This window comes from Campylobacter sp. RM10537 (genome assembly GCF_022369435.1).
GTDB lineage: Bacteria > Campylobacterota > Campylobacteria > Campylobacterales > Campylobacteraceae > Campylobacter_D > Campylobacter_D molothri.
Map to the genome: position 1 here is coordinate 172,199 of NZ_CP059597.1, position 57,671 is coordinate 229,869.

56 protein-coding genes, 2 tRNA genes, 3 rRNA genes, 6 pseudogenes and 1 riboswitch (2 of these 68 running past the window's edge) are annotated in these 57,671 nt (G+C 29.5%); of the genes and pseudogenes, 46 read left to right on the forward strand and 21 right to left on the reverse strand.

Annotated features, from left to right (window positions below; all coding sequences use genetic code 11):
* Together CMOL_RS00855 and CMOL_RS00860 are read right to left on the reverse strand one after the other, a co-directional pair.
* Positions 1 to 548: the 5' portion of a hypothetical protein gene (locus CMOL_RS00855; protein WP_239820392.1), read on the reverse strand. The gene continues 451 nt to the left of window position 1, outside the view; the window shows 548 of its 999 coding nt (coding positions 1-548); its start codon is at positions 546 to 548; the stop codon falls past the left edge of the window.
* Positions 545 to 1,123: a hypothetical protein gene (locus CMOL_RS00860; RefSeq protein WP_239820393.1), complete on the reverse strand. Its 579-nt coding sequence runs from the start codon at positions 1,121 to 1,123 to the stop codon at positions 545 to 547. Before CMOL_RS00860 ends, CMOL_RS00855 begins: the two co-directional genes overlap by 4 nt.
* 146 nt (positions 1,124 to 1,269) lie before the next feature.
* Between CMOL_RS00860 and gatC the strand changes: the two genes are divergently transcribed.
* From gatC to CMOL_RS00900, 8 genes are all read left to right on the forward strand, one after another.
* Positions 1,270 to 1,557, forward strand: a complete 288-nt coding sequence (gene gatC, locus CMOL_RS00865) for an Asp-tRNA(Asn)/Glu-tRNA(Gln) amidotransferase subunit GatC (protein ID WP_200282655.1) — start codon at positions 1,270 to 1,272, stop codon at positions 1,555 to 1,557.
* A 64-nt stretch (positions 1,558 to 1,621) separates the two neighbouring features.
* Positions 1,622 to 2,173, forward strand: coding sequence for a CvpA family protein (locus tag CMOL_RS00870; protein WP_200282658.1), 552 nt, complete (start codon positions 1,622 to 1,624; stop codon positions 2,171 to 2,173).
* On the forward strand, positions 2,174 to 2,644 hold the full coding sequence (locus tag CMOL_RS00875) for a Fur family transcriptional regulator (RefSeq protein ID WP_200282662.1): 471 nt from the start codon (positions 2,174 to 2,176) through the stop codon (positions 2,642 to 2,644).
* A complete protein-coding gene (lysS, locus tag CMOL_RS00880) occupies positions 2,644 to 4,152 on the forward strand; it encodes a lysine--tRNA ligase (RefSeq protein ID WP_200282664.1) in 1,509 nt (502 codons plus the stop codon). The genes CMOL_RS00875 and lysS overlap by 1 nt, the downstream gene beginning before the upstream one ends.
* The gene (locus tag CMOL_RS00885) at positions 4,149 to 5,393 is read left to right on the forward strand and encodes a serine hydroxymethyltransferase (RefSeq protein WP_200282667.1); all 1,245 of its coding nucleotides are present in this window, start codon (positions 4,149 to 4,151) and stop codon (positions 5,391 to 5,393) included. The genes lysS and CMOL_RS00885 overlap by 4 nt, the downstream gene beginning before the upstream one ends.
* A complete protein-coding gene (locus CMOL_RS00890; RefSeq protein ID WP_200282670.1) occupies positions 5,390 to 5,935 on the forward strand; it encodes a DUF1882 domain-containing protein in 546 nt (181 codons plus the stop codon). The genes CMOL_RS00885 and CMOL_RS00890 overlap by 4 nt, the downstream gene beginning before the upstream one ends.
* A 12-nt stretch (positions 5,936 to 5,947) precedes the next feature.
* Positions 5,948 to 6,772 carry an SPOR domain-containing protein gene (locus tag CMOL_RS00895; protein WP_239820394.1) on the forward strand — a complete coding sequence of 275 codons (825 nt, stop codon included), beginning with the start codon at positions 5,948 to 5,950 and terminating at the stop codon, positions 6,770 to 6,772.
* Positions 6,769 to 7,557, forward strand: coding sequence for a shikimate dehydrogenase (locus tag CMOL_RS00900; protein WP_200282676.1), 789 nt, complete (start codon positions 6,769 to 6,771; stop codon positions 7,555 to 7,557). The genes CMOL_RS00895 and CMOL_RS00900 overlap by 4 nt, the downstream gene beginning before the upstream one ends.
* A 38-nt stretch (positions 7,558 to 7,595) precedes the next feature.
* Here the strand turns inward: CMOL_RS00900 and CMOL_RS00905 are convergent, their stop codons facing one another.
* Positions 7,596 to 8,465: a hypothetical protein gene (locus CMOL_RS00905; protein WP_200282680.1), complete on the reverse strand. Its 870-nt coding sequence runs from the start codon at positions 8,463 to 8,465 to the stop codon at positions 7,596 to 7,598.
* 92 nt (positions 8,466 to 8,557) lie between these two features.
* On the opposite strand from CMOL_RS00905, the gene lgt reads away from it, so the two are divergent.
* From lgt to CMOL_RS00950, 9 genes and pseudogenes are all read left to right on the forward strand, one after another.
* A complete protein-coding gene (gene lgt, locus CMOL_RS00910; protein WP_239820395.1) occupies positions 8,558 to 9,373 on the forward strand; it encodes a prolipoprotein diacylglyceryl transferase in 816 nt (271 codons plus the stop codon).
* 61 nt (positions 9,374 to 9,434) lie between these two features.
* Positions 9,435 to 10,221: pseudogene (locus tag CMOL_RS00915) on the forward strand (fumarate reductase cytochrome b subunit).
* On the forward strand, positions 10,205 to 12,196 hold the full coding sequence (locus CMOL_RS00920) for a fumarate reductase flavoprotein subunit (RefSeq protein ID WP_239820396.1): 1,992 nt from the start codon (positions 10,205 to 10,207) through the stop codon (positions 12,194 to 12,196). The pseudogene CMOL_RS00915 and the gene CMOL_RS00920 overlap by 17 nt, the downstream one beginning before the upstream one ends.
* Positions 12,189 to 12,914: a fumarate reductase iron-sulfur subunit gene (locus CMOL_RS00925; protein WP_200282693.1), complete on the forward strand. Its 726-nt coding sequence runs from the start codon at positions 12,189 to 12,191 to the stop codon at positions 12,912 to 12,914. The genes CMOL_RS00920 and CMOL_RS00925 overlap by 8 nt, the downstream gene beginning before the upstream one ends.
* 27 nt (positions 12,915 to 12,941) lie before the next feature.
* A complete protein-coding gene (locus CMOL_RS00930; protein WP_239820397.1) occupies positions 12,942 to 15,122 on the forward strand; it encodes a dynamin family protein in 2,181 nt (726 codons plus the stop codon).
* The gene (locus CMOL_RS00935; protein WP_239820398.1) at positions 15,112 to 16,938 is read left to right on the forward strand and encodes a dynamin family protein; all 1,827 of its coding nucleotides are present in this window, start codon (positions 15,112 to 15,114) and stop codon (positions 16,936 to 16,938) included. The genes CMOL_RS00930 and CMOL_RS00935 overlap by 11 nt, the downstream gene beginning before the upstream one ends.
* Before the next feature lie 2 nt (positions 16,939 to 16,940).
* Complete coding sequence (locus CMOL_RS00940) at positions 16,941 to 17,651, forward strand: tetratricopeptide repeat protein (protein WP_239820399.1); 711 nt, start codon at positions 16,941 to 16,943, stop codon at positions 17,649 to 17,651.
* Positions 17,652 to 17,776: 125 nt separating this feature from the next.
* The gene (locus CMOL_RS00945; protein WP_239820400.1) at positions 17,777 to 18,505 is read left to right on the forward strand and encodes a gluconate 2-dehydrogenase subunit 3 family protein; all 729 of its coding nucleotides are present in this window, start codon (positions 17,777 to 17,779) and stop codon (positions 18,503 to 18,505) included.
* Between the two features lies 1 nt (position 18,506).
* On the forward strand, positions 18,507 to 20,228 hold the full coding sequence (locus tag CMOL_RS00950) for a GMC family oxidoreductase (protein WP_200283523.1): 1,722 nt from the start codon (positions 18,507 to 18,509) through the stop codon (positions 20,226 to 20,228).
* A gap of 78 nt (positions 20,229 to 20,306) precedes the next feature.
* Here the strand turns inward: CMOL_RS00950 and CMOL_RS00955 are convergent, their stop codons facing one another.
* A complete protein-coding gene (locus CMOL_RS00955) occupies positions 20,307 to 21,020 on the reverse strand; it encodes a putative metalloprotease CJM1_0395 family protein (RefSeq protein ID WP_239820401.1) in 714 nt (237 codons plus the stop codon).
* A 113-nt stretch (positions 21,021 to 21,133) separates the two neighbouring features.
* Between CMOL_RS00955 and CMOL_RS00960 the strand changes: the two genes are divergently transcribed.
* Both CMOL_RS00960 and CMOL_RS00965 read left to right on the forward strand, forming a co-directional pair.
* Positions 21,134 to 21,496, forward strand: coding sequence for an HIT family protein (locus tag CMOL_RS00960; protein WP_239820402.1), 363 nt, complete (start codon positions 21,134 to 21,136; stop codon positions 21,494 to 21,496).
* 65 nt (positions 21,497 to 21,561) lie between these two features.
* The gene (locus tag CMOL_RS00965; protein ID WP_200283529.1) at positions 21,562 to 22,134 is read left to right on the forward strand and encodes a YceI family protein; all 573 of its coding nucleotides are present in this window, start codon (positions 21,562 to 21,564) and stop codon (positions 22,132 to 22,134) included.
* A 7-nt stretch (positions 22,135 to 22,141) separates the two neighbouring features.
* Here CMOL_RS00965 and CMOL_RS00970 read toward each other — a convergent pair whose 3' ends face one another.
* Positions 22,142 to 23,095 (reverse strand): hypothetical protein, encoded by a 954-nt coding sequence (locus tag CMOL_RS00970; protein WP_200283531.1) that lies wholly within the window; start codon positions 23,093 to 23,095, stop codon positions 22,142 to 22,144.
* A gap of 53 nt (positions 23,096 to 23,148) precedes the next feature.
* Positions 23,149 to 23,364, reverse strand: coding sequence for a transcriptional regulator (locus CMOL_RS00975; RefSeq protein ID WP_239820403.1), 216 nt, complete (start codon positions 23,362 to 23,364; stop codon positions 23,149 to 23,151).
* A 163-nt stretch (positions 23,365 to 23,527) separates the two neighbouring features.
* On the opposite strand from CMOL_RS00975, the gene CMOL_RS00980 reads away from it, so the two are divergent.
* From CMOL_RS00980 to CMOL_RS01015, 8 genes are all read left to right on the forward strand, one after another.
* Positions 23,528 to 23,956, forward strand: coding sequence for a hypothetical protein (locus tag CMOL_RS00980; protein WP_239820404.1), 429 nt, complete (start codon positions 23,528 to 23,530; stop codon positions 23,954 to 23,956).
* 36 nt (positions 23,957 to 23,992) lie between these two features.
* Positions 23,993 to 24,265, forward strand: a complete 273-nt coding sequence (locus CMOL_RS00985) for a hypothetical protein (protein ID WP_239820405.1) — start codon at positions 23,993 to 23,995, stop codon at positions 24,263 to 24,265.
* On the forward strand, positions 24,252 to 24,560 hold the full coding sequence (locus CMOL_RS00990; protein ID WP_200283540.1) for a hypothetical protein: 309 nt from the start codon (positions 24,252 to 24,254) through the stop codon (positions 24,558 to 24,560). The genes CMOL_RS00985 and CMOL_RS00990 overlap by 14 nt, the downstream gene beginning before the upstream one ends.
* A gap of 12 nt (positions 24,561 to 24,572) precedes the next feature.
* Complete coding sequence (locus CMOL_RS00995) at positions 24,573 to 24,926, forward strand: hypothetical protein (RefSeq protein ID WP_200283542.1); 354 nt, start codon at positions 24,573 to 24,575, stop codon at positions 24,924 to 24,926.
* A gap of 38 nt (positions 24,927 to 24,964) precedes the next feature.
* Entirely contained in the window at positions 24,965 to 25,417 is a 453-nt protein-coding gene (locus CMOL_RS01000) for a hypothetical protein (RefSeq protein ID WP_239820406.1), read from the forward strand.
* A gap of 100 nt (positions 25,418 to 25,517) precedes the next feature.
* The gene (locus CMOL_RS01005) at positions 25,518 to 27,095 is read left to right on the forward strand and encodes an ABC-F family ATP-binding cassette domain-containing protein (RefSeq protein WP_239820407.1); all 1,578 of its coding nucleotides are present in this window, start codon (positions 25,518 to 25,520) and stop codon (positions 27,093 to 27,095) included.
* Positions 27,085 to 27,420 carry a hypothetical protein gene (locus CMOL_RS01010; protein WP_200283563.1) on the forward strand — a complete coding sequence of 112 codons (336 nt, stop codon included), beginning with the start codon at positions 27,085 to 27,087 and terminating at the stop codon, positions 27,418 to 27,420. Before CMOL_RS01005 ends, CMOL_RS01010 begins: the two co-directional genes overlap by 11 nt.
* 59 nt (positions 27,421 to 27,479) lie before the next feature.
* Positions 27,480 to 27,842, forward strand: a complete 363-nt coding sequence (locus CMOL_RS01015; protein ID WP_200283551.1) for a hypothetical protein — start codon at positions 27,480 to 27,482, stop codon at positions 27,840 to 27,842.
* 21 nt (positions 27,843 to 27,863) lie between these two features.
* Here CMOL_RS01015 and CMOL_RS01020 read toward each other — a convergent pair whose 3' ends face one another.
* Positions 27,864 to 28,448, reverse strand: a complete 585-nt coding sequence (locus CMOL_RS01020) for an IMPACT family protein (protein ID WP_239820408.1) — start codon at positions 28,446 to 28,448, stop codon at positions 27,864 to 27,866.
* 110 nt (positions 28,449 to 28,558) lie between these two features.
* Between CMOL_RS01020 and CMOL_RS01025 the strand changes: the two genes are divergently transcribed.
* The 4 genes and pseudogenes from CMOL_RS01025 to CMOL_RS07870 all read left to right on the forward strand — a co-directional run bounded on the left by CMOL_RS01025 (position 28,559) and on the right by CMOL_RS07870 (position 31,919).
* Positions 28,559 to 29,782 (forward strand): glycosyltransferase family 39 protein, encoded by a 1,224-nt coding sequence (locus CMOL_RS01025; RefSeq protein WP_200283557.1) that lies wholly within the window; start codon positions 28,559 to 28,561, stop codon positions 29,780 to 29,782.
* Complete coding sequence (locus tag CMOL_RS01030) at positions 29,748 to 30,515, forward strand: prepilin-type N-terminal cleavage/methylation domain-containing protein (RefSeq protein ID WP_200283560.1); 768 nt, start codon at positions 29,748 to 29,750, stop codon at positions 30,513 to 30,515. Before CMOL_RS01025 ends, CMOL_RS01030 begins: the two co-directional genes overlap by 35 nt.
* A gap of 482 nt (positions 30,516 to 30,997) precedes the next feature.
* On the forward strand, positions 30,998 to 31,138 hold the full coding sequence (locus tag CMOL_RS07865) for a hypothetical protein (protein ID WP_425599700.1): 141 nt from the start codon (positions 30,998 to 31,000) through the stop codon (positions 31,136 to 31,138).
* Between the two features lie 2 nt (positions 31,139 to 31,140).
* Positions 31,141 to 31,919 (forward strand): annotated as a pseudogene (locus CMOL_RS07870) (Cj0814 family flagellar-dependent secreted protein).
* Between the two features lie 31 nt (positions 31,920 to 31,950).
* Here the strand turns inward: CMOL_RS07870 and CMOL_RS01040 are convergent.
* Positions 31,951 to 32,223: pseudogene (locus CMOL_RS01040) on the reverse strand (cysteine peptidase family C39 domain-containing protein); the annotation flags it as partial.
* A gap of 568 nt (positions 32,224 to 32,791) precedes the next feature.
* Here CMOL_RS01040 and CMOL_RS01045 point away from each other — a divergent pair.
* The 5 genes from CMOL_RS01045 to rrf all read left to right on the forward strand — a co-directional run bounded on the left by CMOL_RS01045 (position 32,792) and on the right by rrf (position 38,169).
* A 16S ribosomal RNA gene (locus CMOL_RS01045) occupies positions 32,792 to 34,304 on the forward strand.
* 94 nt (positions 34,305 to 34,398) lie between these two features.
* Positions 34,399 to 34,474: transfer RNA gene (locus CMOL_RS01050), tRNA-Ala, on the forward strand.
* A gap of 6 nt (positions 34,475 to 34,480) precedes the next feature.
* A tRNA-Ile gene (locus tag CMOL_RS01055) sits at positions 34,481 to 34,557 on the forward strand.
* A gap of 469 nt (positions 34,558 to 35,026) precedes the next feature.
* Positions 35,027 to 37,936, forward strand: a 23S ribosomal RNA gene (locus CMOL_RS01060).
* A gap of 116 nt (positions 37,937 to 38,052) precedes the next feature.
* Positions 38,053 to 38,169: ribosomal RNA gene (rrf, locus tag CMOL_RS01065) — 5S ribosomal RNA — on the forward strand.
* Together the 16S, 23S and 5S rRNA genes with 2 tRNA genes alongside form the textbook arrangement of a ribosomal RNA operon.
* Before the next feature lie 564 nt (positions 38,170 to 38,733).
* Here rrf and CMOL_RS01070 read toward each other — a convergent pair.
* The 4 genes and pseudogenes from CMOL_RS01070 to mraY form a co-directional block, all read right to left on the reverse strand.
* Positions 38,734 to 40,055: pseudogene (locus CMOL_RS01070) on the reverse strand (Cj0814 family flagellar-dependent secreted protein).
* A gap of 101 nt (positions 40,056 to 40,156) precedes the next feature.
* Positions 40,157 to 40,585 carry a hypothetical protein gene (locus CMOL_RS01075; protein ID WP_239820409.1) on the reverse strand — a complete coding sequence of 143 codons (429 nt, stop codon included), beginning with the start codon at positions 40,583 to 40,585 and terminating at the stop codon, positions 40,157 to 40,159.
* Positions 40,586 to 40,930: 345 nt separating this feature from the next.
* On the reverse strand, positions 40,931 to 42,139 hold the full coding sequence (gene murD / locus CMOL_RS01080) for a UDP-N-acetylmuramoyl-L-alanine--D-glutamate ligase (protein WP_239820410.1): 1,209 nt from the start codon (positions 42,137 to 42,139) through the stop codon (positions 40,931 to 40,933).
* Positions 42,139 to 43,200, reverse strand: a complete 1,062-nt coding sequence (gene mraY / locus CMOL_RS01085; RefSeq protein WP_200279944.1) for a phospho-N-acetylmuramoyl-pentapeptide-transferase — start codon at positions 43,198 to 43,200, stop codon at positions 42,139 to 42,141. Before mraY ends, murD begins: the two co-directional genes overlap by 1 nt.
* Positions 43,201 to 43,277: 77 nt before the next feature.
* Between mraY and gpmI the strand changes: the two genes are divergently transcribed.
* From gpmI to CMOL_RS01100, 3 genes are all read left to right on the forward strand, one after another.
* Positions 43,278 to 44,756 carry a 2,3-bisphosphoglycerate-independent phosphoglycerate mutase gene (gene gpmI, locus CMOL_RS01090; RefSeq protein WP_239820411.1) on the forward strand — a complete coding sequence of 493 codons (1,479 nt, stop codon included), beginning with the start codon at positions 43,278 to 43,280 and terminating at the stop codon, positions 44,754 to 44,756.
* Positions 44,757 to 44,844: 88 nt separating this feature from the next.
* Entirely contained in the window at positions 44,845 to 45,588 is a 744-nt protein-coding gene (gene fabG / locus CMOL_RS01095; RefSeq protein WP_239820412.1) for a 3-oxoacyl-ACP reductase FabG, read from the forward strand.
* Between the two features lie 11 nt (positions 45,589 to 45,599).
* Complete coding sequence (locus CMOL_RS01100; protein WP_200279953.1) at positions 45,600 to 46,007, forward strand: pyridoxamine 5'-phosphate oxidase family protein; 408 nt, start codon at positions 45,600 to 45,602, stop codon at positions 46,005 to 46,007.
* 18 nt (positions 46,008 to 46,025) lie between these two features.
* On the opposite strand, the gene CMOL_RS01105 is transcribed toward CMOL_RS01100, so the two are convergent.
* Positions 46,026 to 46,691: a TenA family protein gene (locus CMOL_RS01105; protein WP_239820413.1), complete on the reverse strand. Its 666-nt coding sequence runs from the start codon at positions 46,689 to 46,691 to the stop codon at positions 46,026 to 46,028.
* Positions 46,692 to 46,810: 119 nt separating this feature from the next.
* On the opposite strand from CMOL_RS01105, the gene acpP reads away from it, so the two are divergent.
* The 4 genes from acpP (at position 46,811) to CMOL_RS01125 (ending at position 49,892) form a co-directional block, all read left to right on the forward strand.
* Positions 46,811 to 47,044 carry an acyl carrier protein gene (gene acpP, locus CMOL_RS01110; RefSeq protein WP_137620899.1) on the forward strand — a complete coding sequence of 78 codons (234 nt, stop codon included), beginning with the start codon at positions 46,811 to 46,813 and terminating at the stop codon, positions 47,042 to 47,044.
* 30 nt (positions 47,045 to 47,074) lie between these two features.
* Positions 47,075 to 48,289 (forward strand): beta-ketoacyl-ACP synthase II, encoded by a 1,215-nt coding sequence (locus CMOL_RS01115; protein WP_200279959.1) that lies wholly within the window; start codon positions 47,075 to 47,077, stop codon positions 48,287 to 48,289.
* 1 nt (position 48,290) lies between these two features.
* A complete protein-coding gene (gene accA / locus CMOL_RS01120; protein WP_239820414.1) occupies positions 48,291 to 49,229 on the forward strand; it encodes an acetyl-CoA carboxylase carboxyl transferase subunit alpha in 939 nt (312 codons plus the stop codon).
* Between the two features lie 75 nt (positions 49,230 to 49,304).
* Positions 49,305 to 49,892, forward strand: a complete 588-nt coding sequence (locus CMOL_RS01125) for an NUDIX hydrolase (protein ID WP_200279965.1) — start codon at positions 49,305 to 49,307, stop codon at positions 49,890 to 49,892.
* A gap of 17 nt (positions 49,893 to 49,909) precedes the next feature.
* Here the strand turns inward: CMOL_RS01125 and CMOL_RS01130 are convergent, their stop codons facing one another.
* From CMOL_RS01130 to rpmB, 3 genes and pseudogenes are all read right to left on the reverse strand, one after another.
* Positions 49,910 to 51,010 (reverse strand): methyl-accepting chemotaxis protein, encoded by a 1,101-nt coding sequence (locus CMOL_RS01130; RefSeq protein WP_239820415.1) that lies wholly within the window; start codon positions 51,008 to 51,010, stop codon positions 49,910 to 49,912.
* A 10-nt stretch (positions 51,011 to 51,020) separates the two neighbouring features.
* The gene (locus tag CMOL_RS01135) at positions 51,021 to 51,239 is read right to left on the reverse strand and encodes an HP1242/YdcH family protein (protein WP_200279971.1); all 219 of its coding nucleotides are present in this window, start codon (positions 51,237 to 51,239) and stop codon (positions 51,021 to 51,023) included.
* A 157-nt stretch (positions 51,240 to 51,396) separates the two neighbouring features.
* Positions 51,397 to 51,592 (reverse strand): annotated as a pseudogene (gene rpmB, locus CMOL_RS01140) (50S ribosomal protein L28).
* Between the two features lie 147 nt (positions 51,593 to 51,739).
* Between rpmB and rpe the strand changes: the two are divergent.
* From rpe to thiC, 3 genes and pseudogenes are all read left to right on the forward strand, one after another.
* Positions 51,740 to 52,387 carry a ribulose-phosphate 3-epimerase gene (gene rpe, locus CMOL_RS01145; protein ID WP_239820417.1) on the forward strand — a complete coding sequence of 216 codons (648 nt, stop codon included), beginning with the start codon at positions 51,740 to 51,742 and terminating at the stop codon, positions 52,385 to 52,387.
* A complete protein-coding gene (locus tag CMOL_RS01150) occupies positions 52,384 to 53,154 on the forward strand; it encodes a 3'-5' exonuclease (protein ID WP_239820418.1) in 771 nt (256 codons plus the stop codon). The genes rpe and CMOL_RS01150 overlap by 4 nt, the downstream gene beginning before the upstream one ends.
* Before the next feature lie 4 nt (positions 53,155 to 53,158).
* Positions 53,159 to 53,263, forward strand: a riboswitch (TPP riboswitch).
* Positions 53,264 to 53,318: 55 nt separating this feature from the next.
* Positions 53,319 to 54,605, forward strand: a pseudogene (thiC, locus tag CMOL_RS01155) (phosphomethylpyrimidine synthase ThiC).
* Here the strand turns inward: thiC and CMOL_RS01160 are convergent.
* The 5 genes in view from CMOL_RS01160 to miaB are tightly spaced (at most 1 nt apart) and all read right to left on the reverse strand, a layout consistent with a single transcriptional unit that may run on beyond the window.
* Positions 54,597 to 55,115 (reverse strand): hypothetical protein, encoded by a 519-nt coding sequence (locus CMOL_RS01160; protein WP_239820419.1) that lies wholly within the window; start codon positions 55,113 to 55,115, stop codon positions 54,597 to 54,599. The pseudogene thiC and the gene CMOL_RS01160 sit on opposite strands and share 9 nt — an antisense overlap.
* Positions 55,105 to 55,635: a hypothetical protein gene (locus CMOL_RS01165; protein ID WP_239820420.1), complete on the reverse strand. Its 531-nt coding sequence runs from the start codon at positions 55,633 to 55,635 to the stop codon at positions 55,105 to 55,107. Before CMOL_RS01165 ends, CMOL_RS01160 begins: the two co-directional genes overlap by 11 nt.
* On the reverse strand, positions 55,632 to 56,561 hold the full coding sequence (locus CMOL_RS01170; RefSeq protein ID WP_239820421.1) for a clan AA aspartic protease: 930 nt from the start codon (positions 56,559 to 56,561) through the stop codon (positions 55,632 to 55,634). The genes CMOL_RS01165 and CMOL_RS01170 overlap by 4 nt, the downstream gene beginning before the upstream one ends.
* A gap of 1 nt (position 56,562) precedes the next feature.
* Positions 56,563 to 57,192 carry a lysophospholipid acyltransferase family protein gene (locus CMOL_RS01175; protein ID WP_200279995.1) on the reverse strand — a complete coding sequence of 210 codons (630 nt, stop codon included), beginning with the start codon at positions 57,190 to 57,192 and terminating at the stop codon, positions 56,563 to 56,565.
* Positions 57,176 to 57,671: the 3' end of a tRNA (N6-isopentenyl adenosine(37)-C2)-methylthiotransferase MiaB gene (gene miaB / locus CMOL_RS01180; RefSeq protein ID WP_239820422.1), read on the reverse strand. 806 nt of this gene lie beyond the right edge of the window; the window shows 496 of its 1,302 coding nt (coding positions 807-1,302); its start codon lies off the right edge, out of view — the gene reads right to left on this strand; the stop codon is at positions 57,176 to 57,178. Before miaB ends, CMOL_RS01175 begins: the two co-directional genes overlap by 17 nt.

Sequence of the window (57,671 nt, forward strand, 5' to 3'; positions counted from 1 at the left end):
GTGTCTTTTGATAAAACTATGATTTTTCCATCTAAGGTAGGATAAATGATAACATTGTCTAAGAATATCGGATTTGCAACACGATTATCTTGGGCTGGTGCTGAAGTAAGAGTTTGGATAAATTTAATACCTAAAGAACGATTTGCTAAAACAATACTGTTATTGGCTAAAATAAGCGCTAAATCATCTCCATTTAACGCAATTCCTACAACAGTAGCGTCAAATTTATAAGAATAAGTTTCTTTATGAGCTTCATTGTAAATTTTTAAATTTCCATTATTATCAGCCTCAATAAATTCTCCATCTTGATAAGCTAAGAGAATGTAATTTTTATCAAGTTTAAAATTATCAATTGTTTGAGTATTTTTTAAAATAATTTGATTATTGCTAAGTTTAGCAGAAAATAAATTCCAATCAATAATACTCCCTTTTAAATTACCATTATGATTTAATTTTCCATTTGTATAAGCTGGTTCAAAGTATTGCCTTTTTGTGCCGCAAGCGCAAATGAAAATTAAGGTAAATAAAATTATAAAAAAATGTTTCATTGTGAAATACCTTGATAATGTTTCAGATTTTTGGCAATTTGTTTAAGACTTGAGTTTTCATTAATTTGAGAAAGTAATACATCTGCTTGTCCAATTTTATTTTCTTCTAAAAGTTTGCAAGCTTCTAAAAGTTTATCATAATCTTTTAAAAATATCGATTTTTCTCCTAAAAATGCAAAAATGATATTTTGCAATAAAGGATTTAACTCAGAATTAGAGCTTATAGTTTTGAGTTGATTTTTTAAATTTGTATTATTGTTATCTTTTTGGATTTCATTAATAAGAAATACAGTATAAAGATTTACATTTTTTTGTTTTAATTGATTTAAAAGACTTTCATCATTTGGATATTTTAATAATTGAGTGTAAATTCTATTGCTTTCTTTTTTGTTATATTCTTCAACTTCAGAAATTCCAAAATTAATTGCAAACCAGACAATAGCAATAATTGCAATTAGAAATATGTATATTTTGTATTTTTTTATTAATCTTTCACTTCTTATAAAATTTTCTATCATTTTTTCTTCAGTATTAAGATCTGTTTTAATAGATTTTAAATTATCTTTTAAGCTCAAATTTAATCCTTAAATTTTTATTTTATATTTTTTAAGTTCAGTATTATTGTAACATAAATTTATAAATTCTAAGATATTGTAAAATAATTAAAGCTTTTTTATGTTATAATTTTTATTATTGTTTAAAATTGAATCAAGGTTATAAAATGCAAATAAATGAAGAATTGCTTACTAAACTTGAAAAATTAAGTGCTTTAAAAATTGCAGAAGATAAAAGGGATAAGTTAGTACAAGAGCTTGAAGAAATTGTTAATTTTGTTGAAAAGCTCAATGAGTTGGATTTGAGTTCTTCTGAAGTGACAGTAAGTACCATTAAAGGTGGCACTCCTTTAAGATTGGATCAAATAGAAAATAATGATATAATTAAAGATGTTTTAAATCATTCTCCAAAAAAAGATGAGAATTTTTTTGTTGTACCTAAGATTATAGAATGATTAACTTATTATTTAATACTTACTTGTAGAATAATTTAAAGAATTAAATGAAAGTGAATGAGATATGAATTTTTATTGGTTTGATGCTTTTATTTTAGGTTTTACTTTACTGTTAGGTCTTAAGGGTATTATTAATGGTTTGATTAAAGAAGTATTTGGAATATTAGGAATTATTGGTGGTGTATTTGTTGCTTCAAAATATTCTTCATCAGCTTCTATTTTTATAGAAAATACTTTTTATAAAATTGAAAATCAAAGTTTAGCCAATTTTGCAGGCTTTTTAGCGATTTTAATTATTTTTTGGATTGTTTGTCTTTTGCTTGGAAATTTTCTTTCAAAATTAGTTAAGCTTAGCGGATTAGGTTTTTTAGATCGCATAGGTGGATTTGTTTTTGGTTGTGCAAAAATATTTTTTATTTTTTCTATTTTTATTTTTTGTATAGCAAGAATAGATTTTTTAAATGTTAAATTAAATTCTTTTGCTAAGGATAGTTACACTTTAGAATTACTTAAAGATACAGGTTCTTTTATTATGAATCAGCCTTTAGCTGAAGATAGTCTTAATAAAATCAAAAATACAACTAATAATCTCAACAGCTTTCAAGAGGAACAATAAATGTTGATTGAAAATGTAGAATACGATGTATTATTAGAAAGATTTAAAAAAATTTTAAGACAAGGTGGTCTTAAATACACAAAACAAAGAGAGATATTATTAAAAACATTATATCATAGTGATACACATCATACTCCAGAGAGTTTATATATGGAAATAAAACAAGTTGAACCAAATTTAAATGTTGGTATTGCTACTGTTTATAGAACTTTAAATTTACTTGAAGAAGCCGAAATGGTTACTTCCATCTCTTTTGGCTCGGCAGGAAAAAAATATGAATTAGCCAATAAACCACACCATGATCACATGATTTGTAAAAATTGTGGTAAAATTATTGAATTTGAAAATTCTATTATTGAAAGACAACAAGCTTTAATTGCTAAAGAATATAATTTTAAATTAACAGGACATTTAATGCAGCTTTATGGAATTTGCGATGATTGTAATCAAAAAATTAAGGTAAAAATCTAATGTTTGATAATATTTTAGAACAGCAAAGAATAGAAAAATCGAATGAATTTAAAAAGGCTGGTATAAATCCTTATCCGCATTTTCTAAAAAAGGAAATGTCTTTATTAGATTTTAAAACTAAATTTTCTTACGTACTTCAAAGCGAAACTAAACGAGATGAAAATAGTTTTGGTATTGTTGCAGGACGTTTGAAACTTTTAAGAATAGCTGGAAAGTCTATTTTTGCAAACATAGAAGATGAAAATGCTAATTTGCAAATTTATTTTAGCAAAGATAGTATCGGTGAAGAGCAATTTAATTTACTTAAAAAAAATCTTGAGGTAGGAGATATTGTTTTAACAAAAGGTTTCCCTTTTGTAACCAAAACAGGTGAATTCAGTCTTCATGCATGCGAAGTAAATCTTGCTGCTAAATCTATTGTTCCATTGCCTGAAAAATATCATGGGCTTACAGATATAGAACAACGATATCGTAAGCGTTATGTTGATTTAATTATGAATTCAGATGTAAGAAAAGATTTTTTAATTCGTTCTAAAGTGGTAAGTTTAATCCGTCATTTTTTTGAAAATAAAGGTTTTTTAGAGGTGGAAACTCCTATGATGCATCCAATTGCAGGAGGTGCAAATGCTAAACCTTTTATTACATTTCATAACTCATTAGGCGTTGAAAGATTTTTAAGAATTGCGCCAGAACTTTATTTAAAAAGACTTATAGTAGGAGGTTTTGAGGCAGTTTTTGAAATCAATCGTTGTTTTAGAAATGAAGGTATGGATTTAACACATAATCCAGAATTTACAACGATAGAATTTTATTGGGCTTATCATAATTATAAGGATTTGATGGATCTTACAGAGGAGCTTTTTTCTTTACTTTTAGATCAATTAAATTTAGAAAAAATTATAGAATTTGATGGCTATAAAATTGACTTTTCAAAACCTTTTGAAAGAATTTCATACAAAGAAGCCCTTAAAAAATATGGTGGTTTAAATGATGAAATTATAGAAAATAAAGATAAAATTTTAATTCAATTAAAATCTGATGGTTTTGAAGCTAATGAAAAATTAGATTTAGGGCATTTGCAAGCAGAATTATTTGATAATTATGTAGAAAGCAAATTGATTAATCCTACTTTTATTACAGATTTTCCAATTTCTATTAGCCCGCTTTCTCGTCGCAGCGATAAAGATCCTAATATAGCTGAAAGATTTGAGTTATTTGTTTGTGGAAGAGAGTTGGCTAATGGTTTTAATGAGTTAAATGATCCTTTAGATCAATATGAAAGATTTTTAAAACAAATAGAGGCAAAAAATGCGGGCAATGAAGAAGCCTGTGAGATGGATGAGGATTTTGTTAATGCTTTAGGTTATGGTATGCCGCCTACAGCAGGACAAGGAATAGGTATTGATAGATTGGTTATGCTATTAACCAATAAAAAATCTATCCGAGATGTTATTTTATTTCCAGCTATGAGACCATTAAAATCAGAATTAAAGGAGGGTAAAGAATGAGTTTAGAGTGTTTTGATCAAGAAATTTTTGATTTGGTAAATCAAGAATTAAAGCGTCAATGCGAAGGTCTTGAGATGATAGCAAGTGAAAATTTCACTTTACCTGAGGTTATGGAGGTTATGGGAAGTATATTAACAAATAAATATGCTGAAGGATATCCAAATAAAAGATATTATGGTGGTTGTGAAGTTGTTGATGAAATAGAAAATTTAGCAATTGAGAGATGTAAAAAACTTTTTAAATGTAATTTTGCTAATGTCCAGCCTAATTCAGGTTCTCAAGCCAATCAAGGCGTTTATGCAGCTCTTTTAAATCCAGGCGATAAAATTTTAGGAATGGACTTAAGTCATGGTGGTCATTTAACTCATGGTGCAAAAGTAAGTTCTTCTGGAAAATTTTATGAAAGTTTCTTTTATGGCGTAGAACTTGATGGAAGAATTAATTATGAAAAAGTAAGAGAGATAGCTCATATAGTTAAGCCAAAATTGATCGTATGTGGTGCAAGTGCTTATGCTAGATTTATTGATTTTGCTAAATTTAGAGAAATTGCAGATGAGGTTGGAGCCTATCTTTTTGCAGATATAGCACATATTGCAGGACTTGTTGTTGCTGGAGAGCATCCAGATCCTTTTCCTCATGCTCATGTTGTAAGTTCTACGACTCATAAAACTTTAAGAGGTCCAAGGGGCGGTATTATTATGAGCAATGATGAAGAGATTGCTAAAAAAATTAACTCTGCAATATTTCCAGGAATTCAAGGTGGTCCTTTAATGCATGTGATTGCTGCTAAAGCTGTTGGTTTTAAATTTAACCTAAGCCAAGAGTGGAAAATTTATGCAAAACAAGTAAGAAGTAATGCTCAAGTTTTGGCTAAAATATTGATGGATAGAAAATATAAGCTTGTAAGTGATGGTACAGATAATCATCTTGTTTTAATGAGCTTTTTAGATCGTGAATTTAGTGGAAAGGATGCTGATATAGCTTTAGGAAATTCAGGCATAACAGCAAATAAAAATACAGTTCCAGGCGAGATTAGAAGTCCATTTATAACCAGTGGATTAAGGTTGGGAACTCCAGCACTTACTGCTAGAGGTTTTAAGGAAAAAGAGATGGAAATTGTTGCAAATTATATAGCAGATATTTTAGATGATATTAATAATACCAATCTACAAAAAGATATTAAATTAAAACTTGAAGAACTTGCGAAAAATTTTATAATTTATACAAAGGCTATGTTTTGATTTCACCTATGGATATGTCATTAATTAAGATAATTGGTAGTCATTATTATGTCATGAGAAATAGAATTGTCAATAAAATTACCCATCGTGGACGTTTATTTTTTGATAAATTTGAAAAGATTGATTCTCCTTTAAATTTAAGTATTATGAGGGAGCATGCGGCTAAAAAAATTATTGTTGCTCATGATTTGATTACTAAAGACAATAAAGTTGAAAATATTGTTTTTGACTATAATGGTTTTAATGCTGAAAGATTTTATCATCGAGCTCAATTGATTTTGCGTGAAGAAGGTTTTATAAATTTTACAGCTTATAAAACAAAAACTCCAGGGCATTTACATTTGTATATTCATAAAGGTCATACTTCATTAAACGAAGGTTATTCTTTAGCATCTAAACTTTCAATGATGTTTGCAAGTAAAATGCCTGTAGAGTGGAAAGTTTTCCCAAGTATGGATGTTCCAAGGGAATTTAATATTTTAGTTTTACCTTATGAGGTTTATCAAAAAGAACGTGGTAGTTCTTGGTCTAAACATATGTAAGAAAGGAAAAATATGGAAAATAATAAAAATGATTTTGATGATATTATTTTAGAAAAAAGCAACAAGAGTGAAAAGATAAAAAAAATTCTTTTAAGAGTAATTGCTTTAATTATTTTATTTTTAATCATTATGATTGTTATGAAATTAATCAATAGTGGAAGTGATAATAAAAATCCAACAGTTTTACCTAATGAGCCTACAAGTGCCACTCAACAAGATAATAATACAGATAGTTCTTTTGAAAATATGCCTATTGCTACAGATAATTCTGCAGAAGATCAATTTGAAGCTCTAAGAAAACAAATTCAAGGCGATCAAAATCTTGATAATGCAAATTTTGCATCATCTAATCAAGACTCTATCCAAGATTTAAATTCTAACAATTTAGACGAGAAAAAACAAACTGTTGCAAATACTACAGTTAAAACCGAAGAAAAACCAAAAGAACAAGTAAAAGAGCAGGTTAAAGAACAACCTAAAAAAACTGCAACAAAAGATAATACAGTTAAAAAACAAGAACATACTGTAAAACAAAATCACCAACAAAGCACTAATGATTTATTTAAAAATGTAGATGCAAAACCTGTTAATCCGGATGGTTTGCCTTCTGGAATTTATGTGCAAATTTTCTCTGTGAACAATTTAGATCAAAAATCTAAAGAACTAGCAGCTGTTAGAAAAAAAGGTTATGAATATAAACTTTATAAAACAACAGTTGCAGGTAAAGAAATAACTAAAGTTTTAATTGGACCATTTAGTAAGTCAAATATTTCACAAGAGCTTGCTAAAATTAGAAAAGAAGTAGCTAAAGACGCATTTTCTTTTACCTTAAAATGAAATTCTTAGCCGTCATAGGCAATCCTATTATGCATTCTAAATCACCTAGAATGCATAATAATGCAATTAAATTTCTTGGATTAAAAGGAATTTATACTCGTTATTGTTTAAATAATGATTTATTTTTAAAAGAAGAATTATTAAAAATAGGTTTTGATGCTGTAAATATTACGGTTCCTTTTAAGGAAAAAGCTTGTAAAATTGCTGATTTTAAAGATGAAATTTCAACTCGCGTAGGTTCTGCTAATACTCTTTGTTTTAAAAATAATAAAATTTATGCTTACAATACAGATGGAATAGGTTTTTTACAATCTATTGAAGAATTTAAAGATATTAAAAAAGCTTTAATTTTAGGAGCAGGAGGAACAGCTCTTGCAATAGCTTATGTTTTAAAACAAAGAGGTGTAGATGTTTATATTGCTAATCGTAGTAGCAAAAGACTTCAATATTTTAATGCTTATAAGAATAGTCTTTATAAAGATTTACAAGATTTTAATTTTGATTTGATAATTAATTCCACCTCAGCAGGTTTGATGGATGAATATTTACCTTGTTCTAAAGAAATTTTACATCAACTTTTATCTAATGCTAAATTTGCCTTTGAAGTTATTTACAACAAAGAAACTCCTTTTTATAAACTTTGCAAAAAATATGATTTAAGAGTAAAAAATGGATTTGAAATGCTTTTATGGCAAGGAGTATTTGCTTTTGAATTATTTTTTGATCTTAAAAATCAAAGAGAAGAAATTAAAACAGCAATGTTGCAAGCTTTAAATTTAGATTAATTTTTTGAAAAATCCTATAAGAATTTTTCAAAAAATTTTTATTCAAAAATTATAACCCCATCTTGATTTTTATCAACGTTATTTTCTTTTTTTGCATTAGAATTATCGTTTGGAGTATTTTTAAAAGATTTCGATGGCTGAAAAGAATTTTCCTCAAAAGAAGAATTATTTTCAAAGCTATTAAATTTTTCAGGATTATTTGAAGGTTGTGCTGTATCTATAGCTTTTGGAAGATTATTATAGACTGTATTTAGAGTATTTTTATAAAAAGCAATAAAACTTCTATCAATTTCAAATGCTGGACGCTCTAAACCTTTGTTAAGTTGGGTTGGAACTGTAGATATGGTAGTTTTAAACATGTTGATTCCATCATCATTTTTTATAGGATAGGTAAGAGCGATTAAAGAATTTAATTTAGTATTGCTTGTTAAATCGGTTGAATTTTGGGAATTGTGAGCATCAATAAAGCTTATTTTTCCTTGAAATTGAATTCCTAGATTAGATTTAACATAATCTCCACTTACAAAGCTATCTGATTTTTGTGGATTTTGTTCTTCTATATAAATACTTATTAAACTTTTAAGGGTATAGTCTGGATTTGAATTAACTATTTTATAACCTTTAAGTTTCGCTATAGTAGCCATTTGTTCTTCTAAATTTTCTTTTAAAAGTTCAATTTCTTTTTCTATGCGGATCTTAAGCACAGAATTCTCAAAATAATCAGAATAATTATTATTTTGTTCTATATTAATAGGCTCAAGAGCGATGGTAATGCCAGAATCTATAGACTCTGTTTTAATAGGAGTTTGAGGTTTAAAATTGGGCATTGAAACATTTACAAAGGTGCTACTAGTATTGCTGCAAGCGCTTAAAAATAAAAAAATAAAAATAAAAAAATATTTTTTCATGATTTATCCTTGTCAATGATTAAAATTATATAATTATAGCAAGTTAAAGTTTTTTTGCTATATTCTTAGAAAACAAAAATTTAGGAAAATATATGGAATTTTGGAGACATATTTATTCAAATTTTGATGTAGTTGCATTCAGTATTTTTGGCCTTAAAGTGCATTGGTATGGAATCATGTATGTAATAGCTTTGATTTTGGCTCTAACTTTAGCTAAATTTTTTTCAAAAAAAATGAATATGGGTATTAGTAATAAATGCTTAGATAGTTATTTTGTTTGGGTAGAAATTGGAGTTATTTTAGGTGCAAGACTCGGATATATTTTAATTTATGATAATCATACAATGTATTATATTGTTCATCCTTGGCAAATTTTTAATCCTTATGTTAATAATGAATTTGTAGGAATTCGTGGCATGAGTTATCACGGAGCTATTGTTGGTTTTTTAATAGCAACTTTTTTATTTTGCAAAAAATATAAAGAAAATCCTTGGAAATTTTTAGATTTAGTAGCTTTAAGCGTGCCTTTAGCTTATGTTTTTGGACGTATTGGAAATTTTTTAAATCAAGAACTTTTTGGTCGTATAACCAATGTACCTTGGGGAATTTATGTTGATGGAATTTTAAGACATCCATCACAATTATACGAAGCTTTTTTGGAGGGTGTTGTTGTTTTTATTGCTGTTTATATAGCAAAGCTAAAACAAACTTTTTGTGGAGAGCTTATTATTGTTTATGCCTGTATGTATTCTTTAGCACGTTTTATTTGTGAATTTTTTAGAGAACCTGATTTTGGAATAGGTTTTGTACTTTGGGGAATGAGTATGGGACAAATTTTAAGTTTAATCATGCTCATTATTGCTTTGTTATTTTATGTTTGGATAAAATTTAAAAAAGTAAATATTTAATTTATATTAAAGATTATTGTAATATAATCAAAAGTTTTTATTTTTTTGTAAAGGAGTATAGATGAGTGGGCTTATCGAAGGTTATTTGGGTAAGAGCATTGAAGGCAAGAAAAGCAAAATGCCTGCAAAATTAGATTTTATCCAGAGTGCTTCAGGTCTTTTTTTAGGTCTTTTTATGTGGGCACACATGTTTTTTGTGTCTACGATTTTAGTAAGCGGGGATTTTTTTAATTCTGTTGTTCATTTTTTAGAATTAAAATTCGTTTATAATAATCCTATAATGAGTTATGTCACCTCTTTTTTAGCAACTTGTGTTTTGGTAGTATTTTTTGTCCATGCTTTATTAGCTATGAGAAAATTTCCTATTAATTATCGTCAATATCAAATTTTAAGAGTGCATACTAAAACTATGAAACATAGCGATACTTCACTTTGGTGGGTTCAAGCATTGACCGGATTTTTAATGTTTTTTTTGGGTTCTGCTCATCTTATTTTCGTTATCACAAATGCAGATAAAATTAGTGATGGTATGTCAGGAGATAGAGTAGTAAGCCATTTTATGTGGCTTTTTTATGCTGTACTTTTAGTATGTGTAGAGCTTCATGGAAGTATAGGTCTTTATAGGCTTTGTGTTAAATGGGGTTGGTTTGAGGGAAAAAATGCGAAAGAAAGCAGAAAAAAACTTAAAGTAGCTAAATGGATTATAAGTATATTTTTCTTAGCTTTAGGTATTTTAAGTCTTTTAGCTTTTGTAAAAATTGGTTTAGCAAATTTAACTGTTAAACAATTTATGATGGAGCAATTTTTTAACAACTATAATGGAGCAAATTTATGAATATACAATATAGTGATGCTTTAGTAATAGGTGGAGGTTTAGCAGGTCTTAGGGCTGCAATTGAGGTTGCAAAAAGTGGTCAAAGTGTAACACTTTTGAGTATCTGTCCAGTAAAGCGTTCTCACTCTGCGGCTGTTCAAGGAGGAATGCAAGCAAGTCTTGGAAATGGCGCCAAAGGCGAAGGAGATAACGAAGATCTTCATTTTGCAGATACAGTTAAAGGAAGTGATTGGGGTTGCGATCAAGAAGTAGCAAGAATGTTTGCACAAACTGCACCAAAAGCTGTTAGAGAGCTTGCAGCTTGGGGTGTGCCTTGGACTAGGGTAACAAAAGGGCCAAGAACTGTAGTTATTAATGCACAAAAAACAGTTATCGAAGAAAAAGAAGAGGCACATGGTCTTATTAATGCACGTGATTTTGGTGGAACTAAAAAATGGAGAACTTGCTATATAGCTGATGCTACTGGACATTGTATGCTTTATGGTGTAGCTAATGAAGCTATTAAGCATCAAGTTAAGATTATTGATAGAATGGAAGCGGTAAGAATTATTCATGATGGTAAAAAATGCTTAGGCGTAATTGCAAGAGATTTAATAAATGGACAATTAATCGCTTATATTGCACGTGGAACTATGATAGCAACTGGCGGTTATGGAAGAATTTATAAACAAACTACTAATGCAGTTATTTGCGAAGGAACTGGTGCAGCTATAGCTCTTGAAACTGGACTTTGTAGACTTTCAAATATGGAGGCTGTGCAATTTCACCCAACACCTATAGTTCCAAGTGGAATTTTGCTTACTGAAGGTTGTCGTGGAGATGGCGGAATTTTACGTGATGTAGATGGTTATCGTTTTATGCCTGATTATGAACCAGAAAAAAAAGAACTTGCAAGTCGGGATGTTGTTAGTCGTAGAATGATGGAGCATATTAGAAAAGGAAAAGGTGTTAAAAGTCCTTATGGGGATCATTTATGGCTTGATATTTCTATACTTGGTCGTGCTCATGTTGAAAAAAATCTTCGTGATGTTCAAGATATTTGTAAAACTTTTAATGGAATTGATCCAGCAGATGAAGGTCCTAAAGGCTGGGCCCCAGTTTTACCTATGCAGCATTACTCCATGGGTGGAATTAGGACTAAACCAACTGGTGAAAGTCAATGGTTAGATGGTCTTTTTGCTTGTGGTGAAGCAGCTTGTTGGGATATGCACGGATTTAATCGCTTAGGTGGAAATTCTTGTGCTGAAACTGTAGTTGCTGGAATGATTATAGGAGATTATTTTGCTCAATATTGTAAAAATAATGGAGAAGTTGTTGATACAAATATTGTAAAAGAATTCTTAAGTAAAGAATATCAATATCTTAAATCTTTAGTTGATAAAGAAGGTAAGTATAATGTTTTTGAAATCAAAAATAGAATGAAAGAAATAATGTGGGATAAGGTGGCTATTTTTAGAACTGGAGAAGGTCTTAAAGAAGCTGTAGATGAATTAGAAAAACTTTATAAAGATTCTCAAGATGTTAAAGTGCATTGTAAAGAACTTGATTGTGCTAATCCAGAACTTGAAGAAGCGTATAGGGTCCCTAGAATGTTAAAAATAGCACTTTGTGTTGCCTATGGAGCACTTTTAAGAACAGAAAGTCGTGGAGCACATTATAGAGAAGATTATCCAAAAAGAGATGATTTAAATTGGATGAAAAGAACAAATACTTATTGGGTTGAGGGTGAGACCTTGCCACGCGTAGAGTATGAAGAACTTGATATTATGAAAATGGAAATGCCACCAGCTTTTCGTGGGTATGGAGCAAAAGGCAATATCATTGAAAATCCTTTAAGTGAAAAACGTCAAGCTGAAGTGGATGCAATCCGTGAAAAAATGGAAGCAGAAGGTAAAAGCCGTTATGAAATTCAAGATGCTTTAATGCCTTATGAACTTCAAGCAAAATTTAAAAAACCAAATCAAAGAATAGGGGTGGATTATGAGTAGAAAATTAACTATAAAAGCATTTAAGTATAATCCTTTAAGTAAAATTTCAAAACCACATTTTGTGACTTATGAGCTTGAAGAAACTCCTTTTATGACTGTTTTTGTATGCTTGACTTTGATTCGCGAAAAGATGGATGCCGATCTTAGTTTTGATTTTGTTTGTCGTGCGGGAATTTGTGGATCTTGTGCCATGATGATTAATGGTGTTCCAAAACTTGCTTGTAAGACCTTAACAAAAGATTATGAAGATGGTGTTATCGAACTTATGCCTATGCCAGCATTTAGACATATTAAAGATTTAAGTGTGAATACTGGAGAATGGTTTGAAGATATGTGTAAACGTGTTGAAAGTTGGGTTCATAATGAAAAAGAAACTGATATTTCAGCATTAGAAGAGCGTATAGAGCCTGAAGTTGCAGATGAAACTTTTGAACTTGATCGTTGTATAGAATGCGGAATTTGTGTTGCTTCATGTGCAACTAAGCTTATGAGACCCAATTTTATAGGTGCTACAGGACTTTTAAGAACAGCAAGATATTTACAAGATCCACATGATCATAGAAGTATAGAAGATTTTTATGAATTAGTGGGTGATGATGATGGCGTTTTTGGATGTATGTCTTTACTCGCTTGTGAAGATAATTGTCCTAAAAATTTACCTTTACAAAGCAAAATCGCCTACATGAGAAGACAACTTGTTGCACAAAAAAATAAATAAATTCCTCCCCTTTTTTAAGGGGAGCATATGAAAGATTTACTTCAAAAAATTTGGAAAAATAAACTTCAATTTTTAGATTTCAATCTTAATTTTGCTGATAAAAATATTTTAGATGTATCAGAGCTTGCTATTATTTTAAGCATTAATCAGGAAAATTATGAAAGATATTTTCTTTTAAATGAATTTAAAATTATTTTTGAAAAAATTAATTTAAGAGTGGATATTTTTGGTGCCCAAAAGGCTCAAATTTGTGCAATTAATCTTTTTAAATCAGGATTGGTTAAAAAACAAGAATTATTAGATGCTTTGCAAATTTTACAAAAAATTTCAAATAATTATGAAATTTTTAATTTCATTGAAAAAACGGAAATTAAAATTATAGATAAAAAAGAACTTTTTTTAAAAAATTGCAATCAATTAGATGTAATTGCCTTAGAGCTTTGTAAATTAAGTTTTGATGAGAATGCAAAAATAAGACTTCATAAAAAAATAGATAAATTCAAAAAATTAGATTTTAATATTGCTGTTACTGGAATTATGAATTCAGGAAAATCTAGTTTTTTAAATGCTCTTTTAAAGCAAGAATTTTTAGGAGTATCAAATATTCCAGAAACAGCCAATTTAACTGTTATAAGTTATGGTGCAAATAAAGAAGCTATGATTTATTTTTGGAATAAAAATGAGTGGCAAAATATATTAAAAACTTCTAGTTTTAATAAAAAATTAAAAGCTTTTTTTGATCGTTTAGTTTTAGAGATTGATATCAATAAATATATAAAAGATGAAACTTTAAGTCAAAAAATTAATTTAGAAGATTTGAAAAAATTTAGTTCTGCTAAAAATAATATTTCAGCTTTGATTAAAAAAATAGAGATTAAAAGTGATTTAGAATTTTTAAAAAATAATATTTCTATTGTTGATACTCCTGGACTCGATGATGTCGTTATTCAAAGAGAAATTTTAACAAATGAATATTTAAAAGAGAGTGATTTTTTGATCCATCTTATGAATGCTTCACAAGCGCTAACACAAAAAGATATTGATTTTTTAACTCATTGTTTATTAAATTCACGTTTGAGCAAATTTTTAATTATTTTAACAAAAGCTGATTTGTTAAAAAAACAAGAACTTAATGAAGTTGAAAATTATATTAAAAAAATTCTCACAAATAAGCTTAAGGATAAAAATTTGGTTACAAAGATTGATTTTTTATCTATAAGTGCAAAAATGGCTAATGATTTTTATAAAAATCTTGTCAGTAAAGAAAGTTTTCAAAAAAGCGGAATGCAAGAATTTGAAAATTATTTATTTAATGAATTGTATTCTGGAAAAAAAAGTAAAATTGCTTTGGAGTCTTATAAAAAAGAATTGTTATTGGAGCTAGATCATCTCTTAAAAGAATACGAGTTACAAAATAAATTTATACAAGAAAAAGAACAAAATTTAGGTGAACAAAGCAAGCAATTTTTACTTGATATGCAAAATAAAAGAAAATCTTTACAAGAAACCAAAGAGGAAATTTTAAATTCTATTTTAGAACTTAAAAATTTAGAAAATGGAGTTGATAATCTTGTATTGTTATTAGCAAAAAAACTTAAAGATAGATTGGTTGATGAATTAAAATATTTTAAAAATAAATCTCAAAAAGTTGATATGCAGCGTATTTTAATGATTATAGATACGACAATTAAAGACGGTGTGAGTGATATTTTAAGAGAAGTTAAATTTAAAAATATGAAAAAAATTGAAGAATTAAAGCTCCATTTATCTTTAAAATACGATTTTTTAAAAGAAAATTTTAATGATGATTTTGAAAATTTTAAGGATAAGATTTCTAAAGATATAGAAAATATTTTTAATGATGAAAAAATTATATTTTTAAAACTTGAAATTGAAAATATTATCAATCAAAATATTAATTTATTTGATCTTGAAATTAAATTAACTCAGACTATCAATGCTATTTTTAAAAATTTTAATCTCGAAAATATTTTGCAAAGTCTTGATATTAATGGAGCATTTTTTCATTTTTTAGATAAAAAACTTCAAAATTATGAAGAAATTCAAAAAGAAAAGTTAAAAAATATTGAAGATTTAATGGGTAAAATCAATGATAAAAATACTAATATATTAACTTCTTTTGAAAATAATTTAGAAAATATCGCTAAATTGCAACAACTTAAAATGGATCTTTTGCATGCAAATTAATATTTTAAATGATTTTATAAATTCTTATAAAAAAGCTTATATTAATAATTATGACGATAGTTTTAGTGGAAAAATTAAAACAATATGTCAAAATCTTAATGAACCTTTTATGAATCTAAGTCCTGAATTAAGTAAAGAGTTACAAGAAATATCTTTTTCATTGGATAAAAATATCAATATAGCTATTATCGGGCAATTTTCTAGTGGTAAATCAAGTCTTTTAAATTTAATTTTAAAAAAAGAATGCCTACCTACAGGTTTTGTTCCTGTAACTTTTAAGCCAACTTTTTTACATTATGCAAAAGAATATTTTTTAAGAGTCGAATTTGAAGATGCTAGCGATCTTATTACAGATGTTGAAAATCTCGCTTTATATACAGATCAAAGAAATGAAATTAAAAAAGCTAAAAATTTGCATATTTTTGCTCCTATTCCTTTATTAAAAAAAATTACTCTTATTGATACTCCAGGTTTAAATGCAAATAAAAATGATACTTTAACCACTTTAAGTGAGTTAAAAAATATTCATGCGGCTATTTGGTTAAGCTTGATTGATAATGCTGGAAAAAAAAGTGAAGAAGAGGTGATTAGGGAAAATTTGGAAATTTTGGGCGATTATAGCATTTGTGTTTTAAATCAAAAAGATAAATTAAATCAACAAGAATTAGATAATATTTTAAATTATGTTAAAAAAAATTTTTCTCAATATTTTAAGGATATTATTGCTATATCTTGTAAAGAAGCTCAGTTTCAAGAAAGCTATAAACATTCTAATTTTGAATTTTTGATCCATTTTTTACAATCTATTGATGATAAAAAAGTCAAGGAAAAATTCGCAAAAAGAAAGATATTTAATTTATGCAAAATTTTAGATAATGAAAATAAACTTTTTTTAGATATTTTCGATCAACTTTTATTAAATTTTCAAACTTATGAAGAATATGCAAATTCTGTATTTGAAAGATTTTTAAATGAAATTGAAATTTTAAACCATCAAATTTTAAATCAACTAAAAAGTATTAGTGAAAAAATTTCAAGTGAAATTTTTAATTCTATTAAAGAAAAAGAAGCTTATTTTTATCAAAAATCGACAAAAATTTTAACAAAAAATTTATACGTAAAATATGCCTATAAAATACCTTATATTTCAACTGATGATACTTATTTATCGATGTTTTATCATTCAGAATCTATGAGTAAAGAATTTAAAAAAATTAAAAATGATATCTATCATTCTTTTAAGCAAATCAAAGATAATTTGGTTAATTTAGTAAATAATTTAGAAAATAAAATTTTATTTTTTAAGTCAGAATTTTCAAATATTCAAAAAGATAATATTTTTCAAAGCGATATAAATTTTAGCGAACTTAGAGTATTTTCAAATGCCAGTGAAGAATATTTTTTAAAAGATTTTAAGGAGCTTTTGTTTAAAAATTTATTAGAGCTTGATTTATTTTTTGAAAAACTTAATTTAAAAGCTTTTTCAAATTATGAAAATGCAACAAGACTCACCATTAGTTTTTTAAGTGATAAAATAAATCAAAGTCGTGTTCTTTATGAGCTTAATAGTTCTGAATTTACTTTATTTTATCCTCAAAAAAATGAAATTTACGAAAGAGTCTTAAAAGAACTTAATGTTTATGAATTTGAAAATTTATTGATTGATAAGCCAGTCATTATAAAAATAATCAAGGATTTTTTTAAAAATAATAAAATTTTAATTGAAAATAAAAAACACTTAATAGAGATAAAAAAAAGAGAGCTTGATAAAAGAAAAAGTCAGATTATTAAATCTTGTGAACTTTTAAAGGAATAAAAATGTTAAAAAGAATTCTAATTTTACTATCGATTTGTTATAGTTGTGTTTTTGCCATTAGTGATTTAGAAAAGGCTTTGCAGTTTTATGAAGAAAATAAATTTTCTAAAGCATATAATTTATTTGAAAAGCTTTGTAAAAAAGATAGTGCAAAATCATGTTTTTCTATGGCCTATATGTTAGAAAATGCTCAAGGAGTTCCAAGAGATCTTGGTGCTGCTTATAAACTTTATAATAAAGCATGCAATCTAGGTTTATCAGAATCTTGTTTTAATATGGGTCTTATTTTGAAAAATCAAGGCTATACTAACGAATCAATTTTAGCTTTTAATAAAGCGTGTAATTTAGGAGATGTGAAAAGTTGTAACAATATAGCTCTTTTTTATGAAAAAGATCAAGATGGAAAAATGGCAACTTATTTTTATAAAAAATCTTGCCAATTAAAAGATGCTCCAGCTTGTTATAAATTGGGTCTTTTGTATGAAAAAGGGGAATTAATAAAACAAAATATAAAAAATTCTTTATTTTTTTATTCTAAAGCTTGCAATTTGGGTTATGCTGAGTTATGTTATCTTCTTGGGCGTTATAATCAACTTGAAACAAAAGATTTGCAAAAAGCTAAAATTTATTTTGGCATGGCTTGTGATAAAAAACATAAAGAAGCTTGTGTTGCTTATAAAGAATTAAATTCTAAAGCTGTAGAAATTTATTAAAATTTTTATAGCATTTATCTTGAATTTCTGTTTTTTTATAATTCTAATTATTTTTTTGATTTAAAGTCTAGTTAATATTAATAAGAGTAACATAATTTTAATTGCGTATGTAAAGGAGAAACAAAATGCAAGATAATATTATAGATAGAAGAAGTTTCTTTAAATTAGGACTTCTGGGTGGCTCTGTTGTAGCTGCAAGTACTTTAGGTGGTGGCGCTGTATTAAAAGCAGCAGAGCTTACAGATTCTCCAAAATCTTTACAAACTAAATCAAATAAAATTAGAGGCAGAATATTTTTTCAAACTCAAACTGAATTTGATACTTTGAGTGCAGCTTGTGAAAGAATTTATCCTAAGGATAATCAAGGAGAAGGAGCTATTGGATTAGGCGTTCCTTATTTTATTGATAATCAATTAGCTTCAGCATATGGATATAATGATAGAGAATATATGCAAGGACCTTTTATGGATGGTAAAGAGGAGCAAGGATATCAAACTCCTATGAAACGTAAGGATATTTTTTTAGAGGGTGTTCATGCTTTAGAAACAAATGCTAAAAAACGTTATAAAAAATCTTTTTCTTCACTTAAAGGAAAAGAACAAGATGAAATTTTAAGAGATTTTGAAAAAGGTAAAATTCAGACCATAGGTTTTAAATCTTCCTATTTTTTTACTCTTTTAAGAGAAATGACAATTGCAGGGGTTTTAGCAGATCCAATTTATGGTGGAAATGATAATAAAAACGGTTGGAGAATGATGCAATATCCTGGAGCTCAAATGAGTTATATAGATAAAATTGCAAGTGATGAATTTTTTGATATAGAACCTGTAGGTTTAGCGGATATGGAGGATTAAAATGGCTGAAATATTAAAAAAGGTAGATGTAGTAACAGTGGGTGCAGGTTGGACAGGTGGTATTATAGCCGCAGAACTAACAAAGGCAGGACTTAATGTCCTTAGTTTAGAGCGCGGACATATGCAAAGTACTGAAAATTTTAATTTTATCCATGATGAATGGAGATATGGAATTAATTATGGTTTAATGCAAGATTGTTCCAAAGATACTGTTACTTTTAGAAATGATTTAAAAGAGTTAGCTTTGCCTTATAGAAAAATGGGTTCTTTTTTGCTTGGGAATAATGTTGGGGGTGCTGGAGTACATTGGAATGGCTGGACTTTTAGATTTATGCCTTATGATTTTGAAATTAAAAGTAGAAGTTTTAAACGATATGGAAATAAGTTAGGTGATGATTATACTTTGCAAGATTGGGGTTTGACTTATAAAGATATGGAACCTTATTATGATAAATTTGAAAAAACTTGTGGGATTTCTGGAGAGCCTAATCCACTTGCTGAAAAAATGGGTTCTTTTAGATCAAGTCCTTATCCTCAAAAACCTTTAGAAAATACAAAAATACTCAAACGTTTCGAAAGTACAGCAAAAGAGATGAATTTGCATCCATTTAGATTACCAGCAGCTAATTCAAGATCTGGTTATACTAATCCAGATGGCCAAGAATTAGCTCCTTGTGAATATTGTGCTTTCTGTGAAAGATACGGTTGTGAGTATGGAGCAAAAGCAAGCCCTATAACAACAGTTATTCCTAAAGCTATGAGTACAGGTAAATATACTATACGCACTTATAGTAATGCTACGCAAATTCTAAAAAAAGATGGCAAGGTAACAGGAGTAAAATTTGTAGATACTAGAACTATGAAAGAATATATTCAACCTGCTGATATAGTTGTGCTTACAAGCTATGTATTTAATAACGCTAAGCTTTTAATGGTGAGTGAAATAGGATCTCAGTATGATCCAAAAACAGGTAAAGGAACTTTAGGTAAAAATTATTGTTATCAAATGAATATGGGAACAACAGCCTTTTTTGAAGAACAATTTAATACTTTTATGGGATCAGGTGCATTAGGAACAACTTGTGATGATTTTATAGGAGATAATTTTGATCATTCTAGGGAAAAATTTTTACATGGAGCTATGATTTATAGTGTTCAATCAGGAAATCGTCCTATACAATCAGCTCCAGTTCCCCAAGGAACACCTTCTTGGGGTGCTGAATTTAAAAAAGCATTAAATTATAATTTTACAAGAAATATTTTTATAGGTGGGCAAGGTGCTTCTTTACCTCATAAAAATAATTATTTAAGTTTGGATCCAACTTATAAAGATGCTTTTGGGATGCCACTTTTACGCTTAACGTATAATTTTACAGATCAAGATAGAGCTTTGCATAAATTTATTACAGATAAAACAGCTCAAATAGCAAAAAGAATGAAGGGTGTGAAATCAATTAAAAAAGGTTCTTATCTTAAAAATTATAGCATTGTGCCTTATCAAACCACTCATAATACCGGAGGGACAACTATGGGGGCAAATCCTGAAATGAGTGTAGTAAATACTTACTTACAACATTGGGATGCGGATAACCTTTTTGTCGTAGGGGCTGGTAATTTCCAACATAATAGTGGCTATAATCCAACAGATACTGTAGGAGCTTTAGCTTATCGTTGTGCTGAAGGAATTTTAAAATATCATAAAAGTGGAAAAATTCTTGCTTGAAAGCTTTTGCTTTCAAGCTTATTAATATTTATAAATTTTGAAAAATTAAATTACTGCAAAACTTATAAAGCTAGGTTTTTAAGAGGCAATACTAAAATTAATATAATTATCTTGAGAGTTTTGTTGATAAGTTTTAGCTACAAAATTTTTAAAATCTTTATCAAAATTTGAATTTTTATCGTTGCTTTTTGAATCTTTATCTGTTTTTTCTAAGCTATTTTCTGAATTTTTTTCATCTTTTTCTTTATTTTCTTCTTCTTTTTCTTTGGCCTCTTCGGCTTTAAGTTTCATTGCTTCAGCTCTTGCTTCAAATTCCATTTTTGTGGCATTAGCTGCGACTTTATAATCTTGTGGGCTAGGATCAGCAGGAGCCATAGCTGCAGCTACAATTTGGCGTGCATTAGCTATAGTTTCTTCTGGGGTATTTCCCTTTTGCATACTGATAGGAACTTCACCAGCAGTAGCATACATTTGATTATCTGGTCCTCTAGTATAAGTAAAGCTTGCAGCTCCTGCTAGGCCACCACCAGCAGCTTGATGTGCAGCTTCATGTGCTTTTACGTTTCTATCTATATTTTGGAGTTCTCTAAGTTGCTGAATTTGTTTAGCGTCAAGTTCAACACCATTAACCATTTGTGTTTCTTGTTGGTTATTTTCATCTGATGAGATATCATTTTTATTGTTTGAATCTGCAAGATCATTATTTTTTAAATCTAAAAAATTGTTATTTTTTGAGTCATTAGAAGAATGATTGAAATGATAATATGAGCTAAAATTGAAGCCAATTTGCATTTATTCTCCTAAAATTTTATATTAGTAAAGAATTTTATCTATTTTATCTTAAAAATTTGATAATTTTTGTACAATATTTTATGATTTTAGTTAAATATTCTTAAGGTGTAATGATGATTTATAAAAATGATTTAATTTATATAGAAAAAGAACAATCACAAATACCTTGGATTAAAATTTTTACTCAATATCCTTACAAGGAACTAAGTGATTGTCCTAGTGATTTACAAAGAGAACTTTTTGATAAAATTTTACTTTGTGAAAAAGCTATGATTGAATTTTATAAGCCAGAAAAAATCAATATAGCCTCATTTGCAAACTATATGCCAAGAGTTCATTTTCATATAATGGCTCGTTTTAAAGATGATGCTTATTTTCCAGAATGCATGTGGGGAAAACAACAAAGAGAAATGAAAGATTTAAAACTACCAAATTTTAATGATTTTGTGAAATTTTTACTCAATATTTTAAAATGATATTAATTATTGATTATTGTTTCTTTTATACAATTTTTTGACCCAAATTATTATAAAGGAAAAAAATGAAAAAAATTTTATTAAGCTCTTTAGTTGCTGCATCTTTCTTGAGTGCAAGTTTATTTGCACAAGAATATTCTTTAGATAAAGCTCATACCGATATTGGTTTTAAGATTAAACATCTACAAATCAGCAATGTAAAGGGAAATTTTAAAGATTATAGTGCAGTTATAGATTTTGATCCTAAAACTTATGAATTTAAAAAACTTGAAGCTGTAATCAAAGTAGCCTCTGTTAATACTGATAACCAAACTAGAGATAATCATTTAAGACAAGATGATTTTTTTAAAGCAAAAAAATACCCTGATATGACATTTGTAATGAAAAAATATGAAAAAATTAATAAAGAAAAAGGAAAAATGACAGGTATCTTAACCATAGCTGGAGTTTCAAAAGAAGTGGTTTTAGATACTGAAATAGGCGGTATGGCTAAAGGAAAAGATGGCAAAGAAAAAATAGGTTTTTCTTTAAATGGAAAAATTAAACGTTCTGAATTTAAATTCGGTGCTGGAACTTCTACACTTACTTTAGGTGATGATATCACTTTAAGCATTGATGCTGAAGCAAATGAAAAGTAATACTAATCTAAGAGAGCTTTTCTCTTAGACTTTCTAAGATATAAGATAAACTTTTATCCTTATTTTCTTCCCATATAAGTTTAAATTCTGGTTTAAAACTTTCATTTTCTAGTTTTAATTCTGTATTTTTTAAAGTAGATTCTAGAAAAGCAAGGTGATTTAATGCGGTATTTTTGTCATCAAAAATTAAAATAAAATCATTATTTTGTATAAAAATTTTTATCTTAAAGCGTTTTAAAATCTTAGCAATTTGTTTTAAAATAAGCTTGACATAAGATTCTTGAGTATATTGCAATTCATGAAAATGAAGCAAGGCGATGATGTAGTGATCTTTTCCTTTAAGATAATGCATTAATTTTTTTTCATTAGGCAATTTTGTCAAGGTATCAAAAAATAAATTTTGATATATTTGATACAAAATAACAAAGCAAAAAATCAAACTAGCAAATTCAAAGTATTTAACACCACAAAAAATATCAAATAAAAATTGTAAATTTGCTCCAACAAAGGCTAATAAAAGATAATATTCTTTTCTTTTAAAGCTTTGTATGATCAAGATAAAACCACAAAGGATAAAAAATAAAAAAGCAAGTTCGTTAATGGGTTTAAGTAAGGTAAAATTTAAATGAAAGTCCAAATTGCTAGCATTGAAATTAGTATTATTTGGAAGGATGAAACCTAAAATCGCTATAAAAATGATGATTAAAACAGAGCTAAGATTATTTTTTTCTAAAATTTTATTGGATATTTTTTTTACTCCAAGTAAAACAAAAATCAAAGGCAAAAATAAAGAAACAAACAAGTGAGCTTGAAATATACTATTGAAAAAATAAGGCAAATGAAAGATGAGTAAAGAAAGAGTGATAAAAAATATACGCGTATTTTTAAAATAAAAAGCTAAAAATAATGCCAAAAATTCAAAAATCAAACTAAAATAACTTAAAAAATCTAAAAAAAACATCAATCAACCTTAAATAATAAAAATTGAGAATTTTATATAAAAAAACTTAAAAATTAGTCTTTGTTAAATTTTGAGATTTCCTCTTGGATTTGTTGCTCCATGTGAAGGAGTTCTTCGTAGTCTTTTTTCTGCTTTTCTAAAAGTTCATCAAATTTAAATCCTAGCATGACAATACGATATAAATTAGGCTTATATTTTCTCCAGTTATATAGTGTGCTTACATCAACATCAATTTCATACGCCATGTCGCGTTTGCTTTTTTTGATCATCTAATTCCTATTAAAATTTTTAAAATTCTACATTAGTTTTTCTTTATTAAAAACATTTGAAATATTCAATTATTTATTATAAAAATATTTAATATTTCAATATTAATTAAGTTTTAATGTGGAATAATTCCAAAGTTTTATTTATTTTTAAGGAGTTTAGTTTATGGATTTTAGCAATGTTCTTTTTTCTGTGCAGGATAAATTGCCAAAAGATGGTATATCTGCTATGACTTTAAAAGAAAAATTTGAAAGCTTAAGTGAAAGCAAACAACAAGAAGTTGTAAGCAATCTTCCTATGCTTGGGCTAAAAAGTCCAGCTTTAGTCTTTTGGGTAGGGACTTTTTTATTTGGTGTTTTTGGAGTAGGACGTTTTATGATAGGCGATATAGCACTAGGATGTGTTCGTTTAGGACTCTTCTTAGCTTGGATTATTTTTGCAATACTAGGTGTAGTAATAAGCCCAATATTTTCAATTTTATGCATATTTATTAGTTATTTGGCTATACCGATTTGGCAAATAGTGGATATGTTTTTAGTGGGTAAAAAACTTCGTAAGAAAAATTTTAAAAAGATCTTAAATCTTATGCAATGATTATTTTAGCTGTAAATTTATAAAATGGAGATGAAAATGAGTAAAAAATATGCACCTTTTGAAACAGAACCCACTTTGCTTTATGGCAAAGATACTTTTAAAATCGTTGCAGGAAAAACATATACAAATAAAGATGAAAAATTTTGCATAGGCTTAAAATCAAATGGTTTTCCAACCAATTCTTATCTTATATTTCCACCACAATTTAATTTAAATTTATTACAAATTCTTTTAGGGGAAAGCGATTCTAGGGATGATGAAATCATGAAATTTATTAAAATCATAAAGGAGGAGAATGAAAAAAAATAACATAGTTTGCAAAATATTTTTATTAGGCTTTTTGATAAATTTAGCCTTTGCAGATATTGGAAGTGAAGCCTTTGTAAAGTCTTATACGGCAAGTTGTGAGGTGCAATCAGGAAATAAAGATTTTTGTTTTTGCATGGCAAATGAAGTGTTAAATTCTTTAAATGACAAAGAAAGATTGCTTTTAAATGCTTCGTCTATCACACCAGATATTTCTCAAGATTTTCAAAAATTACAAATGAAAATAATACAGCTAAGTGCAGATGAAGAGTTATTAAAATATTGTTTAGGTGAATAAAAAGGAGAAAAAATGAAATACTTGAATGTAAAATTTATATTTGTTGGAATTTTAACAATACTTTTGGGTGCTTGTAAAGGTGATATTCCAAAGTGTGGTGATAAGGATGTGCAAAATGTATTATCGGATATTCTTTTAGAACATACTTTTTCTAGTTTTTCTGAAGTGGATCGCAAAAAATTAAAATTTACTTATGGTGGCTTCATGAGTGATTTAACCGATAAAGAGAGCAAAACGCAGTATTGTAAAGCTCAGGTAAAAGTAAGTGGAGTTGTTAATTCTCGTCCATACAAATGGGATAATTGGATCAATTATTCTGCTAGATATACTGATGATGGTATGGTTTATGTTGAAATTACCAGATAAGATATCTAATATACTTGAGAGATTATATGGATTATAATGTGTTTCTTTTGAATCTTCAAAATAAAGTCAATAAAGAAGATTTCTTTAATTTAACTATGAAATTTAATAATATGGATGAAGCTAAACGATCAAAGATTGAGCAAAATATTTATCATTTGCAACTTTGCGATACTCTTACTCCAATGATTGCTAGTATTATAGCAGGATGTTTATGTTGTGGTTTTTTGGCTTTAGATCGATTTTTGATTAAAGATTTCATGATAGGTATTATAAGATTGATATTTTCATTATTTATACCATTGTGCTTTTTTTGCTTGGCTTGTTATTGTGAAGATATTAATGAACAAGATATAGCAGATGTTTTGTGGTTTTTATGTGGAATATCAGTCTTTTTTGCTATTATTTGGTGGGCAGCTGATTTATTTTTTGTTTATAAGAAAGTGCAAAAAAATAATTTCAATCAAATTAATACATTCTTAAATAATTTTTAGAGCAATAAAACATTGCTCTAAATTCCAATCAAACTAAAATCAAGCTTTTTTTGCTACAATTTCTCAAAATTTTTTATAAGTAAAAATCTAAGGAATCTTTATGGTTGAAGTAAGAAATCTTACCATGCGTTTTGCAAATCAACTTTTATTTGAAAATGTCAATTTAAAACTCGTTCGCGGACAAAGATATGGACTTATAGGCGCTAATGGTGCTGGAAAATCAACTTTTTTAAAAATTCTTTCAGGTGAAATAGAATCAAGTAGTGGCGAAGTCGTTTTTGATGAGGGCTTAAGGATCGCAGTTTTAGGGCAAGATCAATTTGCTTTTGAAAACTACACTATTAAAGATGCGGTTATGTGTGCCAATAAAAGATTATATGAGGCTCTAAAAGAAAAAGAAAAGCTTTATATGAGTGAAGAATTTACCGATGAAATCAATGAACGTTTAAGCGAACTTGAGATGATAACTGCTGAAGAAGATCCAAACTATGATTGTGAAACGCGTTGTGAAAAAATTTTAAGTTCTTTAAAAATCAAAGATTTTGATGCTTTGATGAGTACTTTACAAAGTGCGGATAAATTTAAAGTTTTACTTGCGCAAGTTTTGTTTTTAGGTGCAGATGTGCTTTTTTTAGATGAGCCTACAAACAACCTTGATTTAGAGGCAATTTCTTGGCTTGAAAATGAACTTTTAAGACACGAGGGAACTTTGGTTGTCATCTCTCACGATAGGCATTTTCTTAATAAAATTTGCACGAGAATTTTAGATGTTGATTTTAAACAAATTAGGGATTTTGCCGGAAATTACGATGATTGGTATATGGCTTCGACGCTTTTAGCAAAACAAGCTGAGCTTAAACGTGATAAAACTTTAAAAGAAAGAGAAGAATTAGAAAATTTCATCCGTCGTTTTAGCGCAAATGCGTCTAAGGCAAAGCAAGCTACAAGTAGGGCTAAAGCACTTGAAAAATTAGAGCTTGAAGAGATTAAAATTTCAAGTCGCAGGGATCCTAGTATCGTTTTTCGCTTGGGAAGAGAGATTGGTAATGAAGTTTTAGAGCTTAAAGGTATTAGCAAAGCTTATGAACATAGTTTGTTTTCAAATTTGGAACTTAAGATAGAAAAAAATGATAAAATTGCTTTAATTGGAGCAAATGGTGTGGGCAAATCAACTTTAGTAAAAATTATTGCAAATGCCATTACTCCAGATGAAGGCAATTTACATTTAGGTGCAACTATAGAGCTTAGATATTTTCCACAGGATACAAGTAATATTATCAATGAAAATTTAAAGCTTTATGAATGGCTTATGAGCGAAAAATTTAAAGATTTAGATGAGATTAGAAAGTGCTTAGGAAGGATGCTTTTTAGTGGAAGCGATCAAGAAAAAATAGCTGCAAATTTAAGCGGAGGTGAAAAACATCGCTTGATGCTTTCTCGTCTTATGCTAGAGCGTCCAAATTTTTTACTTTTAGATGAACCTGATAACCATCTTGATCTTGAAAGCATTATTGCTTTGGGAGAAGCTTTGTATAATTTTCAAGGCGTGGTGCTTTGTGTGAGTCATGATAGAGAACTTATTGGATCTTTTGCAAATCGCATTTGGGAACTAAAAGATGGAAAACTTTTGGATTTCAGGGGAAATTATGAAGAATTTTTAGGAGAAAATAATGGCTAAATTTAGAATTCAATACAGTGCAGGTTTTGGGCACTTTACTCAAAATCATAAGGGTTTTGGTCCAACCATTTACATAGAAGAAGTTGTAGAATTTGACAATGGGAAAGATTATTTTGATTATATTGATTTTTATAAGACTTATTCTAAACCCGACGATACTTATTTTCATATCAGTTTTTTAGAAGATAGACCTTTAAGCGATAAGGAAATTACTATACGCAATGAATATCGAAAAATGCGTGATGAAAACTGCAAAAAAGCTAAAGAAAATTTCATAGCAAATCGTGAAATTGATATGGAATATATACCAACTCATCACGATTGATTTTTAAAAGGAACGATTTTTGCTTGTATAATTTTTGCATATTTTGAAAGGAGAAAGTTATGCAAGTAGGTTATAAAACCATAAGCTCATATGAATATGATGCTATCAGTGGTCAATATAAAAAAGTCGATAAAGAAGTCGAGGATTATTCTTCTAATTCTGATTTCACAAGTCTTTTAGATAGATTAGGCGAGAATGAGAATTCGCAGAATTTAGATTCTAAAATTAATAATGAGAATTTAAATTCAAATCATTCTTTAAGCACATATGCACAAAATTCAAATGTGTATGCTTATCGCTTTAGGCAAAATGAAGGAGAGCTTTCTTTAAGATCTCAAAGTGCAAGTGTACATAATGATCTTGTAAATCAGAATGAACAAAAGAATAGTAGTCTTTTAAATGATTTGCTAAATGCAATTTGATTAAAGCTCCATTAAGGGGCTTTATTGTCTTTGTATTTCCAAAGGTGTAAAATTTTTACAAAATATTTCAAATTTTTCTTTTTCATTAGCATTAACATAAAAACTTAAAATAACTCTTTCATTTATAAAATTACGTTGAAATTTTAAAGTGTTTGAATTTAAAAAATATTCCAAACGTCCAAGATTTTTTATATTGATAGCAATTTCAATTTTTTCTTTAATTTCAAAAGGTATTAAAGTTGCATGAAAAATAACTTCATTAACCGCATCGCTATAGGCTTTTACAAGCCCTCCTGTTCCAAGTTTTATTCCCCCAAAATATCTTACTACAATAACAGCTGTATTGATCAGATTAAAACCTCTTAAAACATTTAAAGAAGGCATTCCAGAAGTTCCCTTAGGTTCTCCATCATCGCTTTTATCTTCTACAATTTGATTAAAATTATTTAAATATCTATAAGCATAAACAAAATGTACGGCTTTTGGGTGTTTTTGTTTTAAATCGCTTAAAAGCGTTTTAAAATGTTCATAAGGGCAAAGAAAGGCTAAAAAGGTTGATTTTTTGATTTCAATACTATTTGTATAAATTTGAGTAATAATCTGCATTTTAACCTTAAATAAAATCGAAAATTTATGATTTATATCTTGATTAAAATGAATAATATCAGCTTTAAGCTAAATTTATAATTTAAGATTAATTTGTTAGAATTAATTTTATGAAAAAAATTAAAAAAACACATTTTATTATTTTGTTGATCTTTGATTTTTTAGCCCTTTTGTATGGAATTTCTACTTTAAGTATTGGTAGTGATGAGGCTGAAATTTATTTTGGAGAAAGGAATTCTCTTTTATTTTTTTCCCATGATTTACTTTATTATATCACTCATTTTGGGACTTTTATTTTAGGAAACAATGATTTTGGCTTAAGATTTCCTATTTTATTTTTTCATTTTTTAAGTTGTTTTCTACTTTATAAATTAGCACAAAAATATACAAAAACGCCTTTAGATACTTTTCTTTCGCTTTTGCTTTTTATTTTGCTTCCAGGGACTGTTGCGAGTGCTTTATTGGTTAATGAGGCCGCTATAGTCATTTTTTTAACATTGGCAATACTTTGTGCTTATGAGTATGAAAAAAAATGGCTTTTCTATCTTCTTTTGATTTTGTCTTTATGTGTAGATAAATCATTTAATATTTTATTTTTAACCTTTTTCTTTTTTGGAATTTATAAAAAAGATGTTCTTTTATTGAATTTATCTTTAATACTTTTTGGGATCAATATCAGTTTTTATGGTTTTGATATAAGCGGGCGTCCACGTGGATATTTTTTAGATACCTTAGGAATTTTCTCCGCTTGTTTTTCTCCGCTTGTTTTTATTTATTTTTTTTATGTTATTTATCGTTTAATGTTTAGAGAGAAAAAAAATTTGCTTTGGTTTTTGATGAGTATTACTTTTATATTTTGTTCTTTGCTTTCCTTGAGGCAAAAGCTTTACTTGGAAGATTTTCTCCCTTTTTGTGTTATTTGCACCCCTTTGATGGTAAAAACTCTTATGGAAAGCTATCGAGTAAGATTACCTATATTTAGATTAAAATATAAGATTTTTATAGAATGTACAGCAATTTTTTTACTATTTTGCTATTTTGTTATTATAGGAAATCAATTTCTATATTATATAGTTTCAAATCCTAAAAGAAATTTTGCAAATAATTACCATTTTGCTAAAGAATTAAGTCAAGAATTAAAAAAACAAAATATTTTCGCAATAAGAGTTTCTGATTCTTTGCAAAAAAGATTGAGATTTTATGGAATTAAAGATAGCAATATCTTTTATTTAAGTGCTATAAAAAATGATAAAGAAAATAATGAAAATCAAAAAATAATCAAAGTAAAGTTAGGTAAATTTGAAAAAAAATATCAAATTAAAAGCTTTAAATAAAGCTTTTACTCTTTTAGAACTTGTTTTGGTTATTTTTATTTTAGGTATTATTATTTCTATAGCTAAAATTAATATAAAGCAAGATAGACTGATTTTAGGTGCAAAGCAAATTCTTAATGATATAAACTATCTTAGAAATTTAGCTATGATGCAAGAAAGCTTTAGAAACTCAGATTTAGCAGTAGCTAAAAGAGAATGGTATAAAAGCAGATGGCAACTTTATTTTATTAAATCTGCAGCGACTGATTATGAGCAAACTTATACTATTTTTTTGGATAAAAATGGCGATGGAAATGCAAATTTAGGTAAAACAGATATTAATATTGATAGAGAAATTGCTATAGATATTTTAAATCCTAAAAAATTAATGAATTCAGGTCAAAGCGGAGTAATTGATAAGAATGATGAAAAAGTAACCAAAAGATTTAATATTTTCAAAACTTTTGATATAGAAAAAGTTGAATTTAAGGGCTCTTGTAGTGGCTCTACAAGAATTGTTTTTGATGAGATGGGAAGATTATACTCTCCTCTTAAAAATTCCAAAAGCCCTTATGATAAAAATTTAGCTAAAAGTGGTAAAAATTGTATCATTCGCTTAACATCTAAATATAAGCGTCAAATTTGTATAGTGATAGATTCTTTAAGTGGATATACTTATATTCCTAAATTTAGTAATTTTAATAATCAATTGCTTATTTACAATGAAAAAACAATTGAGTGTTCTAAAATTTAAATAAAAATATTTATTGCTAATTATTTCGTTCCACTTATCCAAAGTGGAACACTTCTTGCTTATATTATTTTAAGATATTTAGATTGAAGGCAAAAAAATCTAAATTAAGGAATTAATATGAGTATCTTTAGTATCAATGATAACTCAAACTATAATTCTATACTTTCACAAGCAAAAGCTAATAAAGAAAGTAAAGAAAATTCTAAAATAAGTTTTGCTAATGCTTTTTAAAACAAAATGCTAGTAAGTTAAATGAAATTCAAAGTGCAAATTCACAAACTTTAATAAGAAGTGAAGTATTAAATTCTACTAATACAACAAATACTAGCAATAATACTAATTTTAGTATAAGTAGTAAGACAAGTTCTCCTAATTATAATATATCAAGTGAATTTAAAAACTCTATTTATACTCTAAAATATAAACAAGCAGATATAAGTAATAATACAGCCTATGGTTATAGTGTAGATAAAGATGGTTATATGGGAAGTGATTTTAACAAAGCTGCGGGACTTCCTGAAGATTTTAAGATACATAAATCTACTTTGGATGAGATAGAGAGAGTAGCTGAAAATAACTTTTATAATGCAAAAATGGTGTGGATAAATATTATGATAATATAGATATGGCAAATACTATTAAACAATACTATAATCAATTTAATCAAATTATAAATCATACTTTTAACGATACCAATAAAACAAGTTTTAGTGAAGCAGATTTAAATAGTTTGCCTAAAGGTGTAAGTTATTCTAGTAATGACAAAACCATAGGTGTTATGCCAAAAAATTATGATAAATTGCAAATTACAAATTATTGCAACACCCAAGAGCAATACGATGAAATGGAACAATTAGGAACAATTGCAAGTATCAATACAGGATTACAGCCATTAGATTTTACTCCTCAGAGCATGCAAACTCAAAATTTAGATCAAGACAGTGCAAGAGATACTTTCAATCCTGATATGTCATTTTATCCAAAAAATGAAGATGGAAGCTATTCTAAAGAAGCTTTGTTTATGAGCTTTTTAAAATCTTATCCGCCTCTTCCATCTTCAAATCAAGTTGTTTTCAGTCCTGAAGCAAAAGTTTTGGAAGCACAACGTAAGCTAGAAATGAAAGCAAATCCTTCTTTTGATGTTTCACTAGATGACATCATGACATAAAAAGTTGATTTTGCAAGTTTATTAAAAGGCTATGCACAAGATGGCTGGCTATATATGCAATGGATAAAGGGGTTAAATGGCAAAATACAAGCATAGGTTATGGTGGAGTTTGGTTTGATAATCAGTTTAATCAAGCAAAAGCTAATGGTTGGAAAGCAAGTAGTGAAAGTATCAATTCTTATGTTGGATCTATAATGGATAGACTTAATAATCTTTTGGGACAAACTAGGGTTTAGGTTTTGATTAAAGGATTTTAATATTTTGATATTAAAATCCAAAAGGTTCAATTTCGAAATTCAAAGATTTAGGTATATTAAGCTTATATTCTTTTAATTTCTTTCTAGGAGCAATGATTAAAGCAAATCCACCTTTATTGTATCTATCCCAAACACTAAAAAATTGTCTTTTAGAACTGATATATTCTCCATAACTTGGATCAAGCACTTGTAAAAAATCACCCCTGTGATTTATAATCACCACAAAATGTGGAAAACGTGTATCATCTTCAATCTTTACTAAAATAGGAATTCCTGCAAGTTTTCTTTAATTTATTTAAAATAAAATATAGTTTTTCAAAAAAATAAATAAACAATTCAAAATTTCTTCCAAACTTATTAACACTTTAAACCCCCTTTAAGCTTAATTAGTTATACTTTCATTTCCTTTTTTAGAAGGGCTTAAAATCTTAAAAGAAGTTTCACAAATATTATTAGAATAAATTATAGTTTTAATTTTTAATTAAAGCTTTGCTTTAATTTATAATTATTAAAATATTTTTTATTTTAAAGTTATTATTAAAAATAAAACTTCTAATATAATCATTATAAATGTTTTAATTTAAAAGATTAAAAAGTATTTTATTTTTTAATGATTTAAAAAGATTTTTTGTTTTTGTTCTTTTAATTTAATATTGTTATTCAAATCTTATAGTCAATCTTTGAAATCTAAATAAGTGATCGATTGAGCCAGATTAATAGATTTATTATTTTATAATCAATAATAAATCAAAATTTATATTAATTATTAGGGTTAATAAAGTTTTCTTTATTAATCTAAAATATATTAAATACTTTTTCTTTGAAGAAAAAGATTAAACTTTTCTATAATTTTTATGGAGAGTTTGATCCTGGCTCAGAGTGAACGCTGGCGGCGTGCCTAATACATGCAAGTCGAACGATGAAGCTTTTAGCTTGCTAGAAGTGGATTAGTGGCGCACGGGTGAGTAAGGTATAGTTAATCTGCCCTACACTGGGGGACAACAGTTGGAAACGACTGCTAATACCCCATACTCCTACTTAACATAAGTTGAATAGGGAAAGTTTTTCGGTGTAGGATGAGACTATATAGTATCAGCTAGTTGGTAAGGTAATGGCTTACCAAGGCTATGACGCTTAACTGGTCTGAGAGGATGATCAGTCACACTGGAACTGAGACACGGTCCAGACTCCTACGGGAGGCAGCAGTAGGGAATATTGCGCAATGGGGGAAACCCTGACGCAGCAACGCCGCGTGGAGGATGACACTTTTCGGAGCGTAAACTCCTTTTCTTAGGGAAGAATTCTGACGGTACCTAAGGAATAAGCACCGGCTAACTCCGTGCCAGCAGCCGCGGTAATACGGAGGGTGCAAGCGTTACTCGGAATCACTGGGCGTAAAGGGCGCGTAGGCGGATTATCAAGTCTCTTGTGAAATCTAATGGCTTAACCATTAAACTGCTTGGGAAACTGGTAATCTAGAGTGAGGGAGAGGCAGATGGAATTGGTGGTGTAGGGGTAAAATCCGTAGATATCACCAAGAATACCCATTGCGAAGGCGATCTGCTGGAACTTAACTGACGCTAAGGCGCGAAAGCGTGGGGAGCAAACAGGATTAGATACCCTGGTAGTCCACGCCCTAAACGATGTACACTAGTTGTTGGGGTGCTAGTCATCTCAGTAATGCAGCTAACGCATTAAGTGTACCGCCTGGGGAGTACGGTCGCAAGATTAAAACTCAAAGGAATAGACGGGGACCCGCACAAGCGGTGGAGCATGTGGTTTAATTCGAAGATACGCGAAGAACCTTACCTGGGCTTGATATCCTAAGAACCTTATAGAGATATGAGGGTGCTAGCTTGCTAGAACTTAGAGACAGGTGCTGCACGGCTGTCGTCAGCTCGTGTCGTGAGATGTTGGGTTAAGTCCCGCAACGAGCGCAACCCACGTATTTAGTTGCTAACACTTCGGGTGAGCACTCTAAATAGACTGCCTTCGTAAGGAGGAGGAAGGTGTGGACGACGTCAAGTCATCATGGCCCTTATGCCCAGGGCGACACACGTGCTACAATGGCATATACAATGAGACGCAATACCGCGAGGTGGAGCAAATCTATAAAATATGTCCCAGTTCGGATTGTTCTCTGCAACTCGAGAGCATGAAGCCGGAATCGCTAGTAATCGTAGATCAGCCATGCTACGGTGAATACGTTCCCGGGTCTTGTACTCACCGCCCGTCACACCATGGGAGTTGATTTCACTCGAAGCCGGAATACTAAACTAGTTACCGTCCACAGTGGAATCAGCGACTGGGGTGAAGTCGTAACAAGGTAACCGTAGGAGAACCTGCGGTTGGATCACCTCCTTTCTAGAGTACAAAGTAATAAGTCTCACAACTATTACTTCATATAAACTCAATCGTCCTTGTTTAGATTTCAAAGATTGATGAAAAGCTAATTTATGGGGAATTAGCTCAGCTGGGAGAGCGCCTGCTTTGCACGCAGGAGGTCAGCGGTTCGATCCCGCTATTCTCCACCATGATAAGGGCCTATAGCTCAGCTGGTTAGAGTGCACCCCTGATAAGGGTGAGGTCACAAGTTCAAGTCTTGTTAGGCCCACCATTAAATTAAGATTTGAAATTAAAACCTAAAATAAGTATATAAATTGATTTAAAAACTAAAATAATATTTTATATGTTTATTTTAGGTTTTAAACCTAAATGTTCTTTTACTTACCAATGTTAAAAGTCACAAGCAAGTTTTAAAAACAATTTTACTGAACTTGTTAAAGAATAAAACTTCACTGTCTTTTTCTTTAAAAAACTAAAAAGAATTTAAAATAATGTTTTTAGTGCTTTATTAATTATTTTTTATCATAAATAAATATTTAAATAAAAAATTAAAAAATATATTTAATTTTCTTTCTTTATTTCTTTTTTTAAAGAATAAGTTTTAAACTTCACAGCTTATATTGTTGCTTAATATAAGTGTTTAAATGCTTTCCGTCTTAAGACAGATATTAAAGAAGTCTTATTATAAAAACTTTAACAAGGAAGTGATGCGTTTTAGAATCAACTAAAAAAAGGTAAAAAGGTAAGCTACTAAGAGCGAATGGTGGATGCCTTGACTGGTAAAGGCGATGAAGGACGTACTAGACTGCGATAAGCTACGGGGAGCTGTCAAGAAGCTTTGATCCGTAGATTTCCGAATGGGGCAACCCAATGTATAGAGATATACATTACCTAATATAGGAGCGAACGAGGGGAATTGAAACATCTTAGTACCCTCAGGAAAAGAAATCAATAGAGATTACGTCAGTAGCGGCGAGCGAAAGCGTAAGAGGGCAAACCCAATGCCTTGCATTGGGGGTTGTAGGACTGCAATGTGCAATAAGTGAGGTTAGCAGAACATTCTGGAAAGTATAGCCATAGAGGGTGATAGTCCCGTATGCGAAAACCAAACTTTAGCTAGCAGTATCCTGAGTAGGGCGAAACACGTGGAATTTTGTCTGAAGCTGGGTCGACCACGATCCAACCCTAAATACTAATACCAGATCGATAGTGCACAAGTACCGTGAGGGAAAGGTGAAAAGAACTGAGGTGATCAGAGTGAAATAGAACCTGAAACCATTTGCTTACAATCATTCAGAGCCCTATGGTGCAAACCAGGGTGATGGACTGCCTTTTGCATAATGAGCCTGCGAGTTGTGGTGTCTGGCAAGGTTAAGCACACGCGAAGCCGTAGCGAAAGCGAGTCTGAATAGGGCGCTTAGTCAGATGCTGCAGACCCGAAACGAAGTGATCTATCCATGAGCAAGTTGAAGCTAGTGTAAGAACTAGTGGAGGACTGAACCCATAGGCGTTGAAAAGCCCCGGGATGACTTGTGGATAGGGGTGAAAGGCCAATCAAACTTCGTGATAGCTGGTTCTCTCCGAAATATATTTAGGTATAGCGTTGTGTCGTAGTATAAGGGGGTAGAGCACTGAATGGGCTAGGGCATACACCAATGTACCAAACCCTATCAAACTCCGAATACCTTATATGTAATCACAGCAGTCAGGCGGCGAGTGATAAAATCCGTCGTCAAGAGGGAAACAACCCAGACTACCAGCTAAGGTCCCTAAATCTTACTTAAGTGGAAAACGATGTGAAGTTACTTAAACAACCAGGAGGTTGGCTTAGAAGCAGCCATCCTTTAAAGAAAGCGTAATAGCTCACTGGTCTAGTGATTTTGCGCGGAAAATATAACGGGGCTAAAGTAAGTACCGAAGCTGTAGACTTGACTTTGTCAAGTGGTAGGAGAGCGTTCTATTTGCGTCGAAGGTATACCGGTAAGGAGTGCTGGAGCGAATAGAAGTGAGCATGCAGGCATGAGTAGCGATAATTAATGTGAGAATCATTAACGCCGTAAACCCAAGGTTTCCTACGCGATGCTCGTCATCGTAGGGTTAGTCGGGTCCTAAGCCGAGTCCGAAAGGGGTAGGTGATGGCAAATTGGTTAATATTCCAATACCAACATTAGTGTGCGATGGAAGGACGCTTAGGGCTAAGCAAGCTAGCGGATGGAAGTGCTAGTCGAAGGTTGTAGGAGCTTATACAGGCAAATCCGTATAAGAATACTCCGAGAACTGACAGGCTTTTTGAAGTCTTCGGATGGATAGAAGAATTGCTGATGCCGTCGAGCCAAGAAAAGTTTCTAAGTTTAGCTAATGTTGCCCGTACCGTAAACCGACACAGGTGGGTGGGATGAGTATTCTAAGGCGCGTGGAAGAACTCTCTTTAAGGAACTCTGCAAAATAGCACCGTATCTTCGGTATAAGGTGTGGTTCGCTTCGTACTAGGATTTACTCCGAAAGCGAAGAAACTTACAACAAAGAGTCCCTCCCGACTGTTTACCAAAAACACAGCACTCTGCTAACTCGTAAGAGGATGTATAGGGTGTGACGCCTGCCCGGTGCTCGAAGGTTAATTGATAGGGTTAGCATTAGCGAAGCTCTTGATCGAAGCCCGAGTAAACGGCGGCCGTAACTATAACGGTCCTAAGGTAGCGAAATTCCTTGTCGGTTAAATACCGACCTGCATGAATGGCGTAACGAGATGGGAGCTGTCTCAAAGAGGGATCCAGTGAAATTGTAGTGGAGGTGAAAATTCCTCCTACCCGCGGCAAGACGGAAAGACCCCGTGGACCTTTACTACAGCTTGACACTGCTATTTGGATAAGAATGTGCAGGATAGGTGGGAGGCTTTGAGTATATGACGCCAGTTGTATATGAGCCATTGTTGAGATACCACTCTTTCTTATTTGGGTAGCTAACCAGCTTGAGTTATCCTCAAGTGGGACAATGTCTGGTGGGTAGTTTGACTGGGGCGGTCGCCTCCCAAATAATAACGGAGGCTTACAAAGGTTGGCTCAAAACGGTTGGAAATCGTTTGTAGAGTATAAAGGTATAAGCCAGCTTAACTGCAAGACATACAAGTCAAGCAGAGACGAAAGTCGGTCTTAGTGATCCGGTGGTTCTGTGTGGAAGGGCCATCGCTCAAAGGATAAAAGGTACCCCGGGGATAACAGGCTGATCTCCCCCAAGAGCTCACATCGACGGGGAGGTTTGGCACCTCGATGTCGGCTCATCGCATCCTGGGGCTGGAGCAGGTCCCAAGGGTATGGCTGTTCGCCATTTAAAGCGGTACGCGAGCTGGGTTCAGAACGTCGTGAGACAGTTCGGTCCCTATCTGCCGTGGGCGTAAGAAGATTGAAGAGATTTGACCCTAGTACGAGAGGACCGGGTTGAACAAACCACTGGTGTAGCTGTTGTTCTGCCAAGAGCATCGCAGCGTAGCTAAGTTTGGAAAGGATAAACGCTGAAAGCATCTAAGCGTGAAGCCAACTCTAAGATGAATCTTCTCTAAGCTCTCTAGAAGACTACTAGTTTGATAGGCTGGGTGTGTAATGGATGAAAGTCTTTTAGCTGACCAGTACTAATAGAGCGTTTGGCTTATCTTTTTAATAAGCATCACTTCCTTGTTAAGGTTTTTACCTTAAAAAGAAAGAGTAAAGTTTTTAACTTGCTTTTAACATTGTTTTTTAAGTATTTTTAATAAGAATATTTAAATAACAATGTCCGTGATTATACAGATGTGGAAACGCCTTGCTCCATCCCGAACCAAGAAGCTAAGCACATCGTGGGTGATGATACTACGCCTTACTGGCAGGGGGAAAGTAGCTCATTGCGGGCTTGTTAATTTATTCTACTTCTTAATTATAATCTTTATTTAATCTTTTATTCTTTTTAATATAATAAGTTTAGTTAATGTTAGTTTGCTTAGTTATTTATATAGATTTATTTTACTTTTTAAGTTATTAATTGGTTTAAGGTTTTATTTGTGTCTTAATTTAGATTATAGTTTTTAACTAATGTTTGATTGGTTTAGATTAATCTTTATTTTTCATATCTTTGATTTGGTTATTTAATAAAAGAATTTAGTTTAAGGTTTGTATTTGCTTGTCTTGTTTAGTTATATAGCTTTAGCTAATATTTGATTGGTTTTTGTTTTTCTTGGTTGTTATGGTTAAGTTAGTCTTGTATAGTTAAGCTTTTTAGGGTTAGTCTTATTAAAATGAGTTTTATGGATCTTGTTAAATTAGTCTTTTATTTTTTTATTTGAATGCTTTGTATGTTTTAGCTTTTGTTGTTTTAGTTTGTGAATTGATTGTATATAGGAGTTTTTAGTTTAGAGTTTGAGTTTATTCAATGATTTAATAAGATAGGTGTTTGTAAAAAATAGTTTTTAAAATTTAACCTAAACCCTAGTTTGTCCTATGAGATTATTTAATCTATCCATTATAGATCCAACATAAGAATTTATACTTTCACTGCTTGCTTTCCAGCCATTAGCTTTTGCTTGATGAAACTGATTATCAAACCAAGCTCCACCATAACCTATGCTTGTATTTTGCCAAGCAACTCCTTTTTCCATTGCATATATATCTGCATCAAGCTAGCCATCTTGTGCATAACCTTTTAATAAACTTGCAAAATCCACTTTGCCTGTCATAATGTCATCGAAATCTACATTAGAGTATTTTGGGATACTTTGTTTGGCAACATTAAGATTATAATTCATTGCTTGCGGTGCAATAGTTGTATTTTTTCCTGCAACCATATAACCACCTTCTGATTTTAAAAAGCTCATAAACAAAGCTTCTTTAGAATAACTTCCATCTTCATTTTGTGGATAAACTGACATATCAGGATTAAATCCACCTTCCATTAAAGCTCCTTGTGATCAACTTTGAGTTGATATATTTAATTTTTGCGGATAAAAATCAATACCTGTCATTCCCATTTGTATTGCTTGAGCTTCATGAAATTCATCATCTGTTTTAAAAACATTAGTTACTTTTGTGTTAGAATGATTAACTAGTCCTAATGCATTATAAGGATTGGATTGATCTGAAAAATCTAAACCTTTATAGCCAACAGAAATATAACCCTTAGGCATAGAATTTATATCTGCTTCAGTGAAACTTGTTTTATTGGTATCATTAAAAGTATGATTAACAATTTGATTAAATTGATTATAATATTGTTTTATGGTATCAGCCATATCGATATTAGTAAAATAGCGAGAAATTCCTAGCTGTTCTTTTATATCTTGATATTGTGCTTCATTAAAGTTATATATCTCATCCAAAGTAGATTTATGTATCTTAAAATCTTCAGGAAGTCCCGCAGCTTTGTTAAAATCACTTCCCATATAACCATCTTTATCTACACTATAACCATAGGCTGTATTATTACTTATATCTGCTTGTTTATATTTTAGAGTATAAATAGAGTTTTTAAATTCACTTGATATATTATAATTAGGAGAACTTGTCTTACTACTTATACTAAAATTAGTATTATTGCTAGTATTTGTTGTATTAGTAGAATTTAATACTTCACTTCTTATTAAAGTTTGTGAATTTGCACTTTGAATTTCATTTAACTTACTAGCATTTTGTTTTAAAAAGCATTAGCAAAACTTATTTTAGAATTTTCTTTACTTTCTTTATTAGCTTTTGCTTGTGAAAGTATAGAATTATAGTTTGAGTTATCATTGATACTAAAGATACTCATATTAATTCCTTAATTTAGATTTTTTTGCCTTCAATCTAAATATCTTAAAATAATATAAGCAAGAAGTGTTCCACTTTGGATAAGTGGAACGAAGAAATAGTTTAATATTGATTTTGGAATTGTCTTAAAATTTCATAAGCAGGACTATTTACATAAGCCCAGATATTTGTGCCTGAACCGTATTTGCTTGAAAAATATTGTAAATAATAATCTTTTTGATTATTAACGTAGCGGTATTTAGCTATGATATAGCCATCACTTGAATAACCAAGTTGTGCACTTACTAATCCATGATCATTACTGTTGTCATCTAGAACAACATATCCGTAAGAGCTTAAAGAACCAGCATTATAATCAAAAGCACTGTCTCTCATAAATCTATACCCACCCTTAACCTCTTTCATCTCATCAAGACTAAGAACTTTAACACCTGCACTATTATCACTAATTACTCCATTACTGACTTTAGCAAGAATATCTTCTGCAAAAGCAGAACTTGACAATAAAGCACCTAAAACTACAACACTCAATAGTTTTTAAACATTTTAGCTCCTTGTTTTAAAATGTAGTATAATTATTTTAGATTGTTAAACTAAATTTTTTTAAAGTCTCAATTTTTAAGGGTTTGAAAATATTTATAATGAATTTTAGCGTTTTAAAAATTTTTATTTTAATCATATATAAATTTGTAATATTATTTTAGTAATTAATTTTTTATCACCAAGCTTTAAAATTGTTTTTTATATTATTTTTATAAGTTTTCTTTGTTTTTGTTTTCTGTTTGCATAGGGGTTTGGAAATTTTTTATCTTTGCTTGAACATTTTCATCGGTTTGTTATTTTTCGGCTTTTATTAATATAATAAAAATATTAAAATTAAATTTTATTGATACATTCTTTAAAAGTTTTTCCGCGTTCTATATAAGAACTAAATTGATCTAGGCTGGCACAAGCGGGACTTAAAAGAGCAACTTCATTTTTTTGAAGAACTTTTGAAATTTCTTCTACAGCTTTGCTTAATATTTCACATTTGATTATTTTTATATCAACATTTTCGGCGTAATTAAGCATTTTTTTCGTGCTTATACCTATAGCATAAAGTGTAATGTCAAATTTTTTCATAAAATTAAATAAAGCACTTAAATCCACACCCTTATCATCTCCACCGATAATTAAATGGATTTTTTTATCCTTGTATCGATTTAGTGCCGCCATAACAGCACTTTCATTGGTTGCTTTTGTGTCATTTACCCAAAGTCTTCCTTGGGCATCAAATAATTCTTCAAGTTTGTTTTCTTCAAGGGTAAATTGATTTAAAAAATCATAACTTAAAGTATCTAATAAAATTTTTTCTATAGCTAAAGCCATAATAGCATCTAGTAAAAAAGGACTTTTAAAAGAAATTTTATCTATATTAATACCAAATTTATTTGCTAAATCTTTTTCATCTTCATAAGAAATAATATACGCTTTAGTAGGAGTATTCTCATAAATTTTTGGTAAAATTGCTATATCGCATTCATTCATTCTTTCTAAAACACTCAGTTTGTCTTTGACATAATTTTCAAAATTTCCATGCCACGAAAGATGATCAACACTTATAGGCAAAAGAACGTAAATTTCGGGTTTGGCAATGTGAGTATAATGAAGAGTGAAAGACGAAGTTTCAAGCACCCAAAGTTTAGCATGAGTATCAAGTTCAGCTAAAGGAATGCCGATATTTCCACCCATTATGGCACCTACATGTGATAATAAATGCGTTGTCATTTGCGTGGTTGTTGTTTTTCCGTTTGTACCACTAATCCAAACAGATCTTGGCATAGCATCATAAAAAAAGTCATATTCACTTTGTAAATTTTTTGCTTTTTTTATTAATGCATGGTTTGGCGGAAAACCTGGACTTGGAATTTCAAGATCGCTTGAATTTTGATCAAAATCTTTAGGGTTTAAAAGATAATTACCTAATTTGTCTTGAGCTGTGTTTTTGAAATGATCATCATAAATATTAAAAACACCAAATTTATTAGCAAGATTTTTTGCTATAGCCTGTGTTGTTTTTCCATATCCAAAAAGAGAAATTTTCATCAGCGTAACTTTATAGATGCAAGTGCGAGCAAATTTGTAAGAAAAGCGATCATCCAAAAGCGTACTATGATTTTATTTTCCACCCATCCTACTTTTTCAAAATGATGATGAATGGGTGCCATTTTAAAGACTCTTTTGTTAAAAATTTTAAAGCTTCCCACTTGTAAAATAACTGAAATAGTCTCAAGAACAAAGACAAAACCTATAAGCAAGAGTAAAACTTCATTTTTGCTGATTATGGCTAAAAATCCTATAAATCCTCCAATTGCCAAACTTCCACTATCTCCCATAAAAACTTGGGCAGGGTAACAGTTATACCATAGAAACCCCATTAAAGCACCAATGAGCGCAGCACAAATAATACTGACTTCGCCTAAACCTTGAATTTTTGGTAGAAGCAAGTATTCACTATAGTTAAAATTTCCGCTTAAATACAGAAGAATACCTAAAGTTGATAAAGAGAAAATACTAGGTACAGTTGCTAAGCCATCAAGTCCATCGGTTAAATTTACAGCATTAGAACTTGAGATCAAGACTAAAATCCAAAAGAAAAGTGCAAAAATTTCCATATTAAAAAGAGGATACTTATAAAATGGAATATAAAATTCGGTATTAAATTGAGGACTAAAATATAAAGGTAAAACACAAATTAAACTAGCACCAATTTGAGCTAAAAGTTTCATTTTTGGACTAAGTCCTGAGTGATTATTTTTTTTTAAAACTTTACCCAGATCATCAATAAGACCAATAAGACAAAAAAGAGTAAGACAAAGTAAAGCGCTTATAGCGAAAATATTTTCATATCTTATGCACAATAAACTTGCTAAGAGAGCAGAAAATATAAATACAAGGCCACCCATAGTTGGAGTATGTGATTTTATTTTATGATTTTCAGGGGCATGTTCATAAATAGGCTGATTAGCATTTTTAATTTTTGCCCAAGCTATAAATTTAGGCATTAAAAATAAAGACAAACATAAAGCAATAAAAAATGCAAAACCAGCACGCACACTAATATAAGTAAAAAAAGCATAATTGCTTAAATCAGAAAGATAATACAAATTGAACCTTTTTTTGGTTTTTGAAAGCTTAATTTTATTAAAATGTAACCAAAAAAATTCTTATAAAGTTTATAATAATGAAACAAAAATGTATTTTAGTGATTACAGATGGAATAGGTTTTAATAAAGATAAAAATTTTAATGCTTTTGAGATGGCAAAAAAACCCACTTATGAAAAGCTTTTTAAAGAGGTACCTTATTCTTTATTGAAAACCAGTGGCTTGGCGGTAGGTTTACCCGAAGGTCAAATGGGCAATAGTGAAGTAGGTCATATGTGTATAGGTAGTGGACAGATTATTTATCAAAATTTAGTACGAATTAACCAAGCTATTAAAAATGATCAACTTAAAAACAATTTCAATTTAAAAAGTTTATTAGAAAAATGTAGAAGAATCCATATTATAGGTCTTTATAGTAATGGTGGAGTGCATTCTATGGATGCGCATTTTAATGCTTTGCTTGAAATTTGCGCTAAAAATGGCAATGAGGTTTTTGCTCATGCAATCACTGATGGACGAGATGTGGATCCAAAAAGTGCTATAGGTTTTATTGAAAATTTGCAAGAATATTGTCATAAGTTAGAAATTTGCTTTGCAACTTTGTGTGGACGTTTTTATGCAATGGATAGGGATAAACGCTGGGATAGAATTGAAGAATATTATCAATGTTTAATAGGTAAAAGTCAAAGTACTGATGATTTTATAAAATATATAAAGCAGAGTTATCAAGAACAAGTTACGGATGAATTTATAAAGGCGATTAAACATAAAGATTATAAAGGAATTGATGAAGATGATGGATTGATTTTTATTAATTTTAGAAATGACAGAATGAAACAGCTTGTTGAAGCACTAAATTTTCAAGATTTTAAAGAGTTTAAACGAGATAAAATCTTTAAAAATTTATTAACTATGAGTGTCTATGACGATAATTTTAATATTCCTGTAATTTTTCAAAAAGAAAAAATTCACAATACTTTACCTGAAATAGTTTCTAAAGCAGGATTAACTCAACTTCATACAGCAGAAACAGAAAAATATGCCCATGTTACTTTTTTCTTTAATGGTGGTAAAGAAGAATTATTGGAAAATGAAACAAGAGTTTTAATTCCAAGTCCTAAAGTTAAAACTTACGATGAAAAACCTCAAATGAGTGCTTTTGAGGTATGTGAAGTTGTAAAGAAAGGAATCAATCAGGGTGAAGATTTTATCGTTGTTAATTTTGCTAATGGAGATATGGTAGGGCATACTGGGAATTTTAATGCAGCTATTGAAGCTGTAGAAGCTGTAGATGTTTGTTTAGGTGAAGTAATTGAATATGCTAGAAAAAATAATTATGCTTTCATTATTACAAGCGATCATGGAAATTGTGAAGCTATGCAAGATGAAGAAGGTAACTTGCTTACCAATCATACAACCTTTGATGTTTTTGTATTTGTAGAGGCAAGTGGAGTAAGAAAAATTAAAAATAATATGGGGCTTAGTAATATAGCTGCAAGTGTTTTAAAAATTTTAGGCTTAAAAATTCCAAAAGAAATGAATGAAGCTTTATTTTAATTGATTTGCTTTTTTATTTTTAAATTTGTTAAAATTCCAAGACTAACAAAATTTTTAAAAGATTAATTTTTAATTCAAGGATAAGATTATGAAATTTAGTGGAAAAAATGTTTTAATAACAGGGGCAAGCAAAGGAATAGGCGCTTCTATCGCAAAAACTTTAGCTAGTTTTGGACTTAAAGTTTGGATTAATTACCGTTCAAAACCAGAATTAGCTGATGCTTTAAGGGATGAAATTATTGCAAAAGGTGGTAATGCAGCAGTAATTAAATTTGATGCAAGCAAAGAAGATGAATTTGAAAATGGTATAAAAACGATTATTGAAAGTGATCAAGAACTTAGCTACCTTGTGAATAATGCAGGCATTACCAATGATAAATTGGCTTTAAGAATGAAATTAGATGACTTTAGTTCTGTTGTAGATACGAATTTAAATTCGGCATTTTTAGGATGTAGAGAAGCTTTAAAAATAATGAGCAAAAAGCGTTTTGGTGCTGTAGTTAATATTGCTTCTATAGTTGGAGAAATGGGGAATGCTGGACAAGTAAATTATTCAGCAAGTAAAGGTGGAATGATAGCTATGACGAAATCTTTTGCTAAAGAGGGAGCAAGTAGAAATTTACGATTTAATTGCATAACTCCAGGATTTATCAAAAGCGATATGACCGAAGTATTAAGTGAAGATATTAAGAAAATGTATCAAGATAGTATCCCATTTAAACGCTTTGCTGAGCCTGAAGAGGTGGCTTATTGTGTAGCATTTTTATTAAGTGACTATTCTTCTTATATTACAGGAGATGTACTTAAGGTTAATGGTGGTTTGTATATGTAATTAAAGGATTTGTGATGAATTTAGAAGAAATAATGCAATTTTTAGATAATAATCCGCCAGCTTTTTTGGCAACTCTAGGTACTTGTGGAAATCCTAGGGTTCGACCTATACAAAGTCCTCTTTTATTTAAAGATAAAATTTATTTTTGCACTTCAAATACCAAAGGGCTCTATAAGCATATAAAAAACTATAATGGGATTGAATTTTGTTCTTGTTCTAAGGATGGAACTTTTTTAAGACTTAGAGCCAATGCAATTTTCGAACCTAATTTAGAAGTTAAAAAAATGATGTTTGAAAAATATCCTTACTTAAAAAATTTATATAATACTCCAGAAAATTCAAAATTTGAAGTTTTTTATCTTAATAATTTAAGTGCTAGAATGCAATTTAATAATGGAGAATTTAAAACCTTAAAATAAGAAAAATCTTATTTAGGTTTAAATATTTGTTTGCATTGTTAAAGAATGCTCCCAAAAAGCAATTTCTAAACGAACGACATTGCGGAAAATTGAATTAAGTTTTTTAAATTTTTCTTCAGAAATTTGATTACTATAAGAATTAACAAAATCTTCAAATTCTTTTACCGTTGTTTGAAATTCTTGACTTGAATAAGTTAAAATCCATTCTTTGTAGGGATGATTTTGTAATTTTTCTTGTGAAATATTTTTATAAATTGCATTTCCTATATATCCATAGCCTATTGCACAAGCACTAAGAGCAATTAGCATGTCTAAGAAATCTCCATTTTCTCCAACGCTTAATATATAACGTGAATAAGCAATATTAATAAGACTTTCATCTTTTTCGCTAAAATTATTGATATCAATACCTAGATTTAAGATACTTTTATGAAGTTCTAATTCTCCTTCTAAAGTGTAATTTTGAAATTTAATAGCAAAGCGCAGTTCTTCTACTGTATTTGCATTTAAAGCGAGGCGCGCATAACATTTTGAATAATTAATAAGATATATATAATCTTGTTTTAAGTAAAAAAGAAATTGTTCCTTGCTTAAAGTTTCATTTTCAAGTTGTTTTACAAAATTATGCTGTATGTATGCATTCCAAATTTTTAAATTTTCTTTGATAAGTTTTTGAAAAAGCATTTTTTCATCCTTGGTTGATTTAATTTTTTTTAAAGTATAATCAAAAACTATAAATATTTTAAGTTTTTTATAGTAAAATACGCTTTATTTTTAATTTTTATATTTTAAGGAGTTTATAAATGGCAACATTTGATGATGTAAAAGCGGTAGTAGTAGAACAATTAAGTATTGATGCAGATACAGTTAAAATGGAATCTAAAATTATTGAAGATTTAGGTGCAGATTCTTTGGATGTCGTAGAATTAATTATGGCTTTAGAAGAAAAATTTGAAGTTGAAATTCCAGATAGTGATGCTGAAAAACTTATTAAAATTGAAGATGTTGTAAATTATATTGATAATCTTAAAAAATAATTTTTATTTAACTTTGCAAGGAGTCTATTCTTGAAAAGAGTCGTGGTTACAGGTATTGGGATGGTTAATGCCTTGGGTTTAGACAAAGAGAGTTCTTTTAAAGCTATTTGTGAGGGTAAAAGTGGAGTAAAAAAAATTACTCTTTTTGATACAACAGATTTTCCAGTTCAAATAGCAGCAGAAATCACTGATTTTAATCCTTTAGATGTTATAGATCCTAAAGAAGTAAAGAAAGTAGATCGTTTTATTCAGTTAGGTATAAAAGCTGCTAGAGAAGCAATGAAAGATGCTAATTTGGATGATAATTTTAACCAAGAAGAATTCGGCGTAGTATCGGCTGCTGGTATAGGAGGTTTACCTAATATAGAAAAAAATTCAATTATCTGTTCTGAACGAGGACCGCGAAAGATTTCTCCATTCTTTATTCCTTCAGCTTTGGTTAATATGTTAGGTGGCTTGATTTCAATTGAACATGGGCTTAAAGGACCGAATATTTCTTGTGTAACTGCTTGTGCTGCTGGAACACATGCTATTGCTGAAGCTTATAAAAGTATAGCTTTAGGTACTGCAAATAAAATGCTTGTTATAGGTGCTGAAGCTGCTATCTGCCCAGTAGGGATAGGTGGTTTTGCTTCTATGAAAGCTTTATCAACCAGAAACCATGATCCAGAACGTGCTTCAAGACCTTTTGATAAAGAAAGGGATGGTTTTGTTATGGGAGAGGGTGCAGGTGCTTTGGTTTTTGAGGATTATGAAGAAGCTAAAAAAAGAGGAGCTACTATTTATGCAGAACTAATAGGTTTTGGTGAAAGTGCTGATGCGCATCATATAACTGCTCCAACTTTAGATGGTCCTTTAAGAGCTATGAAAAAAGCTTTAAATATGGCCGGAAATCCTAAGGTTGATTATATTAATGCACATGGTACTTCAACTCCGGTTAATGATAAAAATGAAACCGCTGCTATCAAAGAGCTTTTTGGTTCTAATATTCCATTGATTAGCTCTACAAAAGGACAAACAGGACATTGCTTAGGTGCCGCTGGAGCAATCGAAGCGGTTATAAGTATTATGGCCTTAAGAGATGGTATTGTTCCGCCAACTATAAATCAAATTGTAAAAGATGAAGAATGTGATTTAAATTATGTTCCAAATTTTGCTAAAAAAGTTGATTTAAAAGTAGTAATGAGTAATTCTTTCGGTTTTGGCGGTACAAATGGTTGTGTTATTTTCAAAAAAGTAGATTAATATGGCTTCATATTTAGAATTTGAAAAAAATATTCAGCAGCTTGACGAAGATATCTCTAATGCTCAGATCAAAGGAGATTTTGACGCTATTGCTATTTTAAAAAAAAATCTTGAAAAAGAAATTGTAAAAACTTATAAAAATTTAAATGATTATGGTCGCTTACAACTTGCTCGTCATCCTGATAGACCCTATGCTCTTGATTATATTGATCTTATATTGCAAGATGCATATGAAATTCATGGGGATCGTGCCTTTAGAGATGACCCTGCTATTGTTTGTTTTATGGGGTATTTAGGTAATAAAAAAATTATTGTCATTGGTGAACAAAAAGGTAGAGGAACTAAAGATAAAATAGCAAGAAATTTTGGAATGCCACATCCTGAAGGTTATCGAAAAGCTTTAAGGATTGCAAAACTTGCAGAGAAATTTCAAATTCCAATTTTGTTTTTAATTGATACTCCTGGTGCCTATCCTGGTATTGGTGCTGAAGAACGTGGACAAAGTGAAGCTATTGCTAAAAATCTTTATGAATTTAGTGATTTAAAAACTCCTACTATAGCTATAGTAATTGGAGAAGGTGGTAGTGGTGGAGCTTTAGCTATAGGAGTTGCTGATAAACTTGCAATGATGAAAAATTCTGTTTTTTCTGTTATTTCTCCTGAAGGTTGTGCAGCAATACTTTGGAATGATCCAAGTAAAATTGAAGTGGCAACTAAAGCAATGAAAGTTACAGCGGATGATTTAAAAGAACAAGGTTTGATTGATGATGTTATAGAAGAACCTATTAATGGAGCACATAGAGATAAAGAAGGGGCTGCTATTGCTATTGCTGATTATGTAAAGAAAGTTTTAGATGAATTAAATATAATAAATCCAAATGAACTTGTTGCTAATCGTATGCAAAAAATATTGAAGCTTGGAGCTTTTTTAGAAACTTAATTATATTATTTTATCTTAGTTTAAAATACCCGCGATATTATTAATAAAAAATTATTTTATATCAAAGGTTTTTTAATGGCATTTAAAAATTTAAAAGAAATATCATTTGATTATTCTGAATATATTAAACCTAAACGTTTCACTTATGAAAGTAATAATAGATATTGCACTTGGGATTTTATAGAAGTAAAAGATAGTGTTTCGGTGCTTTTGTATCATCAAGAATTTAAAAGTTTTGTTTTTGTTCGACAATTTAGAATACCTCTTTGGTATCATCAAATTCATCATAAAAATTATCAAAATCAAGAAATAGGATATACTATAGAGCTTTGCTCCGGTTTGATAGATAAGAATTTATCTTTAGAACAAATAGCTAAAGAAGAATGTATAGAAGAAGTAGGATATTGTCCTAAAAAACTTGAAAAAATTAAGGATTTTTATACTGGTTTTGGATCCGGGGTAAGTAAGCAAAGTCTCTATTTTGCTGCTATAAATGAAAATGATAGGATTTCTGATGGCGGAGGAATAGATGGAGAGCAAATTGAAGTTATTTTTGTAAAAATTGAAGAATATGAAAAATTCTCACAAAATATTATTTGCAACCCTTTATTAGATTTTTCTTATTTATGGTTTCTAAAAGAAAAAAAAGATTTTTACCTTTAAAAGAAAGGTAAAAAGGATTATTTTTTTGTGCTTTCGTGAAGCATTTCTTTAAAGACATCAAATAAGTTTAAAGAAGCATTCTCAGCTGTTTGACATCTTTCTATAATTTTATGTTGAGTTAAATTTAAGCCAACATCTTCTGTGGCAGCTATATCAATAGCACTATTCATATTTTCATGTACTTTTTCATGTGGTTCTGCAATTTTTAAAAAGCTTTTGCTAGAGCCAAATCTTTCCTTTCCTGTACCAGCTAGCCATTTTCCAAGACGACAACTTGTATGATCTGCTAGTCTTTTTCCAGTTTTTGTAAAAATTTCTCTATATCCGTTTAGTTTAAAAGCAATATGATCTAATTTAGCTAGAGATATAAATGCTTCAGAAGCAATATTAACAGCATTAGAATTTGTAGAGTGTGCTTCGGTTACAAGATGAGAAAATTTCTCTGAAAAATTTACAATATGAGCACTAGAATCAAGAGAAATTTTTTCTACTTGTTCGCTTTGACTATACATTTCATTAGCATTTTGTTTTAAAAGATTAATATTCATTTCTACTTCTGTAGTTGCTTTTTGTGTTTTTTCTGCTAATTTTCTAACTTCATCTGCCACAACAGCAAATCCACGTCCATGTTCTCCTGCGCGTGCAGCTTCTATAGCTGCATTAAGTGCTAAAAGATTAGTTTGATCGGATACATCTTTGATTAGATTAATCACATTAGTAATTTCATCAACGCTACGATGTAAAGTTCCAGCAGTATCACGTGTTTTATTGGCAGATTCAGTAATATTGCTTAAAGAAGCATTAATTGAATCTGCAATATGGCTTAATTCATCCATTTCTACAAGTGAAGTTTTAGAGTAATTAGATATAATTTCAGCTTTATCAACATTTTCAAGCATATCACTTTGAACTATAGTGATATTTTTTAAAATACCATTTAATAATACATTTAAAAGATCGGTTTTTAATTTAGATTCTAAAGCTTCTTGTTCTAAACTTGAAATTTTATTTTTTAATTCTAAATTTTCAGCTTTTATTTTTTGAATTTGATTTGAAAGATTTTTATTTTCTTCTTCTAATTTTTGAAAATTTTCATAATTAGTTTTTTTGCTAAACATAGTTCCACCTTTATTTTTTATAATTTTCTAAATATTTTTTTAATTCATCTTTAACATGAAGTTTTTCTTTTTTGAGGTTTGAAATTTCAGTATCACTAAGAGTTGAAATTTGACTTTTTTCTGCATTTTTAATCTGATCATCAAGCTCATTATGGCGTTCAAATAATTTATCAAAATGAGCATCTTTGCCTTTAAGATCTGAAATAAGATCGCGATATTCGTGTAACATAAATTTCTCCTCTTGTCGTAAAGTTTAGTTATTATAAATTAATTATATCTAAGTAAGTTAATATTTTTACTTAAAAAATATTAAAAATATAAGCAAGTTAATTATGTATAATTTTAGAAATTTTTAGTATAGTTTTTGAGGATAAATCCTCAAAATATTATTTAGAATTTTGTTTTTTTTAAGGTTCTTAAAGTAGACGCAGCAACTTTCATTTTTCTAGTAGTACCATCCTCTAAAGTTACTCGAACTGTTCTAAGATTAGGTAAAAAACGTCTTTTTGTTTTGTTATTAGCATGGCTAACATTATTGCCTACCATTGGCCCTTTGCCTGTGATTTGACATATTCTTGCCATTTTAGTTCCTTATTATTTGGGATAATTTTTAATTATGAATTCTAACAAATTTAAACTTAAAATATTCAAATATTTATACTATTTTTATTTATAAAAAGATAGAATATTTTTCTAAAAAATTATTCTTGATTAAGTAAGGTTTTTTTAATGTATGTTGCTCCAAGTTTATTAGCTGCTAATTTTTTAAATCTAGAAAAAGAAATTAAAGCCATACAAGAGGCAGGAGCTGATCTTTTACATATTGATGTAATGGATGGTTACTTTGTGCCTAATTTTACTTTTGGACCTTGTGTAATAGAAAAAATTTCTACCATCAGCAATCTTCCTTTAGATATACATTTAATGGTAGAGGATGTTAAAAAATTTACAGATTTGTTTATTCCGCTAAAACCTAAGTTTATTTCTTTTCATGTAGAAATAGAAAAACACCCTATAAGAATGTGTGAATACATACGATCTTTTGGAATTCATCCAGCAATAGTTTTAAACCCTCATACTCCCATAGATTCTATTAAACATATAATTGATTTTGTAGATATGATTCTTTTGATGAGTGTAAATCCTGGATTTGGCGGACAAAGTTTTTTAAATTTTACCTATGAAAAAATTAAAGCATTAAGAGAGATTATTGATCGTAAAAATGCTAAAGTTTTTATCGAGGTTGATGGCGGTGTCAATGGTTTAAATGCAAGTGAGTTAGAACAAGCTGGGGCAGATATTTTAGTTGCTGGAAGTTATATCTTTTCTTCCAATGATTATAAAACTTCTATTTCATCATTAAAGTTGGAATTTTGAGTTCTCAGCAAGTTGAACAGATTATTTCTGTTTTAAGTAAGCAGAGTAAACCTTATAAATGGGTAATCGAGCAATTTTGCAAAGTTGATGAACTCCAAGATTATCAACTTGATTTAGAAACTTTTGAACTTTTAGGTTTGGGTTTTTATTTAAATCATGATAATCATTTAAGCTTGAAAACGCGTACTACTAAAATTAAGGAAGAAATTTTTTGCGTAGTAGATATAGAAAGCACCGGCGGTATTAAGCATGGACAAATTTTAGAAATTGGAGCTGTAAAAATTAAAAATTCTAAAGAATTGGATCGCTTTAATAGTTTAATAAAAGTTGATCAAATACCGGAAAATATTACAGAATTAACAGGAATTAGTTTTGATATGGTTGAAAATGCTCCAAATTTAAAACAAGTTTTAAGAGATTTTAAGCTTTTTTTAAAAGATAGTATTTTTGTGGCGCATAATGTTCGCTTTGATTACGGCTTTATTTCAAAAGCTTTATGTGAATGTGGTTTAGGAATTTTACTTAATCGTCATATTTGCACTATAGAATTTGCACAATGTTGCATACAAAGTCCCAAATATAAACTCGATGTTTTGAAAGAATTATTAGGGATAGAAAGTATTCATCATAGAGCTTTAAGTGATGCTTTAGCGGCAGCTGAAATTTTTAAATATTGCCTATCAAAGCTTCCATATCATATTCAAACTACAGAAGAACTAATAAAATTTATAAAATTTTCTCGTACTCAACGTAAAATTGCGATATAATAATACAATAAATGACGGGAGCTTGTGAAACAGGCTGAGAGTAAGCTAAAAGCTTAGACTGAACCGGATCTGGATAATGCCAGCGTCGGGAAGATTTTATTATTAAACGCTTTAAAATTTTATACTCACCCTTCATTTATCCAAAAATTTTTTAAAGATAAAATATGAAAACCCAAATGCTTTATGCTAAAGAAGGTATTTTCACCAAAGAAATGCAAATTGTCGCCCAAAAAGAGCAAGTTAGTCAAGATTTTTTACTTGAAAATATTGCTTGTGGTAAGATCATTATTCCTGCTAATATTAATCATAAAAGTCTTGATCCAAACGGTATAGGATTTGGACTTCGCACCAAAGTAAATGTTAATTTAGGTGTTTCAAATGATTGTATCGATTATAGCGAAGAGATAAAAAAAGTAGAACTTGCTCATAAATTTGAGATTGAAGCCATTATGGATTTAAGTAATTATGGAAAAACAAGTCATTTTAGAGATGAACTTATTGCTTTTTCAAGAGCAATGATGGGCACAGTTCCTGTTTATGATACAGTAGGATTTTTAGAAAAAGATCTAAAACAAATTAAAGCTAAAGATTTTTTAGATGTAGTTTATCATCATGCAAAAAGTGGTGTGGATTTTATGACTATACACGCTGGAATAAATTCACGTACTGTTAGGGTTTTTAAAGAAGGAAAAAGACTTACAAATATAGTTTCAAGAGGAGGATCTGTGCTTTATGCTTGGATGATAATGAAAGAGGCTGAAAATCCTTTTTTTTGAATATTATGATGATTTATTAGAAATTTGTTTAAAATATGATGTAACTTTATCTTTAGGCGATGCTTTACGTCCAGGTTCTACACACGATTCAACCGATGCATCGCAAATTGCAGAACTTATAGAATTATCCTTACTAACGCAAAGGGCTTGGGAAGCTGGAGTTCAAGTGATGATAGAGGGGGCCTGGACATATGGTAATAAATGAAATTGAAGCCAATATGCAACTTGAAAAACGTCTTTGCAAAGGAGCACCTTTTTATGTTTTAGGACCTTTGGTTACAGATATTGGTGCAGGATATGATCATATTAGTGGAGCGATCGGAGGAGCTGTAGCAGCTGCAAGTGGTGCTGATATACTTTGCTATGTAACACCGGCTGAACACTTAAGACTTCCAAATTTAGATGATGTTAGAGATGGAATAGTTGCAACTAAAATTGCAGCTCATGCAGGCGATATTGCCAAAAGAAAGAGCAAGAGATGATGATATGAGTAAAGCAAGACAAAATATAGATTGGGAAAAAATGTTTAAGTTTGCCATTGATGGAGAGAAGGCTAAAAAAATGTTTAACGAACGTCGCCCAGATGATTTAAATTCTTGTTCTATGTGTGGAAAAATGTGCGTGATGAATACAATGAATCAAGCTCTAAAAGGCGAAGATGTAAGCTTAATCTGAGTAAATTTCTATATAAAAATTTATAGCAATGCCTTTTGGTGTTGCTTTTAATACAATAGGATAACTAATCTTAATTAAATTATCATAATCCTTTAAAGCGTCAATAAAGTTGTAAAAATTTTTAGGATTATCCATTAAACCTTCAATTTTTAATTTTTTATATAAATATTCTTCTTGGGATTGTAATTTTATATTGGTTATTTTAATATTCTTAAAATAATATTTTAGGAATTGATTAAATTTTTTTTCATCAAATTTTTGTTGAAATTGATCTAAATTTTTTTTATTTATATTTTGCAAATGTGTAACTTTATCTTCACTAGATTTTAAATCAATTTTAAAAGAATTAACCGTTCCAATTTGAGAATTTTCTCTTAAATTTATTTGCTCATAATCTTTTAACACCGGTAATAATAAAAATAAAATTAAAGCTGTGCAGATACTAATAAAACTCAAGGCAAGAATGAGAATTCTTACTATATTTAGTTCTTCAAGGCTTTTATCTTTCATCACAGCAACCTCCAGTATTTTTTTTACTTATACTTACAAAGCGATACCATCCATTGCTTAAGCGGTAATAGGTAGTATTGCTTTGATCAAAAATACTTTTTAAAGGAGTTTCTAGAAGAAGACTAAACATTTCCATAGTCGGAGTTACTCCGATAAGTTGTAAAGAATCTTTTTCTTGATCTACACTTTCGAGTGTTATAGATCCTGTTTGCACAACAATATCAAATAGATTTTTTAAGCTTTTTTTTGCAATTTCATTTTGGTCTTTGATATTATTAGCAATTTTGCTTTTGTTTAAGAGAAGTTGGTATAAATTTTCGTTATTTTTAATTTCTTTTTGCATTTTAACAACTTCTTCTTTTTGTGCTTTGATAGAATGAGAAACAAATGCAATTTTTGTTAAATATAAAAAATACATAAAAAAAATAAAGATAATCCCAAAAATAAAAAGAGCGGCCCAAATTTTAATAAATAAAGTTAAAATAGGTTTTTTTCTAGGTTTAATAAAACTATAAGTCATAGGGTTTCCTTGCGCATAAGCTCAAACATAAGATCAAAGGTATTTATTTGTCGAGTGGTGATTTCTAAAAAAGTTTCATTTTCTAAAAATTCAGTAGCTTCTATGCTGAGTTCTTGTTCACTTAATACATGTATATTATTGATAAAATTGCCAGAGTATTTTTCGTCATTATAAAACTTTTCAATGCTAGAGATAATACAATGTGCAATTTCTATATCATTATTAAATTGGCTTAGATTATCAAAATTTAAGAATTCATCTTCTTTTGAATCATTTTTTTCTTGTGATAAATTCTCAAAATTTTCATCCAAATTCTCAAAATTTAATTCATTATTGAAAATATTTTCATCAAATTCTTCACTCAATGATTCATTATTATCGGATTCTTGATCTAAAAAAATTAATTCTCCATATAAAATTTCAAGATTTTTGCAAACCATAATGGTTAATATTTGTTTGCATTGATAAGCATATAGAGTTATTTTATCATCATATTTATTTTGTTTTGAAATATTAAAATAAAGCAATGCAAAAGGAGAATATAAAAAATCTAGACCATTATAATCTTCAAAAAGTTCATGAAAATATTCTACGTGCTCAGTTGCTGTATAGATTAAAGCATTGTTAAGGGTTATGTATTTTAAACTTATCTTACCTACATTAAATTTTTCCAAGTCTTCATTTTTTGTGCTTGGGATAAGACCTTGTTCTTTGGCATTTAAAAAAAGTGCAGTATGAAAAAATAAAAATTTTTTACTTAAGGTTTTAACGTATTCTAATAAATCTTCACTTTTTTCAAAGGTTTTTTCACTACTACTTATTAATTTTTTGTTTCTATATATAGCTGCTTTAAGGACATTTTTTTTATCTTCTAAAATAATACCAATAAAAATTTGAGGTAAGATTTTTTTAAGTACAAATAACATTTCATTCCTTAAAACTGTCTAATTCTTCAATATGTTTAAAACAAGCCAATAATTTTTTTTTAGCTTCATCTTTATCCAAATTTGAAATATCTAAAGGCTCGCTTAATCGATAAATCAATGTTGTAAAAGGTTTAGGAAGGATCATCTTATCCCAACTTTTAAATTTCCAAAAACGCTTTGCCTCGTAATTTAATAGTCTTATTTTAACATTTTTTTTCTGAGCAAGCAATATAGCTCCATCTGCAATACTACGATAAGGACCACGTGGTCCATCCGGAGTGATAACAATATCGTCTTTTTCATCTAAAACTTTAAAAGCAGATCTTAAAGCTGTACTAGCGCCTTTTGAGGTGCTTCCTCTAATTGTATTTAGATGAAATAGTTTAATAATTCTAGCAATCATTTCTCCATCTCTATGATGAGAAATCATAACATAGGCTTTTTTATTTTTTTGCCTAAAATATCTAAAAGCAAATGGCATTAATGCCAAGCGTCCATGCCAAAAAAGTATGACATGGGGCGCTTTATCAATTTTATTTCCTTTATATATTTTTTTACAACTTAAGAAAATTAACCATTGTAAAATAAATACCAGATATGTTATTAATGTGGTTTTAAACGAGTTCCCCATATAAAACCATACGTTTTGCATTTTTGATCTTTACTTTTTTGATTTGCCCCAAAAGCTCTTCACTATGCTCAACTTGAACCAAAAAGTTATTATCTGTTCTTCCTGCTATTGAATGATTAGGTCTTAATTCTTCAAATAAAACTTCAAATTCCTTATTATTTTGTTTTTCAACAATTTCATCTAAAATTTCATTGTGGCGATTTTGTAAAATAGAAAGTCTTTGAGACGCTATTTCAGAATCAATTTGATTTGGCATAGTAGCTGCTTTAGTTAAAGGACGTTTTGAATATTTAAAAGAAAACATTTGCTCAAATCGAATTTTTTCTAAAACATCCATAGTATCTTTAAAATCTTTTTCACTTTCTCCAGGAAATGCAACGATAATGTCTGTAGAAATGCTTACATTTGGACATAATTCTCTAAGCTTTAAAGCTCTATTGAGATACCATTCTTTTGTATAACCGCGTTTCATTGCTTTT

Coding starts and splice junctions, on each gene's coding strand:
- gatC (WP_200282655.1), top strand. CDS start 1,270: ATGCAAATAAATGAAGAATTGCTTACTAAACTTGAAAAATTAAGTGCT.
- CMOL_RS00870 (WP_200282658.1), top strand. CDS start 1,622: ATGAATTTTTATTGGTTTGATGCTTTTATTTTAGGTTTTACTTTACTG.
- CMOL_RS00875 (WP_200282662.1), top strand. CDS start 2,174: ATGTTGATTGAAAATGTAGAATACGATGTATTATTAGAAAGATTTAAA.
- lysS (WP_200282664.1), top strand. CDS start 2,644: ATGTTTGATAATATTTTAGAACAGCAAAGAATAGAAAAATCGAATGAA.
- CMOL_RS00885 (WP_200282667.1), top strand. CDS start 4,149: ATGAGTTTAGAGTGTTTTGATCAAGAAATTTTTGATTTGGTAAATCAA.
- CMOL_RS00895 (WP_239820394.1), top strand. CDS start 5,948: ATGGAAAATAATAAAAATGATTTTGATGATATTATTTTAGAAAAAAGC.
- CMOL_RS00900 (WP_200282676.1), top strand. CDS start 6,769: ATGAAATTCTTAGCCGTCATAGGCAATCCTATTATGCATTCTAAATCA.
- CMOL_RS00905 (WP_200282680.1), bottom strand. CDS start 8,465: ATGAAAAAATATTTTTTTATTTTTATTTTTTTATTTTTAAGCGCTTGC.
- lgt (WP_239820395.1), top strand. CDS start 8,558: ATGGAATTTTGGAGACATATTTATTCAAATTTTGATGTAGTTGCATTC.
- CMOL_RS00920 (WP_239820396.1), top strand. CDS start 10,205: ATGAATATACAATATAGTGATGCTTTAGTAATAGGTGGAGGTTTAGCA.
- CMOL_RS00925 (WP_200282693.1), top strand. CDS start 12,189: ATGAGTAGAAAATTAACTATAAAAGCATTTAAGTATAATCCTTTAAGT.
- CMOL_RS00930 (WP_239820397.1), top strand. CDS start 12,942: ATGAAAGATTTACTTCAAAAAATTTGGAAAAATAAACTTCAATTTTTA.
- CMOL_RS00935 (WP_239820398.1), top strand. CDS start 15,112: ATGCAAATTAATATTTTAAATGATTTTATAAATTCTTATAAAAAAGCT.
- CMOL_RS00940 (WP_239820399.1), top strand. CDS start 16,941: ATGTTAAAAAGAATTCTAATTTTACTATCGATTTGTTATAGTTGTGTT.
- CMOL_RS00945 (WP_239820400.1), top strand. CDS start 17,777: ATGCAAGATAATATTATAGATAGAAGAAGTTTCTTTAAATTAGGACTT.
- CMOL_RS00950 (WP_200283523.1), top strand. CDS start 18,507: ATGGCTGAAATATTAAAAAAGGTAGATGTAGTAACAGTGGGTGCAGGT.
- CMOL_RS00955 (WP_239820401.1), bottom strand. CDS start 21,020: ATGCAAATTGGCTTCAATTTTAGCTCATATTATCATTTCAATCATTCT.
- CMOL_RS00960 (WP_239820402.1), top strand. CDS start 21,134: ATGATTTATAAAAATGATTTAATTTATATAGAAAAAGAACAATCACAA.
- CMOL_RS00965 (WP_200283529.1), top strand. CDS start 21,562: ATGAAAAAAATTTTATTAAGCTCTTTAGTTGCTGCATCTTTCTTGAGT.
- CMOL_RS00970 (WP_200283531.1), bottom strand. CDS start 23,095: ATGTTTTTTTTAGATTTTTTAAGTTATTTTAGTTTGATTTTTGAATTT.
- CMOL_RS00975 (WP_239820403.1), bottom strand. CDS start 23,364: ATGATCAAAAAAAGCAAACGCGACATGGCGTATGAAATTGATGTTGAT.
- CMOL_RS00980 (WP_239820404.1), top strand. CDS start 23,528: ATGGATTTTAGCAATGTTCTTTTTTCTGTGCAGGATAAATTGCCAAAA.
- CMOL_RS00985 (WP_239820405.1), top strand. CDS start 23,993: ATGAGTAAAAAATATGCACCTTTTGAAACAGAACCCACTTTGCTTTAT.
- CMOL_RS00990 (WP_200283540.1), top strand. CDS start 24,252: ATGAAAAAAAATAACATAGTTTGCAAAATATTTTTATTAGGCTTTTTG.
- CMOL_RS00995 (WP_200283542.1), top strand. CDS start 24,573: ATGAAATACTTGAATGTAAAATTTATATTTGTTGGAATTTTAACAATA.
- CMOL_RS01005 (WP_239820407.1), top strand. CDS start 25,518: ATGGTTGAAGTAAGAAATCTTACCATGCGTTTTGCAAATCAACTTTTA.
- CMOL_RS01015 (WP_200283551.1), top strand. CDS start 27,480: ATGCAAGTAGGTTATAAAACCATAAGCTCATATGAATATGATGCTATC.
- CMOL_RS01020 (WP_239820408.1), bottom strand. CDS start 28,448: ATGCAGATTATTACTCAAATTTATACAAATAGTATTGAAATCAAAAAA.
- CMOL_RS01025 (WP_200283557.1), top strand. CDS start 28,559: ATGAAAAAAATTAAAAAAACACATTTTATTATTTTGTTGATCTTTGAT.
- CMOL_RS07865 (WP_425599700.1), top strand. CDS start 30,998: ATGGGAAGTGATTTTAACAAAGCTGCGGGACTTCCTGAAGATTTTAAG.
- murD (WP_239820410.1), bottom strand. CDS start 42,139: ATGAAAATTTCTCTTTTTGGATATGGAAAAACAACACAGGCTATAGCA.
- gpmI (WP_239820411.1), top strand. CDS start 43,278: ATGAAACAAAAATGTATTTTAGTGATTACAGATGGAATAGGTTTTAAT.
- fabG (WP_239820412.1), top strand. CDS start 44,845: ATGAAATTTAGTGGAAAAAATGTTTTAATAACAGGGGCAAGCAAAGGA.
- CMOL_RS01105 (WP_239820413.1), bottom strand. CDS start 46,691: ATGCTTTTTCAAAAACTTATCAAAGAAAATTTAAAAATTTGGAATGCA.
- acpP (WP_137620899.1), top strand. CDS start 46,811: ATGGCAACATTTGATGATGTAAAAGCGGTAGTAGTAGAACAATTAAGT.
- accA (WP_239820414.1), top strand. CDS start 48,291: ATGGCTTCATATTTAGAATTTGAAAAAAATATTCAGCAGCTTGACGAA.
- CMOL_RS01125 (WP_200279965.1), top strand. CDS start 49,305: ATGGCATTTAAAAATTTAAAAGAAATATCATTTGATTATTCTGAATAT.
- CMOL_RS01130 (WP_239820415.1), bottom strand. CDS start 51,010: ATGTTTAGCAAAAAAACTAATTATGAAAATTTTCAAAAATTAGAAGAA.
- CMOL_RS01135 (WP_200279971.1), bottom strand. CDS start 51,239: ATGTTACACGAATATCGCGATCTTATTTCAGATCTTAAAGGCAAAGAT.
- rpe (WP_239820417.1), top strand. CDS start 51,740: ATGTATGTTGCTCCAAGTTTATTAGCTGCTAATTTTTTAAATCTAGAA.
- CMOL_RS01160 (WP_239820419.1), bottom strand. CDS start 55,115: ATGAAAGATAAAAGCCTTGAAGAACTAAATATAGTAAGAATTCTCATT.
- CMOL_RS01165 (WP_239820420.1), bottom strand. CDS start 55,635: ATGACTTATAGTTTTATTAAACCTAGAAAAAAACCTATTTTAACTTTA.
- CMOL_RS01170 (WP_239820421.1), bottom strand. CDS start 56,561: ATGTTATTTGTACTTAAAAAAATCTTACCTCAAATTTTTATTGGTATT.
- CMOL_RS01175 (WP_200279995.1), bottom strand. CDS start 57,192: ATGGGGAACTCGTTTAAAACCACATTAATAACATATCTGGTATTTATT.